This window comes from Flavobacterium granuli (genome assembly GCF_900129705.1).
Lineage (GTDB): Bacteria > Bacteroidota > Bacteroidia > Flavobacteriales > Flavobacteriaceae > Flavobacterium > Flavobacterium granuli.
Window position 1 is genome coordinate 1 of the sequence record NZ_FQWO01000008.1, and the last position, 57,671, is coordinate 57,671.

Below are 57,671 nucleotides of genomic sequence, written 5' to 3' on the forward strand. Positions count from 1 at the left end.
CCAAGCAATGGCGAGAAGTAAATCCCGATTTGAAAGGTAATATCCGTGACTATGCGACAATCAACGAACTGATTTGTTTGTCAAATATGGAAAATATAAACGCTGTTTTCATCAACGAAAAAATTCCACAAAAAGAACGATTGATAAAACTGAATAAAATTGCAATCCAACAAATGGGTATATTGCAGGACGTTGAAAAACGGAAACTATTAAAATAGCAACAAGAATAGTCCATGCTTTTGGTGGCACATTTGCAATTCGCTCCAACCAACCGCACAAAGCCAAAATTGCAAAAGAGCCAACGCAGTACGAAAAGGAAAAAACCAAAGCGATAAAAAGAAGGGAGGTCTCATAACAGTTAGAGTTGCGTGCGCAGCACGAACAGCCGAGTCCCGATAATTATCGGCATGAGAAGTGGGTTGTCGGTTCTCAGTTGTGAGTCGTGAGAAGTGAGTTGTGAGAAGTGAGTCGTGAGTCGTGAATCGTGAGTTGTGAGAAGTGAGTTGTCGGTTCTCAGTTATCGGTTGATTCCGTCACTTCGAGTGATTTTATAAAATAGCGATAGCCTTTTTATAAAATTGTATCGAGAAGTCGGTTGTGGGTTATGAATCGTGAATCGTGAGAAGTGAATGCCTAAGCAGGGTTCTCGATACATTTTTGGTTTAAACTTGATTGTCCTTTAATTCCTGATTTTCAAAACCAAAAACACTCGAACTGACGACTGTAAAAATCGAAATAACTTCCGTCACTTCGAGGCATAATTTGTATTCTAAAAAAAGCAATATGATCTGACATCCACAGTGTCACCTCGAGCGGAGTCGAGCGGCTTCGATGTAAAAAACGTCAATGGTAGTTGTGAGTCGTGAGATGAGTGTTCAGTCTCGGGTTGTCGGTTGTGAGAGTCAAGAAGCAAGGTTATCGTTGTTTGCCCATCGTTAACCGTCTATAGGACAACGAATATCGTATATCGAACTTCGGATATCGTTTCCCTAGCTCAGGAGGCTTGCGGGTGACGGAAATATATTTGGTTGAATATTTTCTTATTACGTGTGTTTTTATTAATTTTACACGTAAATTAATTATTATGAATACGAAACTGACATTAAATATCGACCAGGATGTAATTGAAGAAGCAAAATTCTATGCTAAAAGCAATAGTGTGAGTCTTTCGAAGCTTATTGAAAATTATCTTTTGTCTTTGACGAAAAAAAATACGGAAAAAACTAAGGTGAGTCCGCTAGTGGAAAGCCTTACCGGGGTTATTTCTCTTGAAAGCGAAGATTACAAAAAAGAATATTCGGATTACTTATCTAAAAAATATTCTTGATGGATAAAATATTAGTTGATACGAATATCGTTTTAGATTTACTTTCTAAACGAGAAGAATTTTATAAGGAAGCGCAAGAATTATTTACTTTATCGGATCACAATAAAGTTAAGCTTTATATTTCTTCTTTGACAGTGGCTAATACTCATTACTTATTAGCTAGAAATTATAAGTTGGATCAAGCCAGAAAAATTCTGATCAAGTTTAAAGTTTTGGTTGAGGTCTTAGCTCTAGATGATAAGATTTTGGAATTAGCATTAGTTTCTGATTTTAAAGATTTTGAAGATGCGATTCAATATCATACCGCATTGGAGAATGAATTGGATTTAATTATAACACGAAATAAAAAAGATTTCAAAAAATCAATTCTTCCCGTTTTGACAGCAAAAGAATATTTGAAAAAGTAAGGGGGGGTGAGATGTGAATCGTGAATCGTGAGTCGTGAGTTGTGTCCTTCGACAAGCTCAGGATGACAGTGAGTTGTGAGTTGTGTCCTTCGACAAGCTCAGGATGACAGTAAGTTGTGGGTTGTGATTTTACGAGAGAATTCAGAATATAGAGAATATGTAGTGGGTCAAAGGGGATTTTTTCTTCTTTGACCTTTTTTTTTGGTGAGACGTGAATGTCTAAGCAGGGTTCTCGATACATTTTTGGTTTAAACTTGATTGTCCTTTAATTCCTGATCTTCAAAACCAAAAACACTCGAACTGACGACTATAAAAATCGAAATAACTTCCGTCACTTCGAGGCATAATTTTTTACCAAAAAAAGCAATATGATATAACATCCACAGTGTCACCTCGAGCGGAGTCGAGAGGCTTCGATGTAAAAAACGTCACTTCGAGTGATTTTATAAAATAGCGATAGCATTTTTATAAAATTGTATCGAGAAGTCGGTTGTGGGTTGTGAGTTAGAAGAGAGCAAGCAGATCAGTTTGTATTGTACTACACTAGTTGTTTGTTAATTATTGTATTCGCATATTTTTTATGAAAATAAGGACTTTAGTCTTGTTTTTTTAAGATAAAAAAATAATTATTAAATTATTTTAAAAAGCATAGCTACGGAATGTAAATTTGTTTATTTTTGAGTTTTGGAAGTTTAACATAGGCAATTACAAATAAATAAGCAAACTTTATTTTGGATATAAATAATGATATCGATCTTTTAGAAGGCTTTAGGAATGGCAATGAGATTGCGATCCGAAAGTTGTATGTGCTTTATTATCGTCCGCTATGTTATTTTAATCAAAAACTGGTTCATTACTCACAGGAAGCGGAGGATATTTCTACTGAAACATTTTTAAAACTACTACAAAAGAAAGATGACTTCGATAATCTTTCGGATATAAAATCGTTTCTTTTTACAGCCTCCAGAAATGCTTGCTATGATTTCTTGAGGAAGGAAAAACGGCATCATAAATCGCATCAGAAAATTATAGCTTTATCACCTTTCGAAGAGTCCTTTGGTGAGCAGGAAATGATAACAGCCAAAGTGCTGCAGACTATTTATGCCGAAATGGAAAATTTACCCAATCAATGCCAGCAGGTTTTTAAATCGATCTTTATAGAAGGCAAAAGCACGGCGGATATTGCTGCAGAAATGGAGATAAGCCCTCAAACTGTTTTAAACCAAAAGACCAAAGCTTTGCAGAAAATTAGATTGGCTTTGCATCATGAAAATATGTTTTCAGCCGTTTTATTGATGAATACGCTGTCTTTGATGTTGTATAAGCAAAGCTGAGGCATAGAGAAAACCAAATAGCTTTTACTGTATATTTCTCAATCTATACAGTAAAAGCCACAATCTATTCATTCATTCATTCATTCATTTTAGGATAAATGTTTATTACAATCTGTTGTTTAAAATCATAAAATACTGAGCTTATTCAGTATTTTTTTTGTTTTTAAAGGGCTTATTGTTAGCTATATATGAACTATTTTAAAAAAAAATGATTTCTAGGATGGTTAAAAAAACATTTTGCTCGTGTTAGTCTTGTATAATATTAAACCAAAGGGAAGCTTATGCCAAAAATACAACCTCAAATAGATGAGTTAATAACCAAGTTTCTGAATGGGACACTGGACAACAGTGAACGTACTGTTCTTGAAGATTGGGTTAATGCATCAGATTCCAATAAAAAAGTATTCGAAAATCTTAGCAACAAAGAATGGGTTGCGACTGAGTTAGAAAAAATATATGGATTTGATGAAGATGCCGGTTGGGAAACCATTGCAACTTCCTTGAATTCTAAAAGTGAGGGTGGTTTGATAAGACCGTATTCGTATTGGATGAAATGGGTTGCTGCAGCTGTTGTTTTAATTACGTTAGCGAGTAGTGGTTATTGGTTTTCGATTTTTAGCGGCAGTGATGAAGCATTGGTTGCCAATTTATCGCAAGAAGAACGTTTTGGTAAAGACATCAAGGCTCCAGAATCGAATAAGGCGATTCTGACTCTCGGGGATGGAAAGAAAATTGTTTTGGAAGAGGTGTCAAAAGGGAAGCTGGCTACCGATGGTGATGTTGAGGTAACAAAAACAGACGATGGGCAAATAATTTATAAAGGCAAAAAAGAGACTAGATCTAATGTGGTAAATGAAAACACCTTATTTGTTCCTAATGGGAGTAAGCCTGTACGATTAGTATTGGCCGATGGAACCGAAGTCTGGCTCAACAGCGGTTCCTCATTGACTTACCCTTCTCAATTTGTAGGGATTGATCGAAAAGTGAAAATGACAGGTGAGGTTTTCTTTGATGTGGCCAAAAATCCAGCTAAGCCATTTAAGGTAATGGCCAGCGGGCTTGAAACCCAGGCATTAGGAACGCAATTTAATATTAATGCTTATGCCGACGAGTCTATTGCTAAAATTACCCTAATTGAAGGAAGTATAAAAGTAGAGCGCAAGAAAAATAAAGGCATTGCAGATCATTTGATTGTTAAACCAGGACAGCAGTTATTGGGAGCAGAAGCCTTGAAATTAATTGATAATGCTAATATTGATGAAGTGATGGCCTGGAAAAAAGGACAGTTTTATTTTGAGGGAGCGAACATCCAAACCATCATGAGTCAGATTTCTAAATACTACGATATTGATGTAGTATATAAAGGAAATATCAATTATTCATTTGTCATGAAAATATCAAGAACGGTACCCATTTCTGAATTGTTGAAAATAATGGAGCTGACTGATTTAGTACGTTTTAAAATCGATGGAAATAAAATTACAGTAATGGAATTCAATAAAAAATAAAGGCAGATTCTTTTTTTTAGTTCCTTGCCGTAAACAAGAAAGTTGGGTTTTTCCTAAAAAAAAAGCCGGAAAGTGTTGGTCGCACTTCCGGCAAAATAGGGGTTAGCTCAATCATACAAGTGTCACAAGTATTAATTATTAACCAAAACCAAAGTTATGAATTTAAATTCAATTCTACAGCCTTCGCCTATGCGACGAAAGCTGAAATTTAAAACAGCATTAAAGATGAAAATAACCACCGTCTTACTGTTTGCAGCCAGCTTGCAAGTTTGCGCTATTGGAATGGCTCAAAAAGTCAATCTTAGATTTAAAAATGAAAACATGTTGACCGTTTTTCGGGAAATCGAAAAGCAGACTAATTATAGTTTTGTGTACGGAGAAGAACAATTGGCAGCTGCTAAAAAAATTAAGCTTTCATTGCAGAACGAGAAATTGGAAGTGGCGCTGGCTCTTATTTTTAAGGATCAGCCACTAACTTATACCATTAAAGGGAATCATATTATACTGAAGGAAAAAGAAATTATTCCTATTACGGTAGTGCAAAAGCAAATCAAAGGTAAGGTTGTCGATGAAAAGGGGGTGCCTTTAGTTGGAGCCACAGTACTTTTGAAAGGTACTAAAAAGTCGGTGGCAACAAATTTTGATGGTGATTTTACGATTGAAGTGCCTGATTTAAAAAGTACTCTAGTTGTGTCCTATACGGGATATGTATCTAAGGAAGTGGCTTTGGGTAATGGAACAGCTTCTATTGTAATTCAGTTGCAGGAGGAGAATACGACTTTGAATGAGGTAGTGATTGGTTATGGTAAGCAAAAAAGTGCTCAAGTGGTTAGTTCAATTTCTTCGATAAAAGGGGAACAATTGCAGTTGCCTGGGCGAAGTCTTAACAACTCATTGGCTGGGCGTGTCGCCGGTCTTTATGCAATTCAAAGAAGTGGGGAACCAGGTTATGACAATGCCGAAATTTATATTAGAGGGATTAGTTCTTTTGCCGGTGGTACCAAGGCATTAATCCTGGTGGATGGTGTGCCTCGTAACATGTCAGATATCAGCACTGAAGAAATTGAGACATTCACCGTATTAAAAGATGCTTCTGCAACTGCGGTGTATGGTTCTGAAGGAGCGAATGGTGTTATTCTTATTACCTCTAAAAGAGGGCTTAATCAAAAGACCGCCATTGATTTCAGGATGGATAATTCCTTCAATAGCCCAACCCGAGTGATGCCTTTTTTAGGTTCAGGTGACTGGTTGCGATTGTACAATGAGGCAAAATGGAATACGGAAGGGAATCCTAATACGTCATCATTTATTCCGTATAAAACGGATGCGCAAATTGCTTTATATGAAAGCGGGGCAGATCCGGATTTATACCCAAGTACAAACTGGATGGATATGTTGAAAAAAACGGCTACAAATCAAAAATATTCTCTCAATTTCAGAGGAGGGGGAGATAAAATGCGCTTTTTTGTAGGGACTTCCTATTACAATGAGGAAGGGGCATTTCTATCTAATCCGGTTGATTATAATGAATTTAATAAAAATATCAAATATGATGTAAATATTGGACTTAAAAGATTTAATCTTAGATCCAATATTGATATGGACATATCGGAAACCACTAAATTAAGTGTGGATTTATCCGGTCAATACCTTACCACTAATTATCCGGGTACTGGTACGAGTACTATCTTTCAATCGATGATGCGTTCAGCGCCCCATTTGATTCCCATGATCTATTCTAATGGGTATCCGTCCAGATTTAATGCAGGAGGCAACTATGCCAATCCCTATACGCAACTCAATTTTAGAGGTTATGCCAAGGAATATAGGGTATCGCTGCAAACGAATATAGGATTAGAACAAAGGTTCAAAGCCATACCAGGTTTAATATGGAAAATCAGAACAAGTTTTGATTCCGATTTTACATCAGTAGTTAATAAAGTAAGAAACCCGAGCGAGTATTTTTCTGATTCCAGGGATTTGAATGGAGATTTGATCATGAAAAAGGTTATTAATGGGGCGAATACAGCTACAGAAGAGACAGGAGGAGGATTTGCCGGCGGGAACAAAAGAATCTACATGGAAACCTCTTTGGGCTATAGTAAGAAATTAGGGGAAGATCATGTGCTTTCTGGTTTATTTCTATTAAATCAAAAAGAAAGCCAAGTACAGGGACAACCTTATCCTTACAAGAAGCAAGGAGCTGTGGGGAGATTGAGTTATGCCTATGGGAACAAATATTTTACCGATGCCAGTTTTGGTATTACAGGTAGTGAAAATTTTGCACCAGAAAATAGATATGGCTTTTTCCCTGCATTCGGCTTGGGTTATATGCTGACAAACGAATATAAAATAGGTGATCTAATACAATCCGTTGGAATCCAGACATTAAAATTACGTGTCTCTTATGGTAGAACCGGTAATGATCAGGTTTCTAATACAAGATTCCCTTATAAAGAAAACTTAAACTGGTCCGGGACCACACTTAATCTGGGGATTACTTCGTCAGGGGGAACTAATTCGTCTGGTAATTTAATATTTGAGAAACAGGCTTTTAATCCAAATATTCGTTGGGAAATAGAAGAAAAAAGAAATGTTGGAATTGACATTACGGCTTGGCACAATGCCTTAAGTTTTACCGTTGATTATTTTGACAACCTAAGACATGATATTTTATTGCAAAGAACTACGGTAGGTCAGGCGGCTGGTTTGCAACAAAATCCTTTCGAAAATTTTGGAAAAGTATCCAATAAAGGGATTGATGCCAGTTTGAATTTTAACAAAAAGATAAATGACTTTGGTATTGGAGCTACAGGGACATTTACGTTTGCCAGAAATAAAATAATAGAGATGGATGAAATCCCTAGAGCTGAATGGTATCAAAATTCTACGGGAACGCGATTGGGCATGGTTGATGGATGGGTTGCCGAAAGACTTTATACTAATGATGATTTTGATATTGTCACTAATGCTGTAACAGGAGCTAAAACATATAGTTTAAAAGCGGGATTGCCAATATCAAGATTAGGTAATGTATATCCGGGGAATATTAAATATGCGGATTTGAATGGAGACGGACTAATTAATGAATTTGACTGGACCAAGCATGTAGCTGGAGCTAAACCGTCTAATCCTGAAATTATTTATGGTTTTGGTGTAAACGCTGATTATAAAGGCTTTTATGCAAGTGCTTTTTTTCAAGGTGTTGCTAATGCGACGGCTTATTTAGACCCTAGTTTTATGATTCCTTTTGCGGGATCTGATCCACTGACCACTTCCACCAAAGGTTTTTCATTGGATAGATGGACAGAAGAAAATCCAAACCCAAATGCTTTGCTTCCTCGTTTGCAAATAAACAATACGAATCAATCCGATATCAGAAGAAGTTCTTGGTTCCTGAGAGATGCCGGTTTTTTGAGATTGAAAAATGCAGAAATTGGTTATAAATTAGAGCGAAAACAATTGGATTTTTTTGGATTTACTGCGGCCAGAGTTTATGTCTTGGGAACCAACTTGACTGTTTGGGATAAAATTAAGTATTGGGATCCTGAGCTGGGAGGCTCACAGGGAGGTTCAGCCTATCCTATTCAAAGGACTATAAACATAGGATTAGATGTAACATTTTAATTAACAAAAAAAAAAATCAAATGAAAAAATATACTATTTCCCAATTTTTAATCGTACTGGTTTCCTTTTTTGGGCTATCCTCTTGTACCGATTATTTGAGTGTTGAGGACGGTTTTTCGGCCTCGGATTCCAAAGATTACATCCTTACCGATCCAGCGCAATCGCGAAGATTTCAAAGATCCATTTACCTTACGATGCCCAATTATTCTGATTATGCAGCAGCTGCTTCTGGCGGGCTAGGCAACCCTTGGGCTTCGATGAGCGATGAATTAAGCAACAATGCCAATGGGACATTACAAAATATCGGAGTGCAGGGGTATACCTCATTTTCTGCAGCTTCCCATCGCTGGCAAGCGCTTTACAGAACAATCCGAACAGCCAGTATTTATATTAGAGATGCTAAAATTATTGGTAAAGTGGGGGATCCGGACTATGTGAGTGAAGCCGAATTAAAAAGTCTTAAAGCAGAATGCTATTTTATGAGAGCCTACTCTTATTATCTTCTTTTGGAACAATACGGTCCGGTTCCCGTTTTAGAGGATATAGCCAGTGCTTCAGATCCTAATTCCGATTATGAAAGGAATTCAGTTGACGAGGTAGTTGCTGCAATTGAGAAAGACTTAGCGATTGCCATCACGGATCTTGATCCTACAAGAACTTCCACTACTGTAGCAAGTGGTTTTGAAGAAAGCCGTTTGGCAATACCCACTGTAGGGGTTGCCTTGGCAGTTAGGGCAAAATTATTGGTTTTAGTAGCATCTCCTTTGTACAATGGAGGTTTTGCTGAGGGAATGGCTTTGACAAACCATGACGGGAAGAAATTATTCCCTCAAAATTATGATGCAGGCAAATGGGTAAAAGCCAAGGATGCTTTAAAAGATTTGTTAACCTATGCCGATGCAGGAAACTATCAACTATACAAAAGTGCCTCCAATGACCCTAATCTTAATATTTATGAATTATTTCAAAAATACAACAAAGAAATCATTTGGGGTAACCCTGTACAAAGTTGGGGGACTGTTGAAGCCGCACAAACGCCAAGAGACATCACCGTTGTCGCTGGTGGCAGTAATGGCTCTACCCTTGGTGTAACCCAAGAAATGGTAGATGCTTTTTTCATGAAAAACGGTTTGGCTATTACTGATGCCGGTTCAACTTATGAGGCAACAGGTTTTACAAACGTGTTAAACCCTGCTACCCGATTTGTGAAAAGTGGCGTAACAGTCTATATGACGGATTCTAATGTTTTAAAAGCATACGCCAATAGAGAACCACGTTTTTATGCTGCTGTTACTTATCAGGGAAAAAGCTGGCATGATGTAGTTTCTAACCCAAGTTTGCAAGGAACCACTCCAGCCACATCTAAAGTAACCAAAGTTTTGTTTGCCAGAGATGTTCCTTCATCTAAGGCTCCGGCACCTTTACCGGGCTATGGCGGAATTGCAAACAATGACAATCGATTAGGCGGGTTCCCTAAGACGGGTTATTTATGTTATAAAAACTCCAATAGAACGATTCATCCTACTGTAGCATCAGGGATTAGAAGTGTTTTTAGACCTTCGATTATCTTTCGTTTGGCAGATTTTTATTTATTGTATGCAGAAGTTTTAAATGAAATTAATCCAGGTGATCCGGACATTGTTAAATACATTGACCTTGTGAGAGAAAGAGCTGGTATAGCCGGTTATGCCACAATGCAGACTAATGGAACCAAAACAGGAGTAATAGGCAACAAAAACGCCATGAGAAATGCTATTATTGCTGAAAGAAGAGTAGAATTATTTACCGAAGGTCAACGTTATTTTGATGTGCGTCGTTGGATGATAGCTGATAAACCGGAAGGAATGCAGGGAGGGTTTTTTACAGGAATGAATATGGATGGTAATGCCAATGATTTAACTTTTTTCCAGAAGATAAATGTTGATAATGCACCTAGAAAATTTGACAGGGCTATGTATTTGTACCCAATTCAATTATCTGAGATTACAAACAGCAGAAAACTGGTGCAAAATCCAGGTTGGTAATTTAATGCATTAGGTTCCTTATTCAATAAGTTAGTAGCTTAGTGTTTTCTAAAGGAGTTGATCAAAATTTATTTTGATCAGCTCCTTTTTATTTTGTAATTCTAAAGGACTATAAGGATCCGCTGCAAAGTTTCTGATTTTGCGCAATCTTACTATTGTATTGCAAACGAAATCGTCCTAAAAGTCTCCTGACTCAAAAAACGTTTTTATTAAAAGTAAAAACAATACATTTTTGATGTATTTTTATTAAAAAGTTCTAGATGAAATAGGCTTAGCTAATTAGAAATCAAACATTGCCGCATTTCATAACAGCGACAGTGTTGACTGGATTGATATCTTTACTAGACCAGCATACTTTTGTATTATTTAACCATAAAATCGATTAAATGAAGATTAAATTTTTATTATTATTAATGCCATTATTCGCAATAAGTCAATCTAAACCATATTATAAGCAGACTATTACAGCCTATGAAATAAATAAGAAAGACACTATTAATAAGAAAATCTTAGTGAGCTATCTTGACAGCCTAAGAAAGATTATTACAACGGAAAATAATATTTCAAATGCCATATCAGGCAGCATATTAAAAAGCGGAAAAACTCACTCAGTTATTGAAGTTGATACAGATAGATTATATGTTTCTGCAGACATTGATCAAAAAGGCGATACAATAGGGAAATTAATCTACGTATATGATGAGAAAAAAAACAGGACAGAAAATTATCAAATAAGAAAAGCTGATACAATAAATGGACAAAAACGGCTGTATAATGAGTCTGGAAAATGTACAAAACTCTATAACAGACGGAAAGTAGGTCACAAATATTTTTTAAGTACGGAATGGGATTATGATTCTAATGGAAATACCACACAGTGCAAAACCTATAACGAATCTGGAGCATTAGTAGGATTTGATAGATACGAGAATGTTTACAAAAAAAATGAATTTATAACTACCAAATATTCATATTCTAATCACAAAGGTTTCGTAAAAGAATTGAAAGAAATAAAAAAGGATTCTATAACAACTACTTATTTTTATTCCAATAGTGTTGGTTATAATTATGGGATAAAAATCAGTAATGTTGATGGGGGGATGCGTATTCAAGAAGAAGATGAAAACGGAAATATGAAAGAGTTGAAAATATTTGATAGCAATGGGAATTTAATAGTTTATGTGAAGAATTCCGAAATAAGACTTCACCCGAAAAATAAATAAACAGCCACTAATAGCTAGGATTTCGTTGCGTGCGCAGCACGAACAGCCGAGGCCCGATAATTATCGGCATGAGAAGTGGGTTGTCGGTTCTCAGTTGTGAGTTGTGAATCGTGAATCGTGAGTCGTGAATCGTGAGTTGTGGGTTGTGAGTTGTCTGTTCTCGGTTGTGATTTTACGAGACAATTGAGAATATAGAGTTAATATCAGAAAAATGCCAAAAGCTTATGTTAAAAACCTTTGCTGATAAAGTGATTGATTTCAACCGTCATTTAGACTATTCGGCTGGGTTGCCAAATGGTTTTCGTGTATTGAATCCTTATTTGGATAATTCAGAGACTATGGAGGTGATGCAACAGTTTTATCATAAATATTATAACGATTGTGATCGGCGAAAATTTATTATAGGAATTAACCCAAGCCGTCAGGGAGCAGGAGTTACGGGTGTTCCGTTTACCGATACCAAGCGGCTGGAAAGTGTTTGCGGCATCAAAATGCAGTCGGTTCATACACATGAAATTTCTTCGGTATTCATGTATGATATGATTGCTGCCTATGGTGGGGTACACGATTTCTATAAAGAATTTTATATCAATTCTCCGTTTCCTTTGGCTCTGGTTCGGCAAACCAAAGAGGGCAAATGGTTAAATGCCAATTATTATGATGATCCAACTCTTTTTGAAATGCTAAAAGAATTTATAATTGTTTCTTTAAAAAACCATATTGGTTTGGGACTGGACACTTCAGAGGTTTATGTGCTGGGGAAAAAAAATGCCAGTTTTATCGATAAGATCAATAAAGAAGAAAAGTTATTTGAACGCATGCAAGTGCTGGAGCATCCGCGCTACATCCAGCAATACAAATCCAAAGAAAGGCAGTTGTATATTGATAAATATATTTTGACATTGCAAAATATTAAAAGAGGCAAGGAATAATTGATACTTTTTGATCTAAGGCTATTCTGCCGCCAGACGGGCTGATTTTTTGATCTAAGGCATTTTGCGGTTAAAATTCGCTTTGATAGCTATGGCGAACTTAGGCTGTACACCAAATTAAAAACTATTTTTAGTTTTATTTAAGACCATATTTCCGCCAAAATCAGGACAATTTTTTAGGAGACTAGGGCAATTGAGTTGGCGCAGAGAAGGGGTGCATCGTTTGAGTATTTTTATTATTTTAGCATCTAAGCGTTATTGCTTTCTTAAAATTTTCCGAGGATGCATAAAGATAGGATTTGGCTTTCGTCCCCTCATATGGGGGGGAGTGAACAAGAGTATATTAAAGAAGCCTTTGATGCGAATTGGATTGCGCCTGTTGGTCCCCATATTGAAGCTTTTGAGTCTCAGTTGGAGCAGTATTTGGTTTCGGGCTCTGTTGCGGCATTAAATTCAGGAACCTCGGCCATTCATTTGGGATTGATTCTTTTGGGCGTTGGAGTGGGGGATAGGGTAATTTGTCAAAGTCTTACTTTTGCGGCTTCTGTCAATCCGATATTATATCTTGGGGCGGCAGCTGTTTTTATTGATAGTGAGTCAGAAACATGGAATTTATGCCCGATAGCATTAGAAGAGGCTATCGTGGATCAAATAAAAAAAAACAAAAAACCCAAAGCCATTATTGCAGTGCATCTGTATGGTGTTCCTTATCAAGTGGAGGCCATTAGGGCTATTGCTGATCGCTATGGAATTCCTCTTTTGGAAGACAGTGCGGAAGCTCTTGGGAGTCGTTATAAAGGACAGGCCTGTGGCAGTTTTGGAGATGTAGCTGTCTTGTCCTTTAATGGGAACAAAATTATAACCACTTCAGGCGGGGGTGCTCTGGTGTGTGGCACAAAGGAATTAAAAGAAAGAGCTATTTTTTTAGCTACTCAGGCTAAAGAAAACAGTCCGCATTACCAGCATAATGAAATAGGGTATAATTACAGGATGAGTAATATCTGTGCGGCTATTGGTCGCGGTCAAATGGAAGTAGTAGACGAGCATGTAGGCTTGCGCAGAAAGATGCATGCTTTTTATGTGGATTTATTCAAGGGCATTGAGGGGGTAACTGTTTTTAGCGTCCCCAATGAAGATTATTTTGCGAATTACTGGTTGAGTACGATCTTAGTTGCGGCTAATGCCGAAAAAGGAATTGATCGAGATGCTTTGCGACTGGCTTTTGAAGCGGCTAATATTGAATCAAGACCCTTGTGGAAACCGATGCATTTGCAACCGGTTTTTGAGCATTTTCCTTATTATGGAGGGCAGTTGGCCGAGCGTTTGTTTGAGGAGGGATTGTGTTTGCCTTCGGGATCTAATTTGACTGATGAAGAAAGAGATCGGATTGCAGTGACAGTGAAGGCTTTTTTTGGTCAATAGTCCGTGAGGCGTTGTCGGTTGTTGATTGTCTTTTTTTGTTTGTGAAGTAGGTTGATTCTAAAGGAACTAAGGAGGGGTGTTTTTTAAAGAAGATTTTTTTTTTTGAATTAAATTAATGCCATTGTGTTTTTTTAAATTTTTTAGGATTATTTTTGGTAAATTAAAGCCAATTTATTTTTTAACCTATACCTAAGCATTTTGAGTAGTCATAAGCATCTTGATCCATCATCTAAGGCCTCTGCTTTTTTTTCCAGAGCCAACTTACGATTTAATATCCACAGTCTGGGTTATCTGCCGCGGTGGATTATTGTGATCATGGATCTCACCGTTTTGGTTGTTGCTTTCTTTTTTACTTTTTTGATTTTCAGGGGTACAGGTTTGGATTATATTTTGACAGCAGACAGTGGTTTGTTTGTCACCGCTTTGTTTGGTGTAAATTTATTTTTCTTTTGGTTGTTTCGAACGTATTCCGGTATTATCCGGCATTCTTCCTATATTGATGCGGTTAAGCTTTTGTTTTCGCAAATGTCTGTTTTGGTATTGTTCTTAATTTTAAATTTTTTATTTGAAGTTTTTTATGGTTCCAAGGCTTTTTTGAATACCGCTTTTTTTATCAATATGGTGTTGTCTTTCTGTGGTTTGTTTTTATATCGGGTTGTTGTGAAGCAAACTTTTGAGCATTATATTGCTGAGAAAAACGATGTTAAATTGATTCGTACCCTCATCTATGGCACGGATGCGAATGCCATTTCGGTAGCGAACGCTTTGAAATTAGAAAGTCCAAGCCGTTTCAAGATTGTGGGATTTGTGGACAGAAAAAATCAAAATTCGACCAAGCGAATGTTGGACCTGCCTATTCTGGTTCAGAAGAAAAAGTTGCCAACGCTGATGCGATCCGTTGGAGCCCAAGGAATTATTATAGCCGATAAGGGCTTGAGTAAGGAAGAGCAGATGGTTATTGTGGATCAGTGTTTGGAGTTTAACTACAAGGTGTATATAGTGCCTGGGATTACCGATTGGGAAAATCAGAAGGAAATTTCGAAAAAAGTAAAGAATTTACAAATTGAAGATTTGCTGGAAAGAAAGGCGATTGTATTGGATGGTAAGTCGATTTCTAAGCAGTTGAAGGATAAAACCATTTTAATTACCGGAGGGGCGGGTTCTATAGGGAGCGAAATTGTAAGACAGGTATTGGGTTTTAACCCTAAAAAAATTATTATCCTGGATCAGGCCGAGACCCCTTTGCACCATCTTTCTTTAGAGATTGAGCGTGTCGTTTCTGATTCAGAAATACACAGTGTAGTTGCTGATGTCAGAAATAAAGTGGCCTTACGTCATGTTTTTGAGAGCTACCGCCCACAGGTTGTTTTTCATGCTGCGGCCTATAAGCATGTGCCTTTGATGGAGGAGAATCCTTCGCAGGCGATTTTGACTAATATCGAAGGGACAAAAAACCTGGCCGATTTGTCCTGTGAGTACGGGGTTAAAAAGTTTGTGATGGTTTCTACTGACAAGGCAGTGAATCCGAGTAATGTCATGGGAGCCAGTAAGCGGATTGCGGAGAAATACGTTCAAAGCCTGCATTTGAAAAGTAAGGAAGAGCAATGTTTGAAAGCGACTAAGTTTATTACTACCCGTTTTGGAAATGTGCTAGGTTCCAATGGATCAGTGGTGCCCTTGTTTAGCAAGCAGATTGCTGAGGGCGGTCCGATTACGATTACACATCCCGATATCATCCGTTATTTTATGACTATTCCTGAGGCTTGCCAATTGGTATTGGAAGCGGGGGCCATGGGTAAGGGAGGGGAAATCTATATTTTTGATATGGGGAAGCCGGTTAAAATTATTGATTTGGCCAGAAAAATGATTAAGTTGGCCGGATTTGTTCCTGACAAAGACATAAAGATTGCGATTGTAGGCTTGCGTCCCGGAGAGAAATTGTATGAGGAATTGCTCAATGATACTTCAAAGACATTGGCGACCCATCATGAGAAAATTATGATTGCTGAGGATGTTCAGGATGAATTTGACATGTTGCATCGTGATATTGACGAACTGATTGCGATTGCCAATTTTTTTGACAGTGAGGGTATTGTTTCTAAGATGAAGAAAATTGTTCCGGAGTTTAAGAGTATGAATTCGGCTTATGAGGTGCTGGATAATTAGTGAGTCGTGAGTCGTGAGAAGTGAGAATATATGAGGTGGGCCAAAGGAGATTTTTCTTTTTTGGCCCATTTTTTTTAGGGAAGCTGAGTTGTGGGTTGTGAGAAGTGTTCTTCGGCCCTTCGGCTCTTCGACAAAAGCTCAGCTCAGGATGACCGTGAGAAGTGATTGTTGGTTATGGAATGTCGTTTAGAGGGAATAAAAAAGCCAATTTATCGTAAGAATTAGTGTTAAAATATTATTTTAGCCTTATATATAAAAAAAATGAAACAATTACTTCAGTGGACCATCATCATTCCAGTACTGTCCTGGATTCTATTTTTTAGCGGACTTGTGGACAACAGCAGCATCTTTCAAATTATTGCAAGCCTATTGCTTATCCTTAGTGTTATGTCGGCCGTGCATCATTCGGAAATCATCGCAGAAAGAGTAGGAGAACCCTATGGAACCATTATTTTAGCCATATCGATAACAGTCATTGAAGTTTCAATTATTATATCGCTCATGATGTCTGAGGGCTCAGCAGCAGCTTCGCTGGCCAGGGATACGGTCTATGCTGCCACAATGCTTATTCTTAACGGTATTATTGGATTCTGTCTTCTGATAGGAGGGTTGAAACATTATGAGCAGAATTTTTCGGCCTCTTCAGTCACCATTGGATTGGTTTCACTGGTTTCGATTATCGTATTTACATTAGTGTTTCCCACCTTCACAGAAAGTGTTAAGGGATCTTATTATTCGGTACCCCAACTGGTTTTTGCTTCCGGTGCCTGTCTCGTTATTTATAGCTCTTTTCTGTTTGCGCAAACCAGAAGATACAGACAATATTTTCTCACCATTGGAGCCGATGAAAATGAGGAAGTGGCTGAGCCTATACTGATCAATAACAGGGTTTTCTTTACCAGTTTAATTTTTCTTGTGGTGAGTTTAGGCATTGTAGTGTTACTGGCAAAAACGCTTTCTCCTACGATTGAAAGTATTATTGTTAGTTATAGTTTACCAAAAACTTTGGTCGGGGTTGTGATTGCGGCAATTATCTTATTGCCTGAAGCCATTGCGGCTATTATAGCGGCTAGAAAAAACAGACTGCAAACCAGTATCAATTTGGCCTTGGGTTCCGCTTTGGCCAGTATTGGGCTAACCATTCCGAGTGTGGCAGCAGTTTGTATCATGATGGATATGCCGATTATTCTGGGACTTGATATTAAGTCGATTGTTCTGTTGGCCTTGTCCGTCTTTACCGTAATGTTGTCGTTAAGCAAAGGCAAGTCTAATATTGTTTATGGGGTGGTGCTTCTGGTTAATTTATTTGCTTTTATATTCCTTATGATATACCCCTAATCAAAAAAACAGCCACTTGAAAGTCAGAAAAGTCTTTTTTTGGCGAGTATTTTGATATTAAAGCAAAGGCCATTTTTAAAGACTGCTGAGACCGAACTTCTTCAAACAACGGCAATGTTTTTTAATAGATAGTAGTGACTAAATAAATGGAAAATGACAAATAATCAGGATGAACGTATTGCAAAAATGACGTTCGCATCAGTATACCCACATTATCTTGCCAAGGTGCAAAAGAAAGGGAGAACAGCAGAAGAGCTCCATCAGGTCATTGAATGGCTGACCGCTTTTGATAAAAAAAGGCTGGCGCAGCTCATTGAAGAAAAAGCAACATTCGAAGTGTTTTTTCAGCAGGCGACAATACATCCTAATGCGGATCTGATTAAAGGAGTGATCTGTGGCTATCGGGTAGAAGAAATAGCAAATCCATTAACGCAGCAGGTCCGGTATTTGGACCGACTGGTAGATGAGTTGGCCAAAGGGCGCAAGATGGATAAGATTTTGCGGGTTAAATAAGAAATGTCTATTGGTTTGAATGGTATTATTTATCTGATTTATGCGTAAATTAGCATCAGCTATTGCCACAATAATTAACTAAATCTGTTTTATTATGAAAAATCCAGGTCTTTTTTGTTTGCTGTTGGTTTGTATTGGATTCCAAAGCTGTAAAAAAAATGAAAATCCCAAAGTGGTCTCTGTCGAAAAACCGATAAAGGTGCAGTGTTATAGGGCGTTGTATGAAAAAGATACAATTGATTTTAAAATGAATACTTTGAAAGACGGTACCATAACAGGTGATATGGTTATGAAAGTTTTTAATATGCCCAAAAAGCTTGGAGAAATTGCCGGGGAATTTCGCGGTGATACCTTATTTGCCAGCTATACATTTATCGAGGGAACAAATAAAAAAATAACATACAAAAATCCAATGGCCTTTTTAAAGCGAGACGGTGAACTCATTTTAGGCAATGGGAAAATTGAAACGTCTATGGGGGCTTCTTATTTTGTCAAAGGCGTACCTATCGATTTTGAACGGGTAAAGTATAAATTTGCGGCCATAGATTGTGTGGGAGAATAGGGGTTCATTATAAGCGAGCTGTTGTAAAAATCGATGAGTTGTATAGGCTTTGAAGGTTTTGCCACGACTTCATGAATTATAGTTGTTTTTTAACCGCAAAGAGCGCAAAGGCGCTTCGCTTTTTCCTCGATCATTATCCGTTTAGCGGACTAGTTTCAATATTGGCAGAAGGATGAAACAGATTAGGCGGATTTTTGCTGATTTATGTATGTAAATCCGTTTTATCCTTTTAAATCGGTCTCAGCCGTGTTCCATTTTCTACAAATTCAATATTGGCAGACAACTGACATTAAAAAAAAAGTTAAATTTTACAAAACAAAATTACTTTGTCGTTAACTTCGCCCTCGAAATGAGAACAATTGTGTATTACATCTACTTAAGTCTTCTGCTGCTATGTGGCGGGAAACATGTATTTGCGGCCAATAATCCTATCACAACAGTCTGTTCTTTTGATCATAATTTTGCTGAGAAACAAGAATTAAAAATTTCAAATCCCGCTAAGAGCAGTTTGTCGATAGATCAAGCTGACATCGATTTGGATGAAGAATTCCATACGGATTCTAATTCCGCCGATGGAACTGCCAAGCTAGTGGCAACCCTAAGCCACAGTATCTGTTTTAGTTCTCTACATTCGTTTGTTGCTAAGGATTACAGCAATCGGATTAAAATCTTCTCGTCCTTTTGCGGTTATTTCAACCCTATTTACATTAAACAAAGAGTTTTAAGAATTTGATTTATAGCACATCAGTTACCAAAGATGGGATGCTATAGGTTTAATGTAAAGATTTCTATTCACTATTGTTTACACATGCATTATGGTTTATGAACGCCATAGAGCGGGCTAAACTATTTTTATATCCTTTTATTATTGTAGCTGTTTTTTTTGAATTCGTCCAGAATTCAGAAGCAGTTATGATAGCGTCTTTTTTTGACAGTTCAGAATTATACTCTCTGGCAACTGATGGCTTTTTTGTTCAAAAGGAATTGCTCAATTCCGTGCATTTAATCGCTTAATTTCCATTTTTATATATCATGAAGAGAATAATTGTGTTCACAGGTAGTCTTGCCTTGTTGTGTTTAATAAGTTGTACAACTAAAAAAGAAGACAAAGAAACCGCAGTTAAATTTACGGTCACTAATCCCGTGCTTATTGACACTTCGTTTACCAAAGAATATGTTTCGCAAATTCGGTCCGTGCGAAACATTGAAATTCGCGCTCAGGAAAAAGGCTATCTGCAAAACATTTATGTTGATGAAGGGCAATTTGTAAAAGCAGGACAGCTGTTGTTTCGGATTATGCCGGGCATGTATCAGGCCGAACTGCTGAAAGCACAGGCTGAAGCCAAAGCCGCTGAGATTGAATTACAAAATTCTAAAGCATTAGCCGATAAAAACATAGTTTCAAAAAACGAACAAGCTTTGGCGCAGGCCAAGTTAGAGCAGGCCAGAGCCGAAGTAGCATTGGCAAAACTGCATTTGTCCTTTACTGAAATCAGAGCGCCCTTTGATGGCAGCATCGACCGCATTCCTAAAAAATTAGGCAGTCTTATTGATGAAGGGGAGTTGTTGACCAGTCTGTCGGATAATAGTAAAATGTTTGCCTATTTTAATGTTTCTGAACCCGAATACATAGCTTATCAAACGCATAAAAGTGATCGGGGGAGCAGCAGCGTTAGCTTGCTTTTGGCCAATGGGGAACCATTAAAATACAAAGGAAAGATAGAAGTCATTGAAAGTGAATTTGATAACGAGACCGGTAATATTGCTTTCAGGGCAAGTTTTCCTAACTCGGATAAATTGTTGAGAAATGGCGAAACGGGCAAGGTGATGATGCGTGTTCCTGTTAGAGGGGCTTTGATTATTCCGCAAAAAGCGACCTATGAAATACAAGATAAAAAATATGTATTTGTAGTCAATAAGCAGCATATCATTCAATCTAAAGAAATTACCATAAAAGGGGAAATGCCAGATTTATACGTTGTGGATAGCGGAATAACGGCCAACGAAAGGATCGTGCTGGATGGAATTCAAAAAGCCAATGATAAGGATAAGATTCATTATGATTATCTAGATCCAAAAGGAGTGTTGGCGCAGTTGCGATTAAAAGCGGAGTAGTCATTTTAACGATTAAAAAAATATAAAATGTTTAATAAATTTATACAAAGACCCGTGTTGTCGATAGTGATATCGTTAGTCATCGTCTTTTTGGGAGTATTGGCAATGACTGCTTTGCCAATCACACAATTCCCTTCTATTTCACCACCAAAAGTGAATATTACTGCTGATTATCCGGGCGCCAATGGAGAATTGATGGTTAAGGCAGTTGTTATTCCGCTTGAAAGAGCGATTAATGGGGTTCCTGGAATGAAGTACATCACCTCTGATGCCGGTAATGATGGAGAGGCTTCTGTACAAGTGGTGTTTAATCTGGGAACCGATCCGAATCAGGCTGCGATTAATATTCAAAATCGTGTCGCTTCTGTGATCAATAAATTACCTCCATTAGTGGTACGGGAAGGCTTGAAAATCACCAGGGAGGAACCTAATATGTTGTTGTACGTCAATTTATTTAGTAAAGATCCCAAAACAGATCAAAAATTTCTGTACAATTATGCCGATATCAACATTCTTTCTGATTTAAAGCGTGTCAACGGAGTCGGTTTTGCCGATATTTTAGGGAATAGGGATTATGCGATGCGAATTTGGTTGAAACCCGATCGAATGCTGGCCTACAAGATATCAGCCGAAGAAATTATGGAGTCTTTGAGCAATCAAAGTTTAGAAGCTTCACCCGGTAAAACAGGAGAAAGCTCCGGTAAAAGATCTCAGGCTTTTGAGTATGTTTTGAAATATAAAGGGAGGTATACTAGTAAGGAGGGTTATGAAAATATTGTGGTACGATCTAATCCTGATGGCCAATTATTGCGATTGAAAGAGGTAGCCGATGTTGAGTTTGGAAGTTCGATGTATGATATTTATTCCAGTATTGATGGAAAGCCATCAGCGGCAATTACCATTAAACAATCCTATGGAAGTAATGCCAGTCAGGTGATTGAAGATGTAAAAGCGAAGATGCAGGACTTGAAAAAATCTTTTCCCAAAGGCATGGATTATGAAATCAGTTATGATGTATCTAAATTTCTAGATGCTTCAATTGAAAAAGTAATTCACACTCTGGTTGAGGCTTTTATATTGGTGGGATTAGTGGTGTTCTTGTTTCTGGGCGACTGGCGTTCTACTCTTATTCCCGCCATTGCTGTTCCGGTTTCTTTAATTGGTACGTTTGCTTTTATGCAACTTTTTGGGATTACCATTAACCTGATTACTTTGTTTGCGCTGGTATTGGCCATTGGAGTTGTGGTAGATGATGCCATTGTAGTGATTGAAGCGGTGCATGCCAAAATGGAGGAAGAGCATCTTTCGGCCAGAAAAGCGACTAAAAAAGCAATGTCGGAAATAGGAGGAGCCATTATAGCGATTACTTTCCTGATGGCAGCGGTTTTTATACCCGTTGCTTTCATGTCGGGTCCAGTGGGGATTTTTTACCGACAGTTTTCGATTACTATGGCTACAGCCATTATTCTTTCGGGCGTTGTGGCTTTAACTTTGACTCCGGCTTTGTGTGCTTTGATGTTGAAAAATACCCATGGGAAAGCGCGTCCTAAAAACCTGATGAATCGATTTTTGGATGGTTTTAATGCCAAGTTCAATCATTTGTCCTCGGGCTACCAAAAAGTCTTGGGAATCTTTATCAACAGGAGATCTGTTTCGATGGGTGTTTTGTTGTTTTTCTGCGCGGGTATATTTTTCATCAACACCAGTTTGCCGTCAGGATTTATTCCGGGTGAAGATCAGGGGATGTTTTATGCCATTATTCAAACTCCTCCGGGCTCCTCTTTAGAAAGGACCAATCAGATAGCCGAAAAACTTCAAAAAGTAGCTGAAAAAGTAGCCGGAGTAAAATCGGTTTCGGCTTTGGCAGGATATGAAATTTTGACTGAAGGGACTGGTGCTAATACAGGAACTTGCCTAATTAACTTGGAAGACTGGAAAGACCGCCATCAGAATGTGGAAGAAATTATTAAAACCTTAGAGGAAGAAACCAAAAAAATTTCAGGGGCTACCATTGAGTATTTTCAGCCACCGGCTGTTCCCGGTTATGGGGCAGCAGGAGGTTTTGAGCTGCGATTGTTGGATAAGGCAGGTTCTGGCGACTATAAAAAAATGGAAAGCGTCAGTAAAGAATTTGTTGCGGCATTGAAGAAACGTCCCGAGCTGAGTTCGGTGTTTACTTTTTATAGCGCGAGTTTCCCGCAATATATGCTTGATATTGATAATGATTTGGCCCAACAAAAAGGGGTGAGTATCGAGAATGCGATGAATACTTTATCGACCTTAGTTGGAAGTAATTATGAAACCAATTTTATTAAATACGACCGCCAATACAAGGTAATTGTACAAGCTTCGCCTGAATATCGAGCCTTGCCAGAAGATATCTTGAAATTGTATGTCAAAAACGACAGAGACGAAATGGTGCCTTTTTCGGCTTTTATGAAAATGAAAAAAGTATATGGACTTTCGGAAATTACCAGACATAATATGTACAATGCTGCTGAAATTAGTGGGGCTCCTGCTATTGGATATAGTAGCGGAACCGCCATTGAGGTGGTCAATGAGGTGGCGGCCAAAACGCTTCCAAGAGGCTTTGGAATTGATTGGGCAGGTATTTCCGCCGATGAGGTTGCCAGAGGAAATGAAGCGATTTACATCTTTTTAATTTGTCTGGGTTTTGTCTACTTGGTTCTTGCGGCTCAATACGAGAGTTTTATTTTGCCATTGGTTGTTATTTTGTCCTTGCCGGCGGGTATTTTTGGTGCTTTTCTCTGTTTGAAATTATTTGGACTGGCCAATAATATCTATGCTCAGGTTGCTTTTATTATGCTTATTGGTTTGTTAGGAAAGAATGCGGTCTTGATCGTAGAATTTGCCGCCCAAAAACACAGTCAGGGGATGTCAGTACTCGAAGCCGCAATGGAAGGCGCCGTTGTGCGTTTCCGCCCTATTTTGATGACCTCTTTTGCTTTTATTGCCGGTCTGATTCCTATGACTGTGGCTTCTGATCCGGGTAAAATAGGAAATAGAACACTGGGATCTGCCGCAGCGGGAGGAATGTTTATTGGTACAGTCTGCGGGGTATTGATAATCCCGGGTTTGTATTACATTTTTGCAAAAATTTCAGAAAAGCATAAGCTTTCTAAACATGAAGACGAAAATCCATTTACCGAATACTTGAACAACAATGAATAAAATGAAGTTATACCACTATCTTATTCCGCTGGGGATTTGCCTGGCGGCTGTAAGTTGTAAGGCTCCGGAGATTGCCGGGTCTGCAGCTCCTGTAGCTCTTCCCGAATTCTATGGGAACCATAACGACAGCACGAATGTGGCAGCTGTGTCTTGGAGAAATTTTTTCAAGGACCGGAATTTGGTCGATTTGATCGATACGGCTCTAAAAAACAATCAGGAGTTACTGATTACGATGCAGGAAATTGAAATTGCCAAGAACGATATTCGCGTGCGCAAAGGCGCTTTGTTGCCCATGCTTGGGCTAAAAGCCGGAGCCGGGCTAGAGAAGGTGGGAAGGTATACCAGTCAAGGTGCCGGAGATGCTTCAACAGAGATCAGTCCGGGCCATGAAATGCCGGATCCTTTGGGGGATTTTAAATTGGCGGCCTGTGCTAATTGGGAAATCGATATTTGGAAAAAATTAAGAAATGCCAAAAAAGCAGCTCTGAGTAGGTATTTGTCTACTGTTGAAGGCAAAAATTTTGTCTTGACTAATTTGATAGCCGAGGTATCGGAATCGTATTATGAGTTGCTTTTTCTGGATAGTCAAATGCTTGTTGTTAAGCAAAATATTGGCTTACAAAAAAGTGCTTTAGAAATTGTAAAAGCCCAAAAAGAGGCGGCAAAAACAACGGAATTGGCCGTTCAGAAATTTCAGGCGGAAGTATTGGCATCGCAAAATGTCGAGTTGGTGATTCAGCAAAAGATAAGAGAGACCGAAAACAGAATCAATTTTTTATTAGGCCGTTATCCGCAAGAGATTAAGCGAGATGCCAGTGGTTTTTTGAGTTTGACCGCCAATGTTGTTCCGACTGGAATTCCAGCACAATTATTGACTAATCGTCCCGATATCCAAAAGGCCGAGCTGGAGTTGGTTGCAGCTAAGCTCGATGTGAAAGTGGCCCGTGCGGAGTTCTATCCATCAGTAGCTATTTCAGCCGGTTTAGGATTGAATGCATTCAAACCGTCCTATTTGTTTCAATTTCCGGAATCGGTTTTGTACTCCTTAGTTGGCGATATTGCTGCGCCCTTGATCAATAGAAATGCGATTAAAGCCGAGTTTGCGAATGCCAATGCCCGACAATTGCAAGCCTTGTACAACTATGACAAGACTGTTTTGAATGCTTATCTGGAAGTATCCAACCAGCTTTCTAAAATTTCGAATCTGGAAAAAAGCTATGATTTGAAATCCAGACAGGTCGAAGCGTTGCATAAGTCTATTGCAGTTTCAAATGATTTGTTTAAATCGGCCAGAGTCGACTATTTTGAAGTGCTGATGACCCAGCGCGATGCTTTAGAATCCCAATTGGAATTGATTGAAACTAAAAAAGAACAACTCAATGCCTCCGTTTATATGTATAGGGATTTAGGTGGTGGTTGGAAATAAACAATGTGAATCACAAAGCCAGTCCGTTTTTTAGGACTGGCTTTATTATTTAAGGAAATGCTATGTAAAATATTGTTTTTTTAATCAGTTATGTTTCAATCAGTAAATAGGAATAGAGCAAAAAAGTCTTGGCGGTTAGTATTTAGGCCAAGTAAAATAATTTGGCTTGCATTGCGATGAATAGGAATGGATAGCCTTAGCATCTAAGATGACAAAAGAGACGCTATTATTTCTTAAATTTGCCGCCAAGAATTTTTAATTACCACAATGAATATATTTGATCTAATTATCAACGACAAGGAGGTGGTTTCTCTCGATACTGTTTTTCTTAATGAACTGAATCAGAAAAAGATGCTGCAGCTGGTCAAAGAGCATAAGTATGTAGCCGAACTCGCTAAATACGGATTGACAACTAACAATAAAATAATGTTGTACGGGAGTTCTGGTTGCGGAAAAACAACTACGGCCAAAGCGCTTGCAAACGCACTGAATAAGCCCATTCTGATCCTTAATTTGAGTAATGTAGTTTGTGCCCGAATTGGTGAAACAGCTCAAAATATAAAGCAGGTTTTTGACAAAGCAGCCAGAGAAAATGCGGTTCTTTTTCTCGATGAATTTGATCAGATTGCTAAAGACCGCGTGAGTGATGATAAGGATGTGGGAGAAATGAGAAGGTTGGTCAATACGATTATCCAGCTCATTGATTATTATCCTAAAAATGCTTTGCTGCTCTGTGCGACTAACCATCCTGAAATTATTGACAGCGCGCTTTTGAGACGTTTTCAGCTGCAAATCCATTTTGAAATGCCAACTCCGGATATTTTGGATGTTTATTATGATAAATTATTGAGTTCCTTTCCTGAAAATCTTCAAAATATCGAGCGGAAATATGCTATTTCTTTTGCCGAAGCGAAAGACTATGCTTTCACATTGGTCAAATCGGCTTTGATTGATGCATTGGAAAAGCAGGAAAAAATGAATCAAGAAAGAATCGGCAGCCTGTCCTAAATCAGGAAAGCGATTCTTTGTGAATATGAGTAGATATAGGACGCTTTCGATGAAAGCAAAGCGGATAGAACATAGCGGCAGCCAGCGATGAAGCCGTTCTTGTCAGAGGAAGCGGATTGAAAGCGGATCAGTATTAGATTTTAAAGTCGTTTCTGAAAAATATTTTTAAGCTTGGCGGCTTTTGAATACTTTTCAGAAACGACTTTTTAATTCAGGTATTAGAGGGTTTGTACGGAATGGATTGTCAGTCGATTAATCCGCTTTTTTCTGTGCGAGGTTTCAAATTAGAAACTGTAGGTCATCGCCATCAACAGATAAGCATTGGAATTGGATGGATTGGTAGCAGTATTCCAAAAAATAGCTTCTGATGAAAGGTCGACCCTGATTTCGGGAATAATGGTCAGATTTCCTGTTTTGTAATTTAGTGACAGCGTATTGCCTACAATATTGGATTCCCCCATTGCCGGAAGTGCTATTGCGGCTTTTTTAGCATCAAAATATTCCAGTCGGTAAGCAAGCCTTAGGTTTTCTTTGGCTGCATAGCTGGCATATCCAACCAGAGCAAACCAATTTTCATCATTACTGCTAGCGGTATCCTCTTTTATTATCGAATAGGTTCCGTTGAATCCCAGAGAAAATTTATCATTGATGGTTTTAGAGGCAACAATATCAAATTGAGTTTTATTTACGCTGCTGGCCGGATTGGCGCTTCCTGAAGTTAGATTGAAATACAGGCTTTCGGAGGTGCTGGTATAAGCCAATTGCCCAATGACTGTTTTTTGGTCTGAGCCCGCTTCCAGGGCGGTTTTAAAGTCGGTAGGATTGCTCAGGCCCGCCATAAGGCTGAATTTTCCTAAGGTATATTGAACCTTTAGACCCGTATTAAAAAAAGGCCCGTTTGTGAAAGCATAGGACATGCTGTAATTTTTGTTGTCTACCGCATCCAATAGTTCATATCCGATGTGGGTGGTAAAGCTGCCGGCAACGAGCTTGAAACGCTCTGAGAACTGGTAGGTGAAATAGAGTTGCTTGATCATGAAGGAGCTGCTGTTGTCATTATAAGTGAACTCTTTGTCTCTGTTTCCGAATCCCAAATCTACAAAAACGGTACCCTTAGCCCTGCTATGAGAGGCTTCGATGGAAACCATGCCCAGTTCGAAAGAATTATGAGCATAGGTGAAACTGGTTTTTCCATTGGGAGACAGGCCTGAAAAATCATACTTGTAGTAGAGGTCTGCCGATCCGCCGAAAGTGGTTGATGGTACCGAAGCTTCTTGTGCGAATGTCATCGTGCTTGTAAGTAGGAGTCCTAAAATGCTTGCTGTTTTTTTCATGTTAGTTTGGTTTGTTGGTTAATTTTGGTGTTGGTTTATATGCTTGTTTTTCTTATGATCAGAGGCGGTAGTTTTTTAGTTTTCAGCGGTTTATTTCGGGTTTCGTTGAGGCTAAATTATCAACTTTAGATTCCCTTCGATGATTTTTTTTTAAATTCACAAAAGAATTATCGATATCAAAAAATCAATAAACAGGAAATGCTTATTTCGTATTTTAAGCATTCTTTTTTAATTTTTACATAATCGATGTTTTGTGTTTTACCCCTGTTTTTTATAGGTTGATTTTATTTTGGTTAAAAAAAATAGCTATTGTTTTGTTTTTTTATTGATTTAATTAGTGTTAGTGGTGTTTTTTAATGGGGGTTGTTTTTATTTTAATAAAAATTAAAATTCAGCTTTTTATATAAAAAAAGAATGAACAGTTAATGCATGATGGAGCATAGTAAAAAAGTGATAAGGGAGTTATTGCTAATGAATGCAGCGGAATAAAAGTGGTTTAAATCGCGTATCTTTACTTTAGAATTAAAGGACTAAAAGTGGTTGGGCTTTTTTAGAAAGCAGAGCTTGCGTTTATTTAAATAAATAGCAAATCTAAAACCGCTGTTGGTATAAACGAAGGCCAAGGATTATCATTAAATACACAACTGTTTTACAATGAACTGGCACCTACTCCCCCTTTCCGAAATAGAGCGGCTGTTGAACACAAGCCCTTCAGGTATAGATAGTGTTACTGCTTCACAACTTCTTGCAGAACATGGAAAAAACCAATTAGAGAAGAAAAAAAGGAAGACAATTTTGCAAATGCTGCTACAGCAACTGCTGGATTTTATGATTCTTATTCTTGTAGCTGCGGCCATAATTTCAGGGATATTGGGGGATATTATAGATACGATAATTATTCTTGCCATTATTGTCATTAATACGGCTGTGGGTGTGATACAAGAATACCGTGCCCAAAAGGCGATGGAGGCATTAAAGAAAATGGCAAGCGGCATTGCCCAAGTGGTGCGTGAAGGAACAAAGTTAGCCCTTCCTTTTTCAGAGCTTGTTCCGGGAGATTTATTGTTTCTCGAAGTGGGAAATATTATTCCTGCGGACATTCGTTTTTTTGAGACCCAACAGATAAAAGTGGACGAATCAGTACTTACGGGCGAGTCGCACAATGTACAAAAGCATCCTGAGGAGCTGCCGCAAGGCGATTATGTGCTTGGCGACCGAATAAATATGGGCTATAAAGGCACGCATGTCACAAGTGGTTCTGGACTTGCGTATGTCGTGGCCACGGGAATGAGTACGGAGCTGGGGCGAATTGCACGAATGATCCAAACTGAGGAAGCAGCAACACCTTTACAAAAAAGATTAACGGTATTTGGGAAACAATTGTCGGTTGGTATATTGATCGTCTGTGCTCTGATCTTTGGCATAGGGATCTGGCGTGGCGAGACAGTCTTAAGCATGTTGCTTACTTCTATTTCGCTTGCTGTTGCCGCAATCCCCGAGGCATTAGCCGCTCTGGTGACCATTGCACTCGCATTTGGCGCCAAGCGGTTGGTCAAAAGCAATGTGCTGATCAGAAAACTGGCTGCCGTTGAATCATTGGGTTCTGTCGGTTATATCTGTACAGACAAAACGGGAACACTTACGCTGAATAAAATGACCGTAGAGGAAATTTTTGAGACCTCAGATGAAACAGCTAATCTTGTATTTGGCGGACAGAATGCTTTATTGGCTGCCATGGCATTAAATAATGATACATCCATTGACAGCAACGGAAAATGGTTGGGCGATTCGACCGAGCTGGCCCTGGCACGATATGCTTTTGATAAAAATTATAAGCGAGCCGATTTAGAACTAGACTATCCCAGAGTAGCGGAATTGCCTTTTGATTCCACACGAAAATGTATGAGTACCCTGCATAAATGCGATAAAGGAGTGCTGCTCATTACCAAAGGTGCAGTTGAGGAACTTTTGGGAAAATTGAATGATGAACAAAAAACAGCCAAGGCCGAATTTGAATTTAAAGCAAATGAGATGGCGGCTAAGGGATATCGCGTATTAGGATATGCGGTAAAAAGACTTGCTGATGTGCCTGATAATTTAGCTTCGGGAGAAATAGAAAGCGCGTTAACCCTGATTGGATTTACGGCAATGATTGATCCGCCGCGCGAAGAAGCCAAACAGGCGGTTGCCCAATGCAAAGAAGCAGGAATTATTACCGTTATGATTACCGGGGATCATAAACTCACGGCCATGGCCATAGCAAAGAGATTGGGAATTCTAGAATCTGAAGAAGATCTGGTATTGAGCGGTCCGGAACTTAACCAATTAAAATTGGAAGAATTTGAGGATATAGTTGAGCGAGTGCGGGTTTATGCACGGGTAAATCCGGAACAGAAGCTGAAAATTATTACTGCCTTGCAGGATAAAAATCACTTTGTCGCGATGACAGGTGATGGTGTCAATGATGCGCCGGCGCTCAAGAATGCCAATATAGGAATTGCCATGGGGATCAACGGAACGGAAGTTTCCAAAGAAGCCTCACAAATGATTTTGTTGGACGATAATTTTTCAACTATCGTTGTGGCCATAAAACAAGGGCGAAGGATATTTGATAACATTTTGAAATTCATCAAATATATCATGACCGGAAACTCCGGGGAATTATGGGCCATTTTTCTGGCTCCTTTTCTCGGATTGCCAATGCCTTTGTTGCCCATACAAATTCTCTGGATCAATCTTGTCAGCGACAGTTTGCCCGGATTAGCGCTTGGCTCTGAAAGTGCTGATGCGCATATAATGAAACGGCCTCCAAGAAGTCCGGGGCAGAATATTTTCTCCAGAGCGATGGTGATTCATATTTTATGGGTAGGTTTTCTGATCGGATTAATCACTTTAGGCATACAAGCCTGGGCCATTGAGAATGAAAAGGACCACTGGCAAACCATGGCCTTTTCTGTTCTTTGTTTTGCTCAATTGGCACATGCCATGGCCATTCGTTCCGAGCGTGAATCCATTTTCAGGATTGGTTTGTTTTCAAATAAGTACATGATAATTGCTTTGTCGATCGCTATCGCTTTGCAGTTAATGGTTATTTATTCCCCTTTTTTCAATGTGATTTTTAAGACCCAAGCGTTGACGGTTAATGAGCTTGCCTTGACAATAGCAGTGTCCGGCACGGTGTTTTTTGCGGTGGAAATAGAGAAATGGATAAAAAGGAAATGGGGTTAGGGGTTGGAATAGTGAAAAGTAATTATGGTACTGATTCGAGATATTTATTTTCGGGTTAATTTGAATTTGTAGAGCCCTTTGCAGACGCACCAACTTCTGTGCTGTACTATGGCGAAATGAAAATAAAAGAGGTGCAAATGAAAATTAATACTTATAAAAACAGCCAGCTAAATCAATAACAAAAAGGGAATCTGCTGACGTATTTTTATAAAAACAGAAAGATTGACAAGCAGGGCAATAAAAAAAGCCCTCTGGAAAATCCGGAAGGCTCATTTTTGAAAATAAATTATTTTTTTGATTCCTCTACAGAAACTTTTCTAAACTCTTTTAAAAGTTTTTCCAGGTCCAAAGTCGATTTACGTGCTCTTGTTCCCGCCGCTTTGTTTCCTTTTTCGATGTGCAGTTCAGCCTCTGTTTTGAAGTTTTCAAATTCGGCATTGATTTTTTCGAATAAATCTTTCATGGTGATACTATATTAAATTAGGGCGCAAAAATAAAAGTTTACTTATTAGATAGCACTAATTTGGTGTTAAAATTATTGTTATTTAATCGAGAAAATGAAGGAGGGCCAATGGATGCGGATGCTTGCTTGCCGTGATTTTCAAAGTTTTTGAAATTATACAGATCCAATTTAATATATATAGTTTTGATTAGGAGTTGTTTATATCTAAACGAAAAATCTTATATTTGTTAGGCGATGATTCTGATTGTATCGAAAAGGGCTCCATAATACGCTTGGTTTTTATCCTGATAGACAATGAATACTACCAATAACAGCGATTCGGACTGGTTGTTTGAGATAGCACCCAAGAATAATTTCTTCTCGTTGAACTTCAAAGAGGTTTGGCAATACCGCGACTTGCTGTTGCTTTTTGTAAAAAGAGATGTGGTCACGGTGTACAAACAAACCATTTTGGGGCCGTTATGGTACCTGATACAACCGCTTTTTACCTCGATTACTTTTACTGTGATTTTCAATAATGTTGCCGGGATCAGCACCGGAATTGTGCCTTCTTTCCTTTTTAATTTGGCCGGTATCACGATTTGGAATTATTTCACGGCTTGCCTTAATGATACTTCGGATACCTTTAAGCGCAATGCTTCTATTTTTGGGAAGGTCTATTTTCCGCGAATCATCATGCCGCTTTCGGTAGTGGTTTCTAACTTGTTGAAATTCGGAATTCAGTTTCTGATTTTTGTAATTTTTTATTTGTATTTTTATTACCAAGGCGCCGCTATTAGTCTTAATGCCAGTGTATTGTTTTTTCCGCTGTTAGTGGTTTTGATGGGGGTTTTGGGATTGGGACTGGGGATGATTATTTCCTCTTTGGTTACTAAATACAGGGATTTGAGTTATTTGATCGGTTTTGGAGTGCAATTGCTGATGTATCTCTCGGCGGTGATGTATCCTATGGCACTAATCAGGGAGAAAATCCCCGACTATGCTTGGTTGGTAAGCTATAATCCACTGGCTTATATTATTGAAAGCAGTCGATACATGTTGCTCAATACGGGTCATATTTCGGTTTCAGGACTTGTTTATACGTTTTTGCTGAGTTTTTTTATTTTTTTTATGGGCTTGCTTATTTTTAACAAAACGGAGAAAAGTTTTATTGATACGGTCTAGGGAGTTGTGAGTTATGGGTTGTGAATCGTCAGTCGTGAATCGTGAATCGAGAGTAGTAAGTGATGTCATTTTTCTACTCAAAACTGACGACTGACGACTCACTAAAAAAAGAAGATATGGATCATAAAGAGTTGGATGTTTGGAAAAAGAGTATGGATTTGGTTGTTACAGTATATCAAATTACGCAGCTATTTCCGGATTCAGAAAAATTTGGTTTGACTAGTCAAATGAGAAGAGCAGCTGTTTCAATTCCATCTAATATTGCTGAAGGGGCCGCAAGAAAAGGAGATAGAGAATTGATTCATTTTCTTCATGTTGCCTTGGGGTCACTTTCAGAATTAGAAACACAATATTTAATAGCAATGCGATTGGAATTTATTAAGAACGAGCAAGTTTTTGAACTACAAATGATTGATGTTAAAAAACTTTTGATAGGGTTTAGAAATTATTTAAATAAGTGAATAGTGAGTAGTAAGTGAGTTATTTTTCTACTCACGACTCACGACTCACGATTCACGACTCACTAAAATGAAAGACATCATCTTAAAAGCCGAAAACATCTCCAAGCAATACCGTCTGGGACAGGTAGGGACCGGTACGCTGAGTCATGACCTGAACCGTTGGTGGTGTCAATTGAGAGGAAAAGAAGATCCTTATTTGAAAATAGGGGATACAAATGATCGCTCTACCAAAGGAGAAAGCGATTATGTATGGGCTTTGCAAGATATCAACTTTGAAGTGGAGCGCGGTGAAGTTTTGGGGATTATAGGCAAAAACGGAGCAGGAAAATCGACACTGTTAAAAATATTATCCAAGGTGACTGCACCTACAACGGGTAGCATAAAATCCCGGGGAAGGATTGCTTCTTTACTCGAAGTGGGAACCGGTTTTAACGGGGAGATGACCGGCAGGGAAAATATTTTTCTTAACGGGGCTATTTTGGGTATGACTAAAAGAGAGATTGCTTCCAAACTCGATGAAATTATTGCTTTCTCGGGTTGCGAACGCTATATAGACACTCCTGTGAAACGCTACAGCAGCGGAATGACGGTACGATTGGCCTTTGCCGTGGCAGCATTCCTTGAACCCGAGATCTTGGTTATTGATGAGGTTCTGGCTGTGGGTGATGCCGAGTTTCAGAAAAAAGCCATCGGCAAGATGCAGGATATTTCCAGGGGTGAAGGACGGACGGTTTTGTTTGTGAGTCATAATATGGCGGCGGTGAAGAGCCTTTGTACGAGGGGGATGGTGTTGGAGCATGGGAAAGTGAAATTTGATGGTGCTATTGATGAAGCTGTTAGTTACTATTTGAGCGGAGAATCGGAAGTAATGAACAAGAAAGTGTTTGATGAGGATTATAATAATGAAGTATTTCAATTAAACGAAATTTCATTAAGAAGTAAAGGTCAAACTTATGAAGAATCTTTAAGTGAAAATTTACCAATTGAATTGCATACAAAATTGCAACTTAGAAGTGAACAATCTGACCGTTATCATGTAACATATCACTTATATAATGAAATGGGGGAGGCTATGTTTTCATTTTCTAATTTTCAAACAACGAATTTGAAAACAGGAGATAATAATCTTATTTGTACTATTCCAGCTTCTTTTTTTCAACCAGGTCAGTACTTTTTGTCACTATTTATTATTGAAGATAAACGTCAAGCTATTTTTGTTGAAAAAAATATTATTTCTTTTACGGTAGTTGACGGAGAAAGAGAATTAGGTGTTTATATGGGGAAAGAACCAGGTTATATTAAACCACAGTTTGAATGGAAAAATTTATTAAAAGGATGATAAATGTAACCAAAACTTTTTTACCGCCTCAAGAAGAGTACCAAGAGATTTTAAAAAGAGCTTGGGATAATTCTTGGATTACAAATCGAGGATCTTTGGTTCAAGAGTTAGAAGAAAATTTACTTTCTTATTTGGCGTTGAATCAAGTTGTGTTAACTACAAATGGAACCATTCCATTGCAAATTGCACTGAAAGTATTGGCAAAAGGAGGAGAAGTCATTACGTCGCCGTTTTCATATGTTGCAACAACAGCAACCATTGTGTGGGAAAACTGCAAACCTGTTTTTGTAGATATTCATCCCGAGTATTTAACCATTGATGAGATAAAAATAGAAGAAGCCATAACCGATAAAACGACGGCTATTTTGGTAACCCATGTTTTTGGTAATCCATGTAATGTTGAAGAAATTCAACGAATTGCAGGTAAATATAAATTAAAAGTAATTTATGATGCTGCACACTGTTTTGGAGTTACCTATAAAAATGAATCCATTTTTAATTATGGTGATGTAAGCACCTGTAGTTTTCATGCCACCAAATTATTTCATACAGGAGAAGGCGGAGCCATGTTTACTTCGGATAAAGAATTACAACATAAATTGTTTTATAGTCATAATTTCGGGCATAACGGACCTTTAGCCTTTCATGGTGTAGGAATTAATGCTAAAATGTCGGAATTACAAGCCGCAATGGGATTGTCGGTTTTACCGTATATGGGGACTATACTAGCTGAAAGAAAAAAAGTAGTTGATTTTTATAATGCCAATTTGGATTTTTCAAAACTTAAAGCCTTGAAAATAAGAAAAAATACACATTGGAATTATAGTTATTATCCCGTTATTTTTGAGAGTGAAGCACAACTTTTAAGAGTAGAAAAGGCATTAAGTTACAATCAAATTATGCCACGTCGCTATTTTTATCCTTCATTAAATACTATTGATTATACAAAAGGACAATCAATGCCAATTTCAGAGAATATTGCTTCAAGGATTATGTGTTTGCCTTTGTATGTGGGATTGTCTGAAAATGATTTAGAGAGAATAGTTTCACTTATAAATACGAATTTATGTTAATAGTGGGAGCCAAGGGATTTGCTAAAGAAGTATTAGAAGTGGTTCATCAATTAAACCAATTGGATAATTTGGTTTTTTATGATGATGTGAATGATGATGTGCCAGAAAAATTATTTGGTCAATTTCCCGTTTTAAGAACTATTGAAGCCGCTTTAATCTATTTTAAAACGATTGATAATCAATTTACCATTGGCATTGGGAATCCTGTTTTAAGAAAAAAACTGTGCGATAAATTCACTGATTTAGGAGGGGAATTTGTTTCTACCATTAGTCCTTTAGCAGCTATTGGTTCTTTTGACGTTCAAATTGGTATTGGTTCAAATATTCTTTCGGGTTCTGTTTTTTCAAATGGTATTCGAGTTGGTAAAGGAAGCATAGTTTATTATAATTCAGTAATCACGCATGATTGTATAATTGGTGATTTTGTGGAAATTTCTCCAAGTGTTACTTTGTTAGGTAGATGTATAATTGGCTGCTGTACTCAAATAGGTTCCAATGCTACTATATTGCCCAGTATTAGAATAGGGAAAAATGTTATAATTGGCGCAGGTTCAGTTGTTACCAAAGACCTTCCAGATAATTGTTTGGCTGTTGGTGTTCCGGCTAAAATCATTAAAGAGTTAGCACCCTTAGAATTCTAATATGGAAAAATATCCTAAAGTAAGCGTTTGCATGATAACTTATAATCATGAAAAATTTATTGCAGAAGCTATAAATGGAGTTTTAATGCAAGAATGTGATTTTGAAATAGAGCTTATTATTGCTAACGATTGTTCTCCAGACCAAACAGATGAGGTTATCCAAAATATTTTAGAAAATCATCCTCGAGCTTCTTGGATTAAATATATAAAGCAGGAAAAGAACATTGGGATAATGCCTAATTTTATATTTTCATTAAATCAATGCAAAGGCGATTTTGTTGCTATGTGTGAGGGTGATGATTATTGGATAACCAAAGATAAACTGCAAAAACAAGTTGATATTTTAGAATCAAATAATAATGTTGGGTTAGTTTATACCAACGTGAAGCATTTTAAGCAATCTACAGGCGAATTGATTGAAATTATTCCTAGATATGCAAAAGAACGTACGGAAGTTATTCCCTTGATGTTAAAAAGTAAATTTATAGAGTTTCCAACTACAGTATTTAGAAAAACTGTTTTGGATAAAGTAATTGGTATCATAAAAAATGAACTTGAAAACGGAGTAATTGGTGATACTAGAATTTTGTTGGAAACAGCCCAAAATTCAGAAATCTATTTTTTGAACGAAATTACAACAGTTTATAGAATTTTAGAGGGAAGTGCAAGCCATCCTACAGATATTGATAAATATATTTTTGCTTTAAAGGATACTTATTTATGCAGAAAAACATTTGTTGAAAGAAATAGCTTAGATACTAAATGGTTGTCTGATTCTGTTTGTAATATGAATAGAGGTTTAATAAATAGCGCGTTTGTATCTAAGAAATATTCAGATACCATTAAATTATTAAAGAATGTATTAATTGTAGAGGTTTTTAAATATTGCAGTTGGAATGTTTTCAGAAGAAAGATGAAGATTGATATTTTGATAAAACTTCTTTTATCTTTATTTGGAATAGGGTTTTTAAGACAAAAACTAAGATGAAAAAAGCGACCACCGTTAGTGTTTGCATGATTACCTATGGCCATGAAAATTATATTCGTAAAGCTATAGAAGGAGTTTTAATGCAAGAATGTGATTTTGAAGTAGAACTAATTATAGTCAACGATTGCTCGCCAGATAAAACTGATTTAGTTATTCGAGATATTTTAGAGAATCATCCCAGAAAAAAATGGATTAAATATATAAGGCAAGAGAATAATTTAGGAATGATGCCTAATTTTATTTTTGCCTTAGGTCAATGTTCAGGAGCTTATATAGCACTTTGTGAAGGTGATGATTATTGGATCGATCCATTGAAACTGCAAAAACAAGTTGATTTTTTGGAGGAAAATCTTGAATATGTGTTGTGTTTTCACAAGGTAGCCATATTGAAAACTGATGGCGAAATTGTAGATGATTTTATTACTGTGGTACCAGAAAATTATGAAACGATTGAAACGCTGGCACGATTAGGAAATTATATCCATACGCCTTCAGTAGTTTTTAGAAATATTATAAAGAAATTTCCATTTGAGTTTGAATTTACCCCAATAGGCGATTTTTTTCTATATATGATGTTGGCCGAGCATGGGAAATTGAAGTATTTGGAAGATAAAATGGGTGTTTATAGGCATGGAGTTGGTGTTTTTTCTGGTGGCTCCAGATTGAAAATGACAATAAACAGTCTTAAATTATTTACTTATTTACTTTCCTATCTTAAAGCGGATGAAATAAAAAAAATCATTCTTAATCGGCAATTATTAAGTATTTCCTCATTAGAGAATATGATTGCAAATCAATACAAAGGTTTTTTTATCTCAAATCATATTTTTTTTAGGTCGATTAAATTTATTAATGAAAATTATAAGCAACCTTCTAAAATAGTAAAAAAAATAATTTTAAAAGTATTAAAATAATGCTTGCCATAATTATCCCATATTACAAGTTCACTTTCTTTGAAGTTACTTTAGAGTCGCTCGCCAGTCAAATCAATCAACGATTCAAAGTATATATCGGGGATGATGCGAGTCCGGAAAATCCATCTGATCTATTGGAGCACTATAAAGGGAAATTTGATTTTGAGTATCATCGTTTTGAAGAGAATCTTGGAGGGATTTCATTGACAAAACAATGGGAACGCTGTATTGCTTTATCAGGGAATGAGGAATGGATTATGATTTTGGGAGATGATGATGTGTTGGGCGAGAATGTGGTGGAAGGGTTTTATGGGAATTTGCCCGAAATAGAGCAGGATGGGATTAATGTTGTACGGTTTGCAACGCGGCTTATTGATGAAAAAGGAGATTGTATCTCGAGAATCTACCAGCATCCAAAATTAGAAAAAGGCTTGGATTTTTTTATTAGAAAATTAAAATGGGAAACGCGGAGTTCATTATCTGAATACATTTTTAAAAGGAAAAGTTTTTTAGAAAAAAAGATTCAGTATTATCCTTTCGGGTTTTATAGTGATGACAGGGCTTGGGTAGATTTTGCAGCAGACAAACCCATTTTTTCAATAAACAATATTCTGATTTTTATTAGAATTTCGTCTCAAAGTCTTTCGGGTTCAACAGATAAAAATATAGTAAAGAAATCCGAATATTTATATGTCAAACATTTTTATGACAATGAGTTGGAAAGATTGTCTAAAAAAAACAGGCTTTTTATTTTAAAAAAGGTAGAATTTTTTTTCTATCTAAATAAAAAAATAAATTTAATTGATTGGATTTTATTATATATTAGGTATTTCAAGTGTCTTGATATAAAGGAATTGTATCGGTTTCATAAAAGATTATTTAAATTTTTTTTAAATGAGAAAAGTTCTATTTATAATACATGAAGCCTCTGAAACAGGAGCACCAATGATGATTGATCATTTACTGGATAGTTCTTGTTCAAAGAAGAATGACTGCTATGTCTTATGTATTTATGGTGGAAAAATTGAAGAAAGTTTAAGGCAAAAAGCTAAAATATCGGTCCTCCATAAGAAAAATTCAGACACCTTTTTAAATAAAGTTTTTAAAAAGTTTTATAAGAATGAAAATAATTTTTTGAGAAAACTAAGCAATAATTTTTTTGATTTAGTATACATAAATAGTTTGGCCACGCTGACGAGATTGCCAAAGTTGGATTTTTTAAAAAACAACAAATCAATTTTGCATGTTCATGAGGGACCAATACTTTCTGAAAATTTAGGAGTCCAGGAAATCATTTCTAAAGAGATTGAAAATATTTCAAGTTTTATTTTTGTTTCTGAATTTGCGAAGAATAATTTTATTTTAAATCACAGCATTGCAGCTGCAAAATGTCAGGTTATCCCTCCTGTTATGCGAAATGTGAAAAAACAGGCTGCCGAGGTAAAAAATTTAGATTTGCCTGAGAACTCATTTGTTGTTTGTTCTTCGGGTTCGTTAAACTACAACAAGGGAGTTGATGTTTTTTTGCAAGTTGCTAAAAATGTCATAAGTCAAGCTCGTCCTGATTTTCCTATTTATTTTGTTTGGATAGGAATGCATGGAAATCAGGAGATCAGAAGTCATTTTTTGGGTGATATAAAAAAAATGGGACTAAAGAATAATATACTTGTTATTCCTAATACAGATAAAATTATAGATTATTTTTATGAGTCGGATCTTTTTTTATTGTGCTCAAGAGAAGAATCCTTTTCTATGGTAGCAATGGAAAATGCTATAATAGGTAATCCGGTTATTTGTTTTAATTCAGGGAATGGAACCACGGAATTTATTAATAATGAGAATGGTTGTGTTATACCCTATTTGGATATCTTAAGTGCAAGCAGGTCTATTTTAGAATTGTACAACAATCCTGTTTTGTTGAGCGAAAAATCAGAAGCAATCAGAAAAGCGGCAATCGATTTTTGTGGCAAAAACTCATCTGATAAAATCTTCGAAATAATTAAAAATGTTATTGATGCAAGATGAAAAAAACAAAATACTGACGATTATAGTTACTTATAATGGCTTAAAGTGGATTAATAAATGTATTGATTCTATCCGGCTTTCGAGTTTGCAAGCTGATATCTATGTTGTAGATAATGGAAGTAAGGATGATACTGTTATTGCTTTAAAAAAGTATACTGATATTTTTATTTATGAAAGCAAAACTAATCTGGGATTTGGTCAGGCTAATAATATCGGAATGCAATATGCTTTAAATAACGGTTATGATTATGTGTTTTTGTTAAACCAGGATGCCTGGATAGAGGAGGATACTTTGGCTTTTTTGATGAAGGTTTCACTTTCAAACAAAGAATATGGGATTCTTTCCCCCTTACATTATTATTCAGATAGGAAATCGTTAGAATATAATTTTAGTCTACAATTATCTCCATGGTTTTGTAAAAATATAGTTTCGGATTATATAGCTAAAGATAAAAGTGAAATGAAAGATGTTTATCCGTTACATTTTATTAATGCGGCTGCCTGGTTAATTTCCCGAAAAGCATTAGAGACTGTTGGAGGTTTTGATCCTTTATTTTTTCACTACGGAGAGGATAATAATTACTGCCATCGTGTTAATTTTCACAATATGAAAGTAGGCATTGTGCCTAGTGTTAAAATTTATCATGATTGCGAAGATGCAAATAACAAAAGAATAAAAGATAGCGATGAGCAATTGAGGAAATTTGAACTGAATACAAAAACAAGCTATGCTGATATTAATTTAGATGTTCGCAAAGGGGAAATATTAGCTTTAGCAATAAAAAAACTTTTGTTTAGCGTATTGTTTGTATTTCGTTTTAAATTTTCAGAGGCCAGAAATTATTGGTTGTCAGCCAGAGTTGTATTTAAAAATTGTAATAAGATAATTGAAAGCAGAAAAAGGAATTTTATTCCAAGGGCAAACTATCTGATCAATGAAAGTAAAAGTTGAAATTGTATGTAAAACTATTAAATAGATGATAAGCTTACTCTATCCTTACCGCAAGCGGGAAGCAGAACATATTGAGCAATCACTAGTTCATCGCTATTACAAACGCTCTATTTTGAGTATAGATATTTAAAGATATGAGACAGATTTACGTAATTGTTGTGACTTGTAATGGGATTAAATGGATAGAAGAATGCTTAAAAAGTGTTTTAAGTAGTTCAATTCCGGTTTCATTGATAGTGGTTGACAATAGTAGTTCAGACACTACGATAGATTTTATAAAAACAAGTTTCCCTGACGTAATTTTGTTAGAACAAAAGGAAAATTTAGGTTTTGGAAAAGCAAATAATATAGGAATAGCTTATGCTCTGAAACAAAATCCAGATTTTGTTTTTCTGTTAAATCAAGATGCTAAAATTGAAAAAGTTACTATTGAAACTTTAATAAGAATATCAGAGAGTAATGCCGATTTGGGTATATTGACGCCATTACATTTAAATTGGCTTGGCAATGGATTAGAGTTTGGATTTTATAATGAAAAGTTATTTTCGGATCTTTTACTTAATCAGGAGCTAAAAGAATTTTATTTAGAAGATAAATTTATTAATGCTTCAGCTTGGTTATTGCCAGTAAATACTTTAAATATTGTTGGTGGTTTTGATCCGATTTTCTTTCATTACGGCGAAGATGTAAATTATTGTCAAAGAGTGTTATTTCATGGATTAAAGTTGGTCATTGTTCCAAAAGTTAAAATATTTCATGATACTACTAATAACGGAGTGTTTGAAAAAAATGATAAATCACAGCAATTGATGATTGATGAAAGGTATTTTATGAATCAGACAATTATAAAATTTGGGGATGTAAATCGGTTGGATTATAAATTGTATGAAAAGTTTAAAACTAAGTTTATTTTTAGGACATTGTATTCTTTGTTGCTATTTGATTTAACTAAAGCCGGAGAGGACTTTAGGAAGTATAAGATACTTACACGACTAAAGATAAAAGAAAGTTATCTTAAAAACAGCAAAGAAGGTCGGCATCATTTTTAAAATGAATCTAAATTAAAACCAATTAAATGGTCACTATTCTCTATCCTTACCGCAATCGGGAACTAAGTCGTATCAAGCGTTCTTTAGATTCTTTGGCTAATCAAAAAGTTTTGAATTTTGAGGTTTTTTTTATTGATTATGGGTCGGATGAGGATATGGCACTGCAAGTTCAGGAGCTCGTTACGCATTATGATTTTATTTCCTATGAATATCTTTTTACATCGAATCAACCGTGGAATAAATGTAAAGCATTAAATTACGCTGTAAAAAAGACAGAGTCTGACTTTTGTTTTATTGCTGATGTGGATATAATTTTTCATCCGGAATTTTCAATCCTTTTAGAAAGGGAAAAGGATCTTAATACGGCTGTTTTTTTTAAAGTAGGTTTTCTTTCAGAAGAGGAGAGTATCAAAAATTGTGATTTTGAATCGTATAAAATAAATTTTTATAGTAATGAAGAAGCTACAGGAATGACTCTTTTTCCGGTTAGAAAACTTAAAGAAATTCGCGGTTTTGATGCATTTTTTCATTTTTGGGGAGCTGAGGATACAGATGTTCTTAATCGTTTGAAAAATCACGGTTGCAAAATCGAATTTTATGATGAAAATGTATTATTGCTTCACCAATGGCACCCTAATTATAGACAAAGTGAAACTACTGTTTTAAATAAAGAAATCCAGCTAAGCGGAGTTGTAGAGCTTAATCATCAACATCTTAAATATAATTTGGAAAAAAGAATTGAAAGAGTAAATTTACAAGGATGGGGAGGCGTTATGAATGAATCTGATTATGAAGAATTATCCGGTTTGCCGACAATTAAACTTTCAAATGAAGTTAGCGAGATAGATCATTTCTTATTTGTGGAATTGTACCAGAAAAAAGAATGTTTTATAAGTGTTGAAATAAAAACACATCCTTTCTGTAGGACTTTTAAGCATAAAATTAAAAAAATATTTGGGAAAAAAGTTTCGGAATTTTATACTTTAAAAGAAGTGAATGATCTATTATTATTACATTTAGTTTCCTATTATCATCATTTACCCTATATTTATAAAATAAGTGATAATCTTGAGAGTATTGAATTTAAAATAAAAAAAGACTAACTCATGCCAAAAGTAATTCTGATTTCACAATTTCCTTTGCCTTATTTTAAAATAGGGAGTTGGACCAGGATGTATCAAAATTACTTGGGGGCGACTCATAAAATTGATTTTGTAGTCTGTAATCAGCCGGAAGTTTTATTGGATAATGTAGATTACAAAATTGTTTCAGAAAGTTTTGTTTCAAAAATTAAAAAGAGAATTTTTAAAAATCAATATGAAGATTATTTTCAGGCTTTAGAGCAATTGCTTAAAAAAAATCAAAAATACCTTATTCAGATTGTAGATAACTTTGGCATTGTGAAAGACTTAGATTCTTTTCTAAAACAAAAAAACTTACGCAAAAACTGTTATTTACAATTTTTCTACCACGGATTTCCTCCTTTTTATGAAAATTTCCAAAGTCGTTGTTTTTTTGAGACCATAGACGAAATGGTTTTGCTTACCCATGATAGCTATTTTGCACATAAAAATTATTATACCGTTTTGCCGGTACGATTTTCAGTACTTCATAACGGAATTGATACTGATTTGTTTTTTCAAGTGGAAGCAGAAGAAAAGAGAAGTTTAAAACAACAACTTAATGTGGTTGATAAAAAAGTTTTCATTTGGTGTTCACAGGATCGACCTAAAAAAGGATTGCATTTAGTTTTAGATACCTGGAAAAAAGTTTATTCTCAAAATAAGAATATTGTTTTGTGGGTTATTGGATCAGAATCTGATGTTTTGATTGAAGGAGTTATTTTTATGGGGAAAATTCCAAATAATGAACTGCCCAAATACTATCAAACAGCCGATTGCTATTTGTTTCCAACTTTATGCCATGAAGGTTTTGGATTGAGTTTAATCGAAGCTTTGCATTGTGGCTGTTATTGTATCGCTTCTGCGCTTGGAGGTGTACCGGAAGTTTTGCAGTATGGAAAATACGGGAAGTTAATTGATAACCCTCATTTTGTTTCAGCTTGGGAGGAAGCAATTTTGGAGTTTTTAAACAAGCCCTTATCTTTTGAAAATGTTCCAACTACTTTATATAGTTCTGAAAGTTGGAATTCAGGGATGAATGAAATTATTGAAAAAGCTAAAAACAGATTGCAATAATGAAAACCATTGCCATTATTCCTGCCCGAGGCGGATCAAAACGGATTCCGGAAAAGAACATCCAATTGTTTGGAGGATTGCCATTATTGGTACATTCCATCCAATATGCTCAAGCAAATGCCTCGATCATAGGAGATATTTTTGTTTCTACCAATGATGCAACGATAAAAAAAACTGCTTTGCAATTTGGAGCCAAGGTAATTGACAGGCCGGAAGAGTTGTCCGGAGATTTGGAACCTACAGTAACTTCATTAAAGCATGTTTTGGAAACAATTGAATATGAAACAGAAAATGTGGTGTTGTTGCAACCCACGAATCCATTGCGACCGATAAAGCTGTTGCAGGAGGCTTTTGAAATTTATCAGGCAGAAAACAGCGATAGTTTGTTTACTGTTAGCAGGAATTATCAGAAGTTTGGGAAGATTTTAAACGATCAATTCTTGCCTTTTAACTATGAAATTGGTCAACGCAGTCAGGATTTAGAGCCGTTGTTTTTTGAAAATGGCTTGTTGTATATCACAAAAGCTAAACTTATTTTGGAGAACATAATAATCAGCAAGAGTGCGTTCCCATTGGTGATGAATCATGTTTTTGGTCAGGTAGATATCGATACCCAAGAGGATTTGGATTATGCGGAGTATTTATTCAAAAAAACAATAAAGTATGAAAATTAAAAAACTTGCTGTAGATAATTATAAATTTTTCTCTTCTTTAGAAGGGAGTGATTATATTGCCAGCGAATTTGCATTAGAAACATTGTTAAAATTAGTTACTGTATTTAAAATTAAAAAGATATTAGAAATAGGTTTAGGAATTGGATCAATCTCTGACACAATTTTAAAATTAGAACAAAAAAATAATTTAAAAATTGATTATTTTGGAACAGAAATGAATCAATTTTGTTTAGATGCATTGCAAAAAAATGTATTTTACTTTGAAAAAATAAACCTCTTTTCTGAAATTAAAGATATTCAAAACGAAAAATTCGATTTGATCATCATTGATGGTTCTGACGATAGTTTAAATTTTATTGAGCAAAAAGCTGAAAAAAAAACTATTTTTTTTGTAGAAGGGGATAGAAAAAGCCAAACACAGAAAATTTTAGATATCTTTCCAAATCACTTATATGTTAATGTTATTACTTTAAAAAAGAACCCGTCATATGTAAATGAGGGAAGAAATTCAAATGCATATGTGGGTGGGGGGCAGTTAATTTTTGCAAATCCAACTATAAAAATGAGAATTTATTGGTTTAATGAAAAAGCTGCTACTTTTATTAAGAGAAAAATTAGGATATGGAGCAAATAATTTTTTTGCTTTTGCGACGGTTTGTGCTATTGCCGATATAAAAAAGGGAGGAGTATTCACGAAAGAAAATATTTGGGTAAAACGCCCGGGAACAGGTAAAATTTTAGCGGAGCATTTTAATGATTTAATTGGAAAAACGGCTGCTAGAGACATTGATAATGATGAACAATTAGATTTTTCTGATTTTGAATAGTAAATTTATAAAAATAAAGTTTAATTATGTTATTTAAAAAGATAGCAGTTTCTTTATTAAAGAAAAATAAAAAAACAAATTATATATTAAAAAAGGTAAGGGTTGGCAAAAGTATTTTAGAGGATGAATGTTTTAAAAAAACAGTGGCTCTTTCTAAAAAAGAAATAAATAAAAGTCCATCTCGATCAGAAATTATTAACTTTTTGATGTCGTTGACAGATTCTGAAAATTATTTAGAAATAGGAGTAAGGAATCCTAAAAGTAATTTTTTAAAAATTAAATGTAATAACAAATACTCTGTAGATCCGGGATTAGAATCAGAAAAAAATGTTGCAGATTTTGCGGTAACATCAGATGTTTTTTTTGAACTTTTAGAACAAAACAAGTTAAATAAAATCAATAGTGATATAAAATTTGATGTCATCTTTATTGATGGATTGCATTTGTCTTTTCAAGTTGAAAAAGATATTCTTAATAGTTTGAAATATATTAAGGATGATGGATTTATAGTTTTGCACGATTGTAATCCGCCAACAGAATATCACCAAAGAGAGAATTATTATTATAGAAATTCTCCAGCAGGTATTTTATGGAACGGAACTACTTGGAAAGCTTTTTATAAATTTAGGCATTATAAAAGTTTAAAATCAATATGTTTTGATACTGATTGGGGCGTTGGGGTTTTTAGCAGAAATGATCTTCCTTTATTCAACCATTTAGATGAAATGAAGAATGAATTTTATGAATTCGATATTCTAGATGAAAATAGAAGTAAATTTCTAAATTTAAATTCTTTTGATAATTGGGTTAAATTAATTGAAAAGAATAGAAGTTAGGTTTAATAAATATTCTGTTAATTATGAATAAAATCTCTGTTGTAATCAGAAATAAAAACCAAGCTGAAGCACTTGAATTTTTACTTAAAAATTTAACTGAACGCTACCACGAAGATATTGATGAAATAATTGTTATAGATAATATTTCTAATGACAATAGTGAGCAAGTGGTTAATAAGTACGGAGCAAAACTAGTGCAAATCAAGAAATTCAGTTATGGAGTCAGTGCTAATTTAGCAGCTGAAAGTGCATCAAATGAAATTGTTGTTATTTTTAGCTCTCATGCTTATCCGGTTAGTCATGATTTTTTTAAATTAATAAGTAAGAAATTTGAAGAAAATATTAATTTGGCAGGTCTAAGATGTTTGCACAATAAGAATGATTTTAGAAATTATATTAATAATATTTCTTCAAGAACAGACCCAAATAAATCTGGTTTGATTTTTTGCGGTTCAGCTTTTAGCAAAAAGATTTGGGAATTGCATAAGTTTAAAGACGATATACAAACAATGGAGGACAAGGAATGGTCCTTGAGAGTTATAAAGAATGGTTTTGATATCGATTTTTCCGCTTCCATTTTTTGTTATGATATTGTTAGAGATCACAAACAGATTTTTTTTAGATTTAAAAATGAAGTAATAGGAGGATATCAACTTTGGCATACTCAATATAGTTATAAAAGAGCAATAAAGGGTTTGATAGGAACAATTTTTAAACTATTTAAAACTTTTTTAATAGAGTTATATTTTGCTTTTAAGAGATTTTTTTTTCTATTAAGATTCTTATCTAATAAGCCTGAAAAATTTTAGTGAATAGAAAAAAAATACTATTTTCTTAGCAGTAGCCGTGTGATTTTGGGTAAGGCGACAGCGCAACATTATTTTTGGAATCTCTCCAAAGAGAAGAAATTTGGCAAATAGATCATCAGAAACGGTTTAGCGATAGTTGATTTTATTAGCTTTTTTCAACCCTTTCAGAGTTCAAAACTCTGAAAGGGTTGAAAAAAGAGTTGAAATGAAAAAGAGTTGTTGAATAAGTTACATTAAAAAGAATTTTTATGCAAAACGAAAAGTATAAAAAAGAACCTCTAGCTCACGGAAACTACTACCACATTTATAATCGGGGTAATAATGGAATTGATGTTTTTTTTGAAAATGGGAATTATGACTATTTTTTAAAGTTATATCATCAGTATATATACCCCATAGCCGAGACTTTTGCATGGTGCTTAATGAAAAATCATTTCCATTTTTTGGTTTATATTCGTAATGAAAATGAAGTTTTGGTTGATTCACTGCAATATTCCACTGTTGAAAAGCCAAAGGTACTGGATGCTTCAAGACAATTTGGACATTTGTTTAATGCTTATACACAAGCCATCAATAAAAAACATTCAAGAACGGGAAGTTTATTCGAAAAGCCTTTTGAAAGAAAGCTTGTCACTTCCGAGAAGTATTTGCAAAATTTAATTTGTTACATACATAATAATCCTGTTCACCATGGATTTACAAAAACAGCGGCTGAGTATCCTTGGTCTTCCTACGACACTATACTTTCGGGTAAAACTACTAAATTAAAAAGAGAAGCTGTTATTGAGATTTATGGAACCAAAGAAAATTTTATAGATTGCCATAATGAAGAACAGGACTTTAGGGAGATTTCTGAAGTTTTAATTGATTTAGGCGGTTGCTAACCCGAACCCTTTCAGAGTTTTGAACTCTGAAAGGGTTGAAAAAAGAGGTTAACTGGATTGGAACTTAAAAAAAAGTAAATTGACACCAAAGCATAAAATTTTCATATTACTTCCAGACGGAATTGGCTTACGGAATTTTGCTTTTTCCAATTTTTACAAAATTGGAAAAGAGAAAAATTTTGAAATTATTTATTGGAACAACACTCCATTCCAACTGTCAGAATTGGGTTTTGACGAACTTAAAATCAAGAAAGCGAAGACGCATCCGCTAACTGATATTTTTAAAAATGTGCGAAAAAAAATTGAGCTTCATTTGAATGTTCAAAAACACAATGATACCGTGTACCATTCCTATCGTTTTCCTGATTCTTATAAAACCATAAAAGGGAGTATAAAAAATTGTGCAATAAACACAATTACAGCTTTCTATTCTACTGAGAAAGGACTGAAAAAAATCAGAGGATATATTAAGGACAACGAAAGAACGACCCAGTATTATAAAGAAAGTAAAAAAACATTAAAACAGCATAGGCCCGCAATGGTTTTTTGTACAAACCAAAGACCGGCTCTGGGAATAGCTCCTATTTTGGCCGCGCAAGATTTAGGAATTCCAACCGCAACTTTTATTTTCTCTTGGGATAATTTGCCTAAGGCTACGATGATTTTGGAGACAGATTATTATTTTGTATGGAGTGATTCTATGAAAAATGAATTGCAATTTTATTATCCTTATATTGATGAAAAACAGATTTTTGTGACAGGAACACCTCAGTTTGAAAATCATTTCAATAATAGTAATTTGCTGTCCAGGGCAGAGTTTTTTAATCAGTACGATTTAGATTTAAATCTAAGATATATTTGCTATTCAGGAGATGATAGCACCACTTGTCCTGACGATGCGTATTATCTGGAAGATTTAGTCCTGGCGGTGAAACAATTAAACGAAAAAGGTTTTCAGCTCGGAATTATCTTCAGGAGATGTCCTGTGGATTTTTCCAATAGGTTTGATTGGGTTCTGGAAAAATATAAGAATGTTATTGTCCCCCTTGACCCAAAATGGGACCGGATAGGAAAAGAATGGAATACAATGCTGCCCACTGCAGCCGATTTAATCTTGCAAACCAACACGATTGCCCATACTGAAATGGTGGTGAATCTAGGATCGTCTATGGTTTTTGATTATGTAGCTCATAATAAACCATGCGCTTTTATTAATTATGATGTAAAAAATAAAACCCAAAAAAATTGGTCTGTAAAAAAGATTTACAACTATGTGCATTTTCGTTCTATGCCTTCTCCAAAAGCAGTTTTATGGTTGAATTCGCCTGATGAAATCGCTTCGGAAATCGAATCAGCTCTTAGAGACTCACGATTAACGGTCTGCGATGCTGCAGATTGGTTTAAGGTGATCAATCAACATCCGGCCAAATTGGCATCAGAAAGGATTTGGAAAAGCATACAGGCAATAATTTCTTAAAAAACAGTATTTTTGACCCCTTAAAATTTGACAATTCCAACAAGCAGGAACTGGCAGCAATACTATTAATACTATTTAAAACTTATGTTTTTTAACTCCCTATCTTTCGCTATATTCCTGCCAATAGTATTTCTGCTCTACTGGTTTGTTTTTAATAAAACCAAAAGCAGTCAGAACCTTTTGTTGATCGTAGCCAGTTATTATTTTTATTCCTGTTGGGATTGGCGGTTCCTGTTTTTATTGATTTTCTCCACTTTTTTGGATTATTATACCGGAATCCGAATCGAAAAAAGCGCGACAGAAAGAGGGCGGAAGTTTTGGTTCTGGCTGAGTATCATTGTCAATTTGGGTTTTTTGGGTATTTTTAAATACTATAATTTTTTTGCAGCCTCGTTTTCGGAATTATTGAATGGTTTTGGTCTAAAAACCAGTCCTTTATTGCTGAATGTTATCCTTCCCGTTGGGATTTCTTTTTATACTTTTCACGGCTTATCCTATGTGATTGATATTTATTACAAACGAATCAAGGCGGAATATAATTTTGTTGATTATTCGCTTTTTGTGAGTTATTTTCCATTATTAGTGGCGGGACCTATAGAGCGGGCAACGCATTTATTGCCGGAAGTAAAGGTCAAAAGAACTTTCAATTTCGATCAGGCCAAAGAAGGAGTGTATCAAATTATCTGGGGATTGGTCAAGAAAGTGGTTATCGCAGATAGTTGTGCTACCTATGCCAATGCCATTTTTGACAATTATGAATCGATGAATTCGTTGTCATTAGTATTGGGAGCCTTTTATTTTGCTTTCCAGATTTATGGGGATTTTTCGGGTTATTCGGATATGGCTTTGGGAATGTCTAAATTGTTCGGACTGGAATTGTTACGCAATTTCAATTTTCCTTATTTCTCCAGAGACATTGCCGAGTTTTGGCGTCGCTGGCATATTTCCTTGTCATCCTGGTTTCGCGATTATGTCTATATTCCGTTAGGAGGCAGTAAAGGCAGCAAATGGAAACAGCTACGCAATGTATTTGTCATTTTCCTATTGAGTGGTTTTTGGCATGGAGCCAATTGGACTTTTATAGCCTGGGGCTTTATCAATGCATTATACTTTTTGCCATTGTTGTTGCTCAATAAGAACAGATCCAATATAGAAACGGTAAGTTTAAATTGGAATCTGGATTCGTTAAAAGTGATATTCAGTATCCTTAGTACCTTTGCTTTAACTTGTTTGGCTTGGGTATTTTTCAGGGCCGAATCGATAAATATTGCTTTCGATTATATAGGAAGGATTTTTAGCAATCGAAGTTTTGTGTCACAATATCTGAAAAATGAGCGATACAGTTATGAAATCATAATTTTGATAATAGCTTTTATTTGGGTCGAATGGAATAGCCGAACAAAGCTCGAACCCATTTCGGGAAGATTCAGTGAGCTTAAACTGGCCCTGTGTATTATGGCTATTATCGCTTTGGGAACCTATTCGGATTATAAAGAATTCATCTATTTTCAGTTTTGATGAAATACCTTTGTCAAATCGAGGAATCATTTTTATTCTAAAAAAAGCAATATATAAAGACATTCATTGTGTCAGGCTGAGCGCAATCGAAGCCTTATTGAACTAAAAATGGCAATGCTAGGCTAGTCGAGATTGCCTCTAAAAAAATATAAGTCTGTCAGGAACGAAACTACAGAACATGACAGCTAAAGAAAAGATAAAAAAATAATAGAATTTGCAGATGAAAAAGTTTTTAATATTCATTTCTAAAATGATGTTGCTATTGCTATTGATTGCCGTTGTTTTAGATTTTTGCTATACAGCAGTGTATTTGAAGTCGGATCATCGAGGGAAAATAGATTATATTTACAATTCAAAAGCCAGGGAGTATGATGTAGCTATTTTAGGTTCATCCAGAGCCAACAATCATTTTGTTGCCCAAATGTTTGAGGACAAAGGCTTGAAAGCATTCAATTTCGGGATGAGCGGTTCGCATTTATTTGAAGCCTCATTGATGCTGAAACTGATGGTAGAAAGGGGATATAAAATTAAGAATCTAATCATTGAGACCGATTTAAATCTCTCCAACGAGCATCGGGCTGATGGAATTGCATCACGATTTTTACCCTATATCCATGATTCTAAAACAATAAAAGAACATTTTGCAAAAGAAAAAGATTTTTATGAATTGTATTACATCCCCTTTTATCGTTATGTGGCATTTGACTCTAAAATAGGGTTCAGGGAACTGTTTTTTAATGCAATACAAAAGAGAACATCCCATTTAGAAAATAAGGGCTATTATGCTTTAGGGAATAAGAAAGGAAACATGGAGAATGATCTTAGAGCGTTGAAGCCCTTGCATAATAAGTATTATGAAGAAATAAAAGCAATTTGCGCAGCCAATAAGATTAACTTAATTGCCCTAATGACTCCCATGTGCTCTAATGTAAAAGGGATGGACTATTTTGAAAAAGTCAATAAAGTGTATCCCGAGATTCACAATTACGAAAACGCGGTACAGGGAGACCAATATTTTTCGTCCTGTGGACACATGAATGACACCGGAGCCAGAATGTTTACCGCTCGGATTTTAAAAGATTTTTTTAATAAATAATTTTAATGAAAATAGCTTTTCTAACCCCCGAATATCCGTATGCTAAAGTAAGGAATACTGCTGGTTTAGGAACCAGTATCAGACATCTTGTTTCGGCTTTAGTAAGTAAAGGTGTTGCGGTAACTGTATTTGTTTATGCTCAGGAAAAATCAGAAATTTTTGTCGAAAACGGGATTGCTTTCCATCTGATTGAAGATAAAAAATACCCTTTTGCCAAATGGTTTTTCTACAGAAAGTATATCCAAAAGTATTGTAACAGGATTATAAAGAAAGAAAAAATAGAGGTCTTGGAAGCGCCCGACTGGACTGGGATTACGGCTTTCATGAATTTCAATGTTCCTCTGCTGATTCGTTTTCATGGCAGTGACACTTATTTTTGTCATTTGGAAAAAAGAAAACAAAAACTAAAAAATTATTGGTTTGAAAAAAGGGCTATCGATAAAGCGACTGCTTATATAGCACCAACTCGTTTTGCAGGAGCGCTCTCGGCAAAATTATTTGGAATCAAAAACAAAACGATACAAACAATTCATCATGGATTAGGACTCGAAAACTTTGAAAATTCAAATCCGGAAAGCTATGAAAAAGGGGTAATTCTATATGTGGGTACCCTTATCAGAAAGAAAGGAGTCCTGGAGCTTCCCGGAATTTTTAATCTGGTGCGGCAGCAGCATCCCGAAGCCAGATTAATCCTTATTGGCGGAGACGCCAGCGATATTGAAACCCAATCCAATTCCACTTGGGAGCTGTTGAAGAAAAAGTTCGATTCGGAAGATCTTAAAAAAGTAACTTATTTGGGACCAATAACCTACCAAGAAGTGCAGCATCATATCAAAAATGCACAGCTTTGTGTGTTTCCTACCTTTGCAGAAACTTTAGGGATGGTAACAATTGAATCGATGGCCTTGCAAAAACCAGTGGTGAACAGCAATATGGAATGGTCAAAGGAATTGATTGTGGATGGCGAAAGTGGATTTTTGGTGAATCCTAAAGACGCGGCCTTATTTGCAGAAAAAATACTAGCTTTGATAAACGATCCGGTTTTGAGTCAATCTATTGGTAAAGAAGCAAGGATAAGGGTCGAAAAGCTTTTTGATATAGAGCAGATTGCCCAAGAGAATATAGCGTTTTATCAATCCTTAATTAACTAAATTTTGATTATAGTTTGCCATTTAAGAGATAAAATCACGTCGGTGGTCAGCCGGGATAATCAACGAATCCATTTTGATTATCAGGGAACCATCGCTAAGGGTTTGCTTCTTTTGGCAGAACGGTTCCCCAATGAGAAAATGGTTTGGTGTCATGCAGACTGGGTTCAGAATTTAGATTTGAAGGCCATAGAAAGTCTCTTTCACCATGATAAAATGATGTTCTCTTACAGTGGAGCTTCCAATAATTATTTCCAAAGTACAATAGGTTATGTAGAAGAATCCCCTTTTATAAAAATAAATAAAAAAGTATCTTATCCTAGTTGGCAAATGAGCAGCTTGGTGGGTGTTTTACATGCTTCTTTGTTATTGTCGGTTAAAGACAAGATAAAAGCGGATTCCAATTTTGATTATTATCTGAATTCGCTGGCCAAGCTATGTATGCCTTTAGGGTTGTTTTGTTATTCAGAGCCGAAACTTTTACAGGGATTAGAAAAAGTTTCAATTCCACAAGCATCTATGTATACCCTTTTTAGGTTTGTACGGCAGCATTATAAAAAAAGATGGACACTCCTTTTGGTATTGAATCTTATCATTTATGAGCGACGTTTCCCTTTTGGAGCCTTTCTCTATGCCGGATTTTTTATGAACAGAAATAAAAATGGGATTAATCTGGATGCCATTGCGGTTAATTCTTCGTTAAAAGTAGTTGAGCGGGCCACAATAGACGTGATTATTCCCACCATAGGGAGAAAAATGTATTTGTATGATGTTCTCTGTGATTTAAGAAACCAAAGCCATCTACCCAAAAATGTCATTATAGTGGAACAGAATCCGTTGGCTGACAGTGTTTCTGAACTGGATTATTTGCAGACTGAAGATTGGCCTTTTGTAATTAAACATAGTTTTACCCATCAGCCAGGAGCCTGTAATGCAAGGAATATCGCTTTGAAACAGCTGGAAAGCGAATGGGTTTTTTTGGCGGATGATGATATTAGAATACCACCTTTTTTCATTTTTTCTGCAATTGAACGAATTAATGCTATGGGGGCAAAGGCAGTATCACTATCTTGTTTAGTAGAAGAGGAAATTCAAAAATATACTGGAGTTTTTCAATGGATTAGTTTCGGTTCAGGATGTAGTATTGTCGCTTCAGAAAGTTTAAAAGAACTTCAATTTGATTTGGTTTTTGAATTTGGCTATGGTGAGGATAGCGATTTTGGTATGCAATTGAGAAATAATGGTTTTGATATATTATATCTGCCAGAACCAAGTATAAAACATTTAAGAGCTCCAATGGGAGGCTTTAGGACTAGACCACATTTGCCCTGGCATAAGGATGGCATACAGCCCAAGCCATCGCCTACAATTATGTTTTTTAAGATCAACAATCTCAGCAAAGAACAGCTATTGGGCTATAAAACGGTTCTTTTTTTTAAGTATTATAAGCATCAAAAAATCAAAAATCCAATTCGCTATTTTCTTTATTTTAGAAAACAATGGAGACGAAGTGTTTTTTGGGCAAATAAATTAAAAGAAAGACAATGAATTTTGCTTTGATCATCTGTACTTATATGCGACCGAAACCCTTGCTTCAATTACTGCAATCGGTTGAAGGGCAATCATGCTATCCAAATGAGATTCTAGTAATTGATGGATCTACAAATTCTGGGACAGCCTTGGTTTTGGAAGAGCAAGCATTCGAAAATTTGACTTATTTCCGGGTTCCAAAAGAGCATCGCGGTTTAACCAGGCAAAGAAATTATGGGATTGAAAGGCTAGGCGAAAATATAGAGGTTGTTTGTTTTCTGGATGACGACACTGTTTTGGAAAAAGATTATTTTGAACAATTATTAAACACTTATGTTCTTTTTCCTGATGCAGTAGGGGCTGGTGGTTATATTCAAAATGGAATAAAATATGAGTTTGTAGGTTATAGTTATCAGCCGAGCTTTGATGAGTTTTATTTTGACGGATGGAAAAGAAAGGACGGAAGTCGTTTTGTACTGCGAAAAAAATTAGGATTAGACAGCGATTGTTTACCGGGATTTTCTCCTTTGTTTTCTCATGGACGTAGTGTTGGTTTTTTGCCTCCGAGCGGGAAAATCTATAAAGTAGAACAATTAATGGGTGGGGTTTCTTCATTTAGAAAAGAAATTTTTAAAGACTGTCAGTTTGCCGCTTATTTTGAAGGTTATGGGCTGTATGAAGATGCTGATTTTTCAATTCGAGTTGCCCGAACAGGGGCTTTATATTTGAATACTCTGGCAAGATTAAATCATTTTCATGATGAATCGGGAAGACCTGACCCATACCGATACGGAAAAATGGTGGTTCGCAATGGCTGGTACGTTTGGCGAATCAAGAATCCCAATCCCAAGTGGAAAGACCAATTCAAATGGCATGCTATCACGATACTTTTGATACTGGTACGATTTAGTAATGTTGTAAGTACAGATAAGAAAAAAGAGGCTTGGAGCGAAGCTTTAGGGCGAACAGTAGGCTGGTGGAGTTTGTTTGTTAATAAACCCCAACATACTAATTAAAGAGCATATAGCTAAGTCAAAAACAAAACCCCGCTTTTTCAGCGGGGTCGCTTAATCCTTTGCAGCCAGTCTTCCATCCAAAATCAGCTGCTGGGCTATGAGCTGGCAGAAAACGGTTAACAGCCAAACGGAAACCAATAACAGTTAAATCACCTCCACTATGTTTAAGGCATTAAAGGCACCGTCGTTTAGTGGATACTGCACGCCATTGACTTCCTGATAAAACTCAATAGACAACAGATGCAATTGGCTGCCTATTCCCACCGGAATTCCTGCCGGAACCAAATTCAATGAGCTCTCAGTAAGGCTAATGGGCAAATTACTGACAGGGCTATAACTAGTCTCGAAAAGACCGGTCTCAAAATCCAGATTCACAAATGCCGAACGAAAACTCACATGGCTGGCACTTTCGGGAGTTGACAATTGCTCGCCTGCAACAAAATCCGGAATGGCTATCGTTCCCGTGGCAGTATCCACCGAATAGGGAGCATGAAGCACTGTCTGCAATCGGGCTTTTGCATTAAAGTCAAATCCCCTTAAAAGCAGCATGCCGTCGATGCTGGCAATTCCCTTGTGAACTGCCCGCTGGCCGCGTATCGAACTGCTGTCATAATTCTTGATGTCGCTCATGAGCTTGAACATCCTGCTTGATAGCTTCGAATCCTTGGCCCGGTTCAGCAAAGGCCCAATCGAATTGCGCAATTGCTTGCCCGATTGTACATTCATTCTAAACTCATTAATGTTCTCTCGTGTTCTGGCAAAAGCAGGATCGTTTATGATTCTGCTTTTGCTGACTCCGCCTTTGGTTCGCACCATGTAACCATCGGGACTCTTGTAAAAAGTCAAACCGTCAAACGTTCCTTCTAACTTGATAATGCCTTTTAGTTTTCCCATTTTTTTTTGTTTTTATGGATTTATATTGGACCAAAACTAGACTGCTTTTTTCGGACATACAAAGACTGGGTACCGTTGGGAGCGCTTCGGAAACATTTAACGGTATTGGATTGTAAGTGCTTTGTTTTTATGGTTTTTACTGCTAAAACGGACTAGGGCTGTTTTTACCGTTTGAATCACTTTTGACCCATTGCTAACTCCTTTTTGCCAATCCCTTTTTTTATTTTCGAAAGGGCCCCATTTGAGACACTCCCTGGATACCCGCAACCATCCCGCAACCATCCCGCAAGATACTTGCAACAAACTGCTATATAAACCACACACATTTAGGAAGTTGCCAAAACAAAAAAACGGTATAAATATATTTGATTGCTGAGTGATAGATAAAAGGGATACCATTTTAGCTTTAGCTTTATTGTGATCGGTAACCGATGGTTATCCCCTTTTTATCGAAGGCTCTAATAACTTATCAACAATTGGAATAATTTGCCTTTGTATCATTTTGTATCATTTCTTGTTTAGTGGTGATCGTGCTAAAATTTAAAATGATGCCATTTGTGTTTGTTTTGCATTGTTTGTGAAAGGAGGGGAAATTGTACGCTAAAGCATTGTTAATAAGTAAAATTTGTTTATACTCGAAGCTTCTCTAATTTTATATTCGATGTAAAATAAAAGGCTGTGTAAGCTGTTTAAAATGAAAAGAATAGTAATTTACCCAAACGATATCAGGATGCTCACCGATAAAAGTGAAAGCTATGCCCGTAAGGAAATTCAAAACTTGAAAAGAGTCCTCAATAAAGAACCGCATCAGAAAGTGACTATAAAGGAATATTGCCATTATTATGGTTTAAATCTGGAGGAAGTATTGGGAGTCTTGTCTAAATTCGACATGCAAAAAGCATCTTAATAACTGTAACAAGCCATAGCATTGTGGGTAAAAAGTAATGAAATGTGATAATGGGTGGTTCTCCCAATAAATCGATCAAGCCATAAAATCGGGTATAGATAT

The 57,671-nt window shown here is 36.2% G+C and carries 48 protein-coding genes and 1 pseudogene; 46 read left to right on the forward strand and 3 right to left on the reverse strand.

Translation table 11 applies throughout. The features are described from left to right. The 19 genes and pseudogenes from BUB25_RS10975 to BUB25_RS11070 form a co-directional block, all read left to right on the forward strand. Positions 1 to 218, forward strand: a pseudogene (locus tag BUB25_RS10975) (KilA-N domain-containing protein); the annotation flags it as partial. An 866-nt stretch (positions 219 to 1,084) separates the two neighbouring features. Next, positions 1,085 to 1,327 carry a DUF6364 family protein gene (locus BUB25_RS10980; RefSeq protein WP_072944247.1) on the forward strand — a complete coding sequence of 81 codons (243 nt, stop codon included), beginning with the start codon at positions 1,085 to 1,087 and terminating at the stop codon, positions 1,325 to 1,327. Then, the gene (locus BUB25_RS10985; RefSeq protein WP_072944250.1) at positions 1,327 to 1,734 is read left to right on the forward strand and encodes a type II toxin-antitoxin system VapC family toxin; all 408 of its coding nucleotides are present in this window, start codon (positions 1,327 to 1,329) and stop codon (positions 1,732 to 1,734) included. Before BUB25_RS10980 ends, BUB25_RS10985 begins: the two co-directional genes overlap by 1 nt. Before the next feature lie 731 nt (positions 1,735 to 2,465). After that, entirely contained in the window at positions 2,466 to 3,068 is a 603-nt protein-coding gene (locus BUB25_RS10990) for an RNA polymerase sigma factor (protein ID WP_072944253.1), read from the forward strand. Between the two features lie 281 nt (positions 3,069 to 3,349). Continuing rightward, complete coding sequence (locus tag BUB25_RS10995) at positions 3,350 to 4,576, forward strand: FecR family protein (protein WP_072944256.1); 1,227 nt, start codon at positions 3,350 to 3,352, stop codon at positions 4,574 to 4,576. Between the two features lie 156 nt (positions 4,577 to 4,732). Beyond that, entirely contained in the window at positions 4,733 to 8,203 is a 3,471-nt protein-coding gene (locus tag BUB25_RS11000; RefSeq protein WP_072944258.1) for a TonB-dependent receptor, read from the forward strand. Positions 8,204 to 8,223: 20 nt separating this feature from the next. Next, positions 8,224 to 10,227, forward strand: coding sequence for a RagB/SusD family nutrient uptake outer membrane protein (locus BUB25_RS11005; protein WP_072944260.1), 2,004 nt, complete (start codon positions 8,224 to 8,226; stop codon positions 10,225 to 10,227). Positions 10,228 to 10,613: 386 nt separating this feature from the next. Further along, complete coding sequence (locus BUB25_RS11010; RefSeq protein ID WP_072944262.1) at positions 10,614 to 11,450, forward strand: hypothetical protein; 837 nt, start codon at positions 10,614 to 10,616, stop codon at positions 11,448 to 11,450. A 224-nt stretch (positions 11,451 to 11,674) separates the two neighbouring features. After that, positions 11,675 to 12,382, forward strand: a complete 708-nt coding sequence (locus tag BUB25_RS11015) for an SMUG2 DNA glycosylase family protein (RefSeq protein ID WP_072944264.1) — start codon at positions 11,675 to 11,677, stop codon at positions 12,380 to 12,382. A gap of 282 nt (positions 12,383 to 12,664) precedes the next feature. Next, on the forward strand, positions 12,665 to 13,804 hold the full coding sequence (locus BUB25_RS11020; protein WP_072944266.1) for a DegT/DnrJ/EryC1/StrS family aminotransferase: 1,140 nt from the start codon (positions 12,665 to 12,667) through the stop codon (positions 13,802 to 13,804). A gap of 198 nt (positions 13,805 to 14,002) precedes the next feature. Next, positions 14,003 to 15,970 carry a polysaccharide biosynthesis protein gene (locus BUB25_RS11025; protein WP_072944268.1) on the forward strand — a complete coding sequence of 656 codons (1,968 nt, stop codon included), beginning with the start codon at positions 14,003 to 14,005 and terminating at the stop codon, positions 15,968 to 15,970. A gap of 261 nt (positions 15,971 to 16,231) precedes the next feature. Next, entirely contained in the window at positions 16,232 to 17,308 is a 1,077-nt protein-coding gene (locus BUB25_RS11030; RefSeq protein ID WP_072944270.1) for a calcium:cation antiporter, read from the forward strand. Between the two features lie 153 nt (positions 17,309 to 17,461). Continuing rightward, positions 17,462 to 17,821 carry a DUF2200 domain-containing protein gene (locus tag BUB25_RS11035; protein WP_072944272.1) on the forward strand — a complete coding sequence of 120 codons (360 nt, stop codon included), beginning with the start codon at positions 17,462 to 17,464 and terminating at the stop codon, positions 17,819 to 17,821. Between the two features lie 94 nt (positions 17,822 to 17,915). Further along, the gene (locus tag BUB25_RS11040) at positions 17,916 to 18,383 is read left to right on the forward strand and encodes a hypothetical protein (RefSeq protein ID WP_072944274.1); all 468 of its coding nucleotides are present in this window, start codon (positions 17,916 to 17,918) and stop codon (positions 18,381 to 18,383) included. A gap of 349 nt (positions 18,384 to 18,732) precedes the next feature. After that, positions 18,733 to 19,116 (forward strand): hypothetical protein, encoded by a 384-nt coding sequence (locus BUB25_RS11045; RefSeq protein ID WP_072944276.1) that lies wholly within the window; start codon positions 18,733 to 18,735, stop codon positions 19,114 to 19,116. Positions 19,117 to 19,415: 299 nt separating this feature from the next. Next, complete coding sequence (locus BUB25_RS11055; RefSeq protein WP_072944281.1) at positions 19,416 to 20,498, forward strand: efflux RND transporter periplasmic adaptor subunit; 1,083 nt, start codon at positions 19,416 to 19,418, stop codon at positions 20,496 to 20,498. A gap of 27 nt (positions 20,499 to 20,525) precedes the next feature. Next, positions 20,526 to 23,690 (forward strand): efflux RND transporter permease subunit, encoded by a 3,165-nt coding sequence (locus BUB25_RS11060; RefSeq protein WP_072944284.1) that lies wholly within the window; start codon positions 20,526 to 20,528, stop codon positions 23,688 to 23,690. Continuing rightward, positions 23,683 to 25,116, forward strand: a complete 1,434-nt coding sequence (locus BUB25_RS11065; protein ID WP_072944286.1) for a TolC family protein — start codon at positions 23,683 to 23,685, stop codon at positions 25,114 to 25,116. Before BUB25_RS11060 ends, BUB25_RS11065 begins: the two co-directional genes overlap by 8 nt. A gap of 267 nt (positions 25,117 to 25,383) precedes the next feature. Further along, the gene (locus BUB25_RS11070) at positions 25,384 to 26,124 is read left to right on the forward strand and encodes an AAA family ATPase (RefSeq protein WP_072944289.1); all 741 of its coding nucleotides are present in this window, start codon (positions 25,384 to 25,386) and stop codon (positions 26,122 to 26,124) included. A 284-nt stretch (positions 26,125 to 26,408) separates the two neighbouring features. On the opposite strand, the gene BUB25_RS11075 is transcribed toward BUB25_RS11070, so the two are convergent. Then, on the reverse strand, positions 26,409 to 27,458 hold the full coding sequence (locus tag BUB25_RS11075; protein ID WP_072944291.1) for an outer membrane beta-barrel protein: 1,050 nt from the start codon (positions 27,456 to 27,458) through the stop codon (positions 26,409 to 26,411). 654 nt (positions 27,459 to 28,112) lie between these two features. Here BUB25_RS11075 and BUB25_RS11080 point away from each other — a divergent pair. After that, positions 28,113 to 30,686, forward strand: coding sequence for a cation-translocating P-type ATPase (locus BUB25_RS11080; RefSeq protein ID WP_072944294.1), 2,574 nt, complete (start codon positions 28,113 to 28,115; stop codon positions 30,684 to 30,686). A 286-nt stretch (positions 30,687 to 30,972) separates the two neighbouring features. Here BUB25_RS11080 and BUB25_RS11085 read toward each other — a convergent pair whose 3' ends face one another. Further along, the gene (locus BUB25_RS11085; RefSeq protein ID WP_072944296.1) at positions 30,973 to 31,149 is read right to left on the reverse strand and encodes a histone H1; all 177 of its coding nucleotides are present in this window, start codon (positions 31,147 to 31,149) and stop codon (positions 30,973 to 30,975) included. 294 nt (positions 31,150 to 31,443) lie between these two features. Here BUB25_RS11085 and BUB25_RS11090 point away from each other — a divergent pair, with 294 nt between their 5' ends. The 25 genes from BUB25_RS11090 to BUB25_RS11210 all read left to right on the forward strand — a co-directional run bounded on the left by BUB25_RS11090 (position 31,444) and on the right by BUB25_RS11210 (position 55,768). After that, positions 31,444 to 32,313, forward strand: coding sequence for an ABC transporter permease (locus BUB25_RS11090; RefSeq protein ID WP_072944298.1), 870 nt, complete (start codon positions 31,444 to 31,446; stop codon positions 32,311 to 32,313). Between the two features lie 116 nt (positions 32,314 to 32,429). Continuing rightward, entirely contained in the window at positions 32,430 to 32,774 is a 345-nt protein-coding gene (locus BUB25_RS11095) for a four helix bundle protein (RefSeq protein WP_072944519.1), read from the forward strand. Between the two features lie 67 nt (positions 32,775 to 32,841). Next, a complete protein-coding gene (locus BUB25_RS11100; protein ID WP_072944300.1) occupies positions 32,842 to 34,113 on the forward strand; it encodes an ABC transporter ATP-binding protein in 1,272 nt (423 codons plus the stop codon). Beyond that, positions 34,110 to 35,186 (forward strand): DegT/DnrJ/EryC1/StrS family aminotransferase, encoded by a 1,077-nt coding sequence (locus tag BUB25_RS11105; RefSeq protein WP_072944301.1) that lies wholly within the window; start codon positions 34,110 to 34,112, stop codon positions 35,184 to 35,186. The genes BUB25_RS11100 and BUB25_RS11105 overlap by 4 nt, the downstream gene beginning before the upstream one ends. Further along, positions 35,180 to 35,827 (forward strand): acetyltransferase, encoded by a 648-nt coding sequence (locus BUB25_RS11110; protein ID WP_072944302.1) that lies wholly within the window; start codon positions 35,180 to 35,182, stop codon positions 35,825 to 35,827. The genes BUB25_RS11105 and BUB25_RS11110 overlap by 7 nt, the downstream gene beginning before the upstream one ends. A gap of 1 nt (position 35,828) precedes the next feature. After that, entirely contained in the window at positions 35,829 to 36,815 is a 987-nt protein-coding gene (locus BUB25_RS11115; protein WP_072944303.1) for a glycosyltransferase family 2 protein, read from the forward strand. Next, positions 36,812 to 37,729, forward strand: a complete 918-nt coding sequence (locus BUB25_RS11120; RefSeq protein ID WP_072944304.1) for a glycosyltransferase family 2 protein — start codon at positions 36,812 to 36,814, stop codon at positions 37,727 to 37,729. Before BUB25_RS11115 ends, BUB25_RS11120 begins: the two co-directional genes overlap by 4 nt. Further along, complete coding sequence (locus tag BUB25_RS11125) at positions 37,729 to 38,652, forward strand: glycosyltransferase (protein ID WP_072944305.1); 924 nt, start codon at positions 37,729 to 37,731, stop codon at positions 38,650 to 38,652. Before BUB25_RS11120 ends, BUB25_RS11125 begins: the two co-directional genes overlap by 1 nt. Next, positions 38,624 to 39,754: a glycosyltransferase family 4 protein gene (locus tag BUB25_RS11130; RefSeq protein WP_072944306.1), complete on the forward strand. Its 1,131-nt coding sequence runs from the start codon at positions 38,624 to 38,626 to the stop codon at positions 39,752 to 39,754. The genes BUB25_RS11125 and BUB25_RS11130 overlap by 29 nt, the downstream gene beginning before the upstream one ends. Then, a complete protein-coding gene (locus BUB25_RS11135; protein WP_072944521.1) occupies positions 39,744 to 40,706 on the forward strand; it encodes a glycosyltransferase family 2 protein in 963 nt (320 codons plus the stop codon). Before BUB25_RS11130 ends, BUB25_RS11135 begins: the two co-directional genes overlap by 11 nt. A gap of 134 nt (positions 40,707 to 40,840) precedes the next feature. Further along, positions 40,841 to 41,755, forward strand: a complete 915-nt coding sequence (locus BUB25_RS11140) for a glycosyltransferase family 2 protein (protein WP_072944308.1) — start codon at positions 40,841 to 40,843, stop codon at positions 41,753 to 41,755. A 26-nt stretch (positions 41,756 to 41,781) separates the two neighbouring features. Continuing rightward, complete coding sequence (locus BUB25_RS11145; RefSeq protein ID WP_072944310.1) at positions 41,782 to 42,858, forward strand: glycosyltransferase family 2 protein; 1,077 nt, start codon at positions 41,782 to 41,784, stop codon at positions 42,856 to 42,858. Positions 42,859 to 42,861: 3 nt separating this feature from the next. Further along, a complete protein-coding gene (locus BUB25_RS11150) occupies positions 42,862 to 43,953 on the forward strand; it encodes a glycosyltransferase family 4 protein (protein ID WP_072944313.1) in 1,092 nt (363 codons plus the stop codon). Continuing rightward, on the forward strand, positions 43,953 to 44,627 hold the full coding sequence (locus tag BUB25_RS11155) for an acylneuraminate cytidylyltransferase family protein (RefSeq protein WP_072944316.1): 675 nt from the start codon (positions 43,953 to 43,955) through the stop codon (positions 44,625 to 44,627). Before BUB25_RS11150 ends, BUB25_RS11155 begins: the two co-directional genes overlap by 1 nt. Further along, positions 44,617 to 45,261: a hypothetical protein gene (locus tag BUB25_RS11160; RefSeq protein ID WP_072944318.1), complete on the forward strand. Its 645-nt coding sequence runs from the start codon at positions 44,617 to 44,619 to the stop codon at positions 45,259 to 45,261. The genes BUB25_RS11155 and BUB25_RS11160 overlap by 11 nt, the downstream gene beginning before the upstream one ends. Then, positions 45,209 to 45,454, forward strand: coding sequence for an SAF domain-containing protein (locus tag BUB25_RS11165; RefSeq protein ID WP_449403991.1), 246 nt, complete (start codon positions 45,209 to 45,211; stop codon positions 45,452 to 45,454). Before BUB25_RS11160 ends, BUB25_RS11165 begins: the two co-directional genes overlap by 53 nt. 26 nt (positions 45,455 to 45,480) lie before the next feature. Next, positions 45,481 to 46,290, forward strand: coding sequence for a class I SAM-dependent methyltransferase (locus BUB25_RS11170; RefSeq protein ID WP_072944320.1), 810 nt, complete (start codon positions 45,481 to 45,483; stop codon positions 46,288 to 46,290). Between the two features lie 23 nt (positions 46,291 to 46,313). Then, the gene (locus BUB25_RS11175; protein WP_072944322.1) at positions 46,314 to 47,099 is read left to right on the forward strand and encodes a glycosyltransferase family 2 protein; all 786 of its coding nucleotides are present in this window, start codon (positions 46,314 to 46,316) and stop codon (positions 47,097 to 47,099) included. A 248-nt stretch (positions 47,100 to 47,347) separates the two neighbouring features. Further along, positions 47,348 to 47,983: a hypothetical protein gene (locus tag BUB25_RS11180; RefSeq protein WP_072944324.1), complete on the forward strand. Its 636-nt coding sequence runs from the start codon at positions 47,348 to 47,350 to the stop codon at positions 47,981 to 47,983. A gap of 79 nt (positions 47,984 to 48,062) precedes the next feature. Continuing rightward, entirely contained in the window at positions 48,063 to 49,460 is a 1,398-nt protein-coding gene (locus tag BUB25_RS11185) for a glycosyltransferase family protein (RefSeq protein WP_072944326.1), read from the forward strand. Positions 49,461 to 49,544: 84 nt separating this feature from the next. Further along, entirely contained in the window at positions 49,545 to 50,978 is a 1,434-nt protein-coding gene (locus tag BUB25_RS11190; protein ID WP_072944328.1) for an MBOAT family O-acyltransferase, read from the forward strand. A gap of 220 nt (positions 50,979 to 51,198) precedes the next feature. After that, the gene (locus BUB25_RS11195) at positions 51,199 to 52,074 is read left to right on the forward strand and encodes a hypothetical protein (RefSeq protein WP_072944330.1); all 876 of its coding nucleotides are present in this window, start codon (positions 51,199 to 51,201) and stop codon (positions 52,072 to 52,074) included. A 5-nt stretch (positions 52,075 to 52,079) separates the two neighbouring features. Further along, positions 52,080 to 53,225 carry a glycosyltransferase family 4 protein gene (locus tag BUB25_RS11200; RefSeq protein ID WP_072944332.1) on the forward strand — a complete coding sequence of 382 codons (1,146 nt, stop codon included), beginning with the start codon at positions 52,080 to 52,082 and terminating at the stop codon, positions 53,223 to 53,225. Positions 53,226 to 53,228: 3 nt separating this feature from the next. Then, positions 53,229 to 54,770, forward strand: coding sequence for a glycosyltransferase family 2 protein (locus BUB25_RS11205; protein WP_072944335.1), 1,542 nt, complete (start codon positions 53,229 to 53,231; stop codon positions 54,768 to 54,770). Next, positions 54,767 to 55,768: a glycosyltransferase family 2 protein gene (locus BUB25_RS11210; protein ID WP_072944337.1), complete on the forward strand. Its 1,002-nt coding sequence runs from the start codon at positions 54,767 to 54,769 to the stop codon at positions 55,766 to 55,768. The genes BUB25_RS11205 and BUB25_RS11210 overlap by 4 nt, the downstream gene beginning before the upstream one ends. A gap of 144 nt (positions 55,769 to 55,912) precedes the next feature. Here the strand turns inward: BUB25_RS11210 and BUB25_RS11215 are convergent, their stop codons facing one another. Beyond that, complete coding sequence (locus tag BUB25_RS11215; protein WP_072944339.1) at positions 55,913 to 56,662, reverse strand: hypothetical protein; 750 nt, start codon at positions 56,660 to 56,662, stop codon at positions 55,913 to 55,915. A gap of 694 nt (positions 56,663 to 57,356) precedes the next feature. Here BUB25_RS11215 and BUB25_RS11220 point away from each other — a divergent pair. Further along, positions 57,357 to 57,569: a hypothetical protein gene (locus tag BUB25_RS11220; protein WP_072944341.1), complete on the forward strand. Its 213-nt coding sequence runs from the start codon at positions 57,357 to 57,359 to the stop codon at positions 57,567 to 57,569. Positions 57,570 to 57,671 lie beyond the last annotated feature (102 nt).

Bases quoted from the DNA above. Each gene is read 5' to 3' on its own strand.
- BUB25_RS11140 (WP_072944308.1), top strand. From the start codon at position 40,841: ATGAGACAGATTTACGTAATTGTTGTGACTTGTAATGGGATTAAATGG.
- BUB25_RS11040 (WP_072944274.1), top strand. From the start codon at position 17,916: ATGAAAAATCCAGGTCTTTTTTGTTTGCTGTTGGTTTGTATTGGATTC.
- BUB25_RS11010 (WP_072944262.1), top strand. From the start codon at position 10,614: ATGAAGATTAAATTTTTATTATTATTAATGCCATTATTCGCAATAAGT.
- BUB25_RS10995 (WP_072944256.1), top strand. From the start codon at position 3,350: ATGCCAAAAATACAACCTCAAATAGATGAGTTAATAACCAAGTTTCTG.
- BUB25_RS11170 (WP_072944320.1), top strand. From the start codon at position 45,481: ATGTTATTTAAAAAGATAGCAGTTTCTTTATTAAAGAAAAATAAAAAA.
- BUB25_RS11045 (WP_072944276.1), top strand. From the start codon at position 18,733: ATGAGAACAATTGTGTATTACATCTACTTAAGTCTTCTGCTGCTATGT.
- BUB25_RS11215 (WP_072944339.1), bottom strand. From the start codon at position 56,662: ATGGGAAAACTAAAAGGCATTATCAAGTTAGAAGGAACGTTTGACGGT.
- BUB25_RS10985 (WP_072944250.1), top strand. From the start codon at position 1,327: ATGGATAAAATATTAGTTGATACGAATATCGTTTTAGATTTACTTTCT.
- BUB25_RS11005 (WP_072944260.1), top strand. From the start codon at position 8,224: ATGAAAAAATATACTATTTCCCAATTTTTAATCGTACTGGTTTCCTTT.
- BUB25_RS11055 (WP_072944281.1), top strand. From the start codon at position 19,416: ATGAAGAGAATAATTGTGTTCACAGGTAGTCTTGCCTTGTTGTGTTTA.
- BUB25_RS11015 (WP_072944264.1), top strand. From the start codon at position 11,675: ATGTTAAAAACCTTTGCTGATAAAGTGATTGATTTCAACCGTCATTTA.
- BUB25_RS11065 (WP_072944286.1), top strand. From the start codon at position 23,683: ATGAATAAAATGAAGTTATACCACTATCTTATTCCGCTGGGGATTTGC.
- BUB25_RS11030 (WP_072944270.1), top strand. From the start codon at position 16,232: ATGAAACAATTACTTCAGTGGACCATCATCATTCCAGTACTGTCCTGG.
- BUB25_RS11085 (WP_072944296.1), bottom strand. From the start codon at position 31,149: ATGAAAGATTTATTCGAAAAAATCAATGCCGAATTTGAAAACTTCAAA.
- BUB25_RS11135 (WP_072944521.1), top strand. From the start codon at position 39,744: ATGCAAGATGAAAAAAACAAAATACTGACGATTATAGTTACTTATAAT.
- BUB25_RS11075 (WP_072944291.1), bottom strand. From the start codon at position 27,458: ATGAAAAAAACAGCAAGCATTTTAGGACTCCTACTTACAAGCACGATG.
- BUB25_RS11210 (WP_072944337.1), top strand. From the start codon at position 54,767: ATGAATTTTGCTTTGATCATCTGTACTTATATGCGACCGAAACCCTTG.
- BUB25_RS11070 (WP_072944289.1), top strand. From the start codon at position 25,384: ATGAATATATTTGATCTAATTATCAACGACAAGGAGGTGGTTTCTCTC.
- BUB25_RS11020 (WP_072944266.1), top strand. From the start codon at position 12,665: ATGCATAAAGATAGGATTTGGCTTTCGTCCCCTCATATGGGGGGGAGT.
- BUB25_RS11150 (WP_072944313.1), top strand. From the start codon at position 42,862: ATGCCAAAAGTAATTCTGATTTCACAATTTCCTTTGCCTTATTTTAAA.
- BUB25_RS11000 (WP_072944258.1), top strand. From the start codon at position 4,733: ATGAATTTAAATTCAATTCTACAGCCTTCGCCTATGCGACGAAAGCTG.
- BUB25_RS11130 (WP_072944306.1), top strand. From the start codon at position 38,624: ATGAGAAAAGTTCTATTTATAATACATGAAGCCTCTGAAACAGGAGCA.
- BUB25_RS11115 (WP_072944303.1), top strand. From the start codon at position 35,829: ATGGAAAAATATCCTAAAGTAAGCGTTTGCATGATAACTTATAATCAT.
- BUB25_RS11060 (WP_072944284.1), top strand. From the start codon at position 20,526: ATGTTTAATAAATTTATACAAAGACCCGTGTTGTCGATAGTGATATCG.
- BUB25_RS11190 (WP_072944328.1), top strand. From the start codon at position 49,545: ATGTTTTTTAACTCCCTATCTTTCGCTATATTCCTGCCAATAGTATTT.
- BUB25_RS11145 (WP_072944310.1), top strand. From the start codon at position 41,782: ATGGTCACTATTCTCTATCCTTACCGCAATCGGGAACTAAGTCGTATC.
- BUB25_RS11165 (WP_449403991.1), top strand. From the start codon at position 45,209: ATGAAAAAGCTGCTACTTTTATTAAGAGAAAAATTAGGATATGGAGCA.
- BUB25_RS11035 (WP_072944272.1), top strand. From the start codon at position 17,462: ATGACAAATAATCAGGATGAACGTATTGCAAAAATGACGTTCGCATCA.
- BUB25_RS11220 (WP_072944341.1), top strand. From the start codon at position 57,357: ATGAAAAGAATAGTAATTTACCCAAACGATATCAGGATGCTCACCGAT.
- BUB25_RS10980 (WP_072944247.1), top strand. From the start codon at position 1,085: ATGAATACGAAACTGACATTAAATATCGACCAGGATGTAATTGAAGAA.
- BUB25_RS11125 (WP_072944305.1), top strand. From the start codon at position 37,729: ATGCTTGCCATAATTATCCCATATTACAAGTTCACTTTCTTTGAAGTT.
- BUB25_RS11120 (WP_072944304.1), top strand. From the start codon at position 36,812: ATGAAAAAAGCGACCACCGTTAGTGTTTGCATGATTACCTATGGCCAT.
- BUB25_RS11160 (WP_072944318.1), top strand. From the start codon at position 44,617: ATGAAAATTAAAAAACTTGCTGTAGATAATTATAAATTTTTCTCTTCT.
- BUB25_RS11105 (WP_072944301.1), top strand. From the start codon at position 34,110: ATGATAAATGTAACCAAAACTTTTTTACCGCCTCAAGAAGAGTACCAA.
- BUB25_RS11155 (WP_072944316.1), top strand. From the start codon at position 43,953: ATGAAAACCATTGCCATTATTCCTGCCCGAGGCGGATCAAAACGGATT.
- BUB25_RS11110 (WP_072944302.1), top strand. From the start codon at position 35,180: ATGTTAATAGTGGGAGCCAAGGGATTTGCTAAAGAAGTATTAGAAGTG.
- BUB25_RS11095 (WP_072944519.1), top strand. From the start codon at position 32,430: ATGGATCATAAAGAGTTGGATGTTTGGAAAAAGAGTATGGATTTGGTT.
- BUB25_RS11080 (WP_072944294.1), top strand. From the start codon at position 28,113: ATGAACTGGCACCTACTCCCCCTTTCCGAAATAGAGCGGCTGTTGAAC.
- BUB25_RS11090 (WP_072944298.1), top strand. From the start codon at position 31,444: ATGAATACTACCAATAACAGCGATTCGGACTGGTTGTTTGAGATAGCA.
- BUB25_RS11180 (WP_072944324.1), top strand. From the start codon at position 47,348: ATGCAAAACGAAAAGTATAAAAAAGAACCTCTAGCTCACGGAAACTAC.
- BUB25_RS11200 (WP_072944332.1), top strand. From the start codon at position 52,080: ATGAAAATAGCTTTTCTAACCCCCGAATATCCGTATGCTAAAGTAAGG.
- BUB25_RS11100 (WP_072944300.1), top strand. From the start codon at position 32,842: ATGAAAGACATCATCTTAAAAGCCGAAAACATCTCCAAGCAATACCGT.
- BUB25_RS11175 (WP_072944322.1), top strand. From the start codon at position 46,314: ATGAATAAAATCTCTGTTGTAATCAGAAATAAAAACCAAGCTGAAGCA.
- BUB25_RS11195 (WP_072944330.1), top strand. From the start codon at position 51,199: ATGAAAAAGTTTTTAATATTCATTTCTAAAATGATGTTGCTATTGCTA.